Below are 57109 nucleotides of genomic sequence, written 5' to 3'. Positions count from 1 at the left end.
GCCCTTTGCGCCCTTTTTGGTCGCTGAGCGGCCCCGCCGCCAACTGTCCCAATGCAAGCCCGATCAGGCAAGCAGTCAAGCTGAGTTGCACCATCGAAGCGCTCGTATGCAATTCCCTTTCAATGGTGGGAAAAGCCGGCAAGTACATGTCGATCGACAACGGTCCGAAGGCCGTCAGCGAGCCCAGAATCAAAATGACGGCGATCGTCGCACCTTGAGCTCGCGTCACGGGCCTCGCGTTATCTTTCATCTCCCGATTTCCCCCCTTTACCGCCTTTTTAAAAAGAAAAGCCTGTTGACTGAAATCAACAGGCTTCTTCGTACGATTACATGGTCAGCCATTTCTTGAACATATGCTTGGTCGTGTCTTTGTTGATCGCCGCGATCGACGTCGTCAGCGGGATGCCTTTCGGGCAGGAGCGGACGCAGTTCTGCGAGTTTCCGCAGCCCTCGATGCCGCCGTCGTCCATCAAGGCTTCCAGACGCTCGTGAGCGTTCATTTCGCCCGTCGGATGGGCGTTGAACAGGCGAACCTGCGAAATCGGAGCCGGCCCGATGAACGAGTTGCGGTCGTTGACGTTCGGGCAAGCTTCGAGGCAGACGCCGCACGTCATGCACTTGGACAACTCGTACGCCCATTGGCGCTTCGACTCGGCCATCCGCGGACCCGGTCCGAGATCGTACGTACCGTCGATCGGAATCCACGCTTTGACCTTTTTCAACGCTTGGAACATGCGCTCGCGGTTAATGACCAGGTCGCGTACGACCGGGAACGTCGACATCGGCTCCAGCCGGATCGGCTGTTCCAGCTTATCGACGAGCGCCGAGCAAGCCTGGCGCGGTTTGCCGTTGATGACCATCGAGCACGCGCCGCAAACTTCCTCAAGGCAGTTGGACTCCCAACATACCGGGGAAGTAGAACCCCCGTCCGCTTTCACGGGATTGCGCTGGATTTCCATCAAGGCGCTGATGACGTTCATGTTCGGGCGGTAGGGAACCTCGAACTCCTCGGTGTAAGGAGCGGCTTCCGGACGTTCCCGACGCGTGATGATGAATTTAACGGTACGTTGTTTGGTTGCCGTTTCCGCCATGGGTTATCCCTCCTTCTTCTTATCCGTGGAGTAGTCGCGGATGCGAGGAGCGATCAGGGAAACGTCGACTTCCTCGTAGGAGATTTGCGGTCCTTCCGCGGTCCACTTCGCTTTAGTCGTCTTCAGGAACTCCTCGTCATTGCGGTCCGGGAATTCCGGCTTGTAGTGAGCGCCGCGGCTTTCGTTCCGCATCAGAGCGCCTACGGTCATCGCTTCGGACAGCTCCAGCATGTTCCACAGCTGGCGGGTAAAGGCGACGCCGGCATTGTTCCAGCGCGCCGTGTCGTTGATGTTGATCTTGGCGTAGCGCTGCTTCAGTTCCTTGATTTTGTCGACCGTTTGCTGCAGCTTGTCGTTGAAACGGACGACGGTCATGTTGTTCGTCATCCATTCGCCGAGCTCTTTATGCAGAACATACGCATTCTCGTTGCCGTCCATGCCGAGGATCGACTCGTATTTCTGCGTTTGTTTGCGGGCTTCCCGTTCGAACACGCTCTCGGATACGTCTTCGGCCGATTTCTTGAGGCCGCGGATGTACTCGATCGCTTTCGGTCCGGTGACCATGCCGCCGTAAATCGCGGACAGCAGGGAGTTCGCGCCAAGGCGGTTCGCGCCGTGGTATTGGTACTCGCATTCGCCGCAAGCGAACAAACCGGGGATGTTCGTCATCTGGTTGAAGTCGACCCACATGCCGCCCATCGAGTAGTGGACCGCCGGGAAAATCTTCATCGGGATTTTCCGCGGATCGTCGCCCATGAACTTCTCGTAGATTTCGATGATGCCGCCGAGCTTAACGTCAAGCTCTTTGGGATCCTTATGCGACAGGTCCAGGTAAACCATGTTCTCGCCGTTGATGCCGAGCTTCTGGTCGACGCAGACGCTGAAAATCTCGCGCGTCGCGATGTCGCGAGGCACCAGGTTTCCGTACGCCGGATATTTCTCTTCGAGGAAGTACCACGGTTTGCCGTCCTTGTACGTCCAGATCCGGCCGCCTTCGCCGCGGGCGGATTCGCTCATGAGGCGCAGCTTGTCGTCGCCGGGAATGGCCGTCGGGTGAATCTGGATGAATTCGCCGTTGGCGTAGTAAACGCCTTGCTGGTACACCGCGCTGGCCGCGGTTCCCGTATTGATGACGGAGTTCGTCGTTTTGCCGAAAATGATGCCCGGTCCGCCCGTCGCCAGGATGACCGCGTCGGATTTGAACGTTTGCACTTCCATCGAGCGGAGGTTTTGCGCCGTGATGCCGCGGCAGACGCCGTCGTCATCGATGACGACCGACGTGAATTCCCAGTGCTCGAACTTCTGTACGAGTCCGGCCGCTTCCCAGCGGCGGACTTGCTCGTCCAGCGCATAAAGGAGCTGCTGCCCGGTCGTCGCGCCGGCGAACGCCGTGCGGTGATGCTTCGTGCCGCCGAACCGGCGGAAATCAAGCAGGCCTTCCGGCGTCCGGTTGAACATAACGCCCATCCGGTCCATCAGGTGAATAATGCCCGGCGCGGCTTCGCACATCGCTTTGACCGGCGGTTGGTTCGCCAGGAAGTCGCCACCGTAAACCGTATCGTCGAAATGCTCCCAAGGGGAGTCACCTTCGCCTTTCGTATTGACGGCGCCGTTAATTCCGCCCTGCGCGCACACGGAGTGCGAACGCTTCACCGGCACCAGAGAGAACAGGTCGACCCGCATGCCCGATTCGGCCGCCTTCACGGTGGCCATCAGGCCGGCGAGGCCGCCGCCTACGATGATGATTTTATTTTTCGCCATGGTGTGTTTTCCCCCTTAACCGATCGTTACCGAGCTGATAGCCGTCGTCGCTGCCGCCGCCGACGCGAACTCAGCGCCGCGGAAAGCGAACAGGGACAGCAGGAACAGCACGGACACGATGACGAAAATGCCCATGCAAATGTTGGACGACACGCGCTGAGCGCGCGGTCCGATCGTGATTCCCCAGCTGACCAGGAACGCCCACAGGCCGTTGGAGAAATGGAATACGGCCGCGACGACCGCGATGAAGTAGATGACGAACGTAACCGGATTGGATACGATATCGTGCATATGGGTACCGAGCTCGTCGTACGTGATATTGCCCAGCGCCACTTGGATGCGGGTTTCCCAGACGTGCCAGATCACGAAAATGAACGTGATCACGCCGCTGATCCGCTGCAGGGCGAACGCCCAGTTGCGGCCGTAGCTGAAACGTCCCGTGTTGAGGTTCGACTGGTACGCGATATACAGCCCGTATACGCCGTGGAACAGAATCGGCAGCCAGATGACGAACAATTCGAGGAAAAAGATCAGCGGCATGCTGTGCAGGAAATCGACGCTGTCCTTGAATCCCTGTTGCCCGCCTTCGAAGGCCGAGTAGTTCGTCAGGGCATGCTCGATAAAGAACAGTCCCAGCGGAATGACCCCCAATAAAGAATGCAGCTTACGGGGTAAGTACGAATTTCCACTCATGTCGTAGTTGAATCTCCTTTCGAGTCCGTTCGGTTGAAGGTCGGATATTGGGCATACGCAAATCGTTCCAAATTCCGTCACCGAGTTGTCACCGCATTTAAGGTTACTCTATTTTCGCTTATAATGGAACTGCTTATTTTTTATAAAACCTTATAACCATATTGCATATAGGAAAGGTTGGTCGATCCGCATGCTGGAGGATATGCGATTGTTTGCCACCGTCGTAGAGCATACTAGCCTCAACAAAGCCGCCGAGAGGCTCAACGTCTCTCAGCCCGCCCTGTCCCGGCGCATCTCGCGGCTGGAGGCCGAGCTGGGTGTGGAGCTGTTCCGCCGGATCGGCAAAAGGCTTGAGCTCACGGCCGCCGGCCAGCTCACCTACGAGTTCGCGCTGGAGCTCCGCAGGTTTCACGGTTCGTACCTTCAGAAGCTGAATGCCTTCAAAACGGACGAAGCCCAAATCGTCACGATCGGCGCCAGTCTCACCACCCTGCAAACGACGCTGCCCGACCTCATCACGGCGATGACGGAGAAGCATCCGAGTCTGGAAATCAAGGCGGTCACGGGCAAGTCCCATGAGATCGCCACGCTGGTTAAGGAACGCAAGGTCGATTTCGGACTGGTCGCTTCCGCGGTCGCCGACGATCCCGCCATTACCAGTTTACCCTTATTTGACGATCATCTCATGCTCGTGCTGCCGCGAACCCATTTTATATTGGAAAAAACGCAGCTCGAGATGGCGGACCTGAACGGACTGCCGATGATCCTCTTCGCCCCGGGGACCTGGTATCGGACGCTGACGGACGAGCTGCTCCGCCGCCACGGCGTGAAGCCGGACGTCCGGATGGAAATCGATTCGTTCGAGGCGATCGTCCGCCTTCTATCCGCTTCGCGGGCTGGCACGCTGCTTCCGAAATCCTATCTGCGCAGGCAGCTGCTGGAGGATAACGATCTGTATGTCGTGCGGGTCCGCAACCTCGAGCAGACCAAGCGGACGACCTCCCTCGTACACGGGGATCCGGCCTGGCTGACGCCTTCCATCCGTTTTCTCATCGAGGAAACGTCTGCTTTTTTTGCGCGCGGCGCCCATCTGCCGAAAGAGCTGTCGTGACGGGGGTTTCCGGCGCTTTGGGAACAACTACCGCTAGGACGGGCAGGGGGGATATGGTATTCTCTTTGCCAAGGAAGCAAGGTCATTACCCTGCTTGCCGATTAACAAAACAAGGCCAAAACTCGAATGGAGAGTTTGCTTCGCAAACTCCCGATCATGAGTGCGGGGGACATGAAACACCGCGCGGCAACGCCGCGCTTGGGGTGAGTCGCGCATGACCGCGCGTAGGGTTGTACTCCCAGCCCGAACCCGACAGCTAACCTCGCCGGCCGCACAAGGAGGATTTACCGTTGTTGAATGGTCATTGGAAAAAGGCGGGCATCCGTACCGCCGCATTGTTTCTTGGAGGCGCGTTGCTTCTCCCCGGGCTGACGGCCCACGCGGCCACCGCTTCTTACACGGCGCACGACGGGGACACGTTCTGGCTGCTGTCCAAGAAATTCGACATCTCCGTGCAGAGGCTGATGAGCGCGAATCCGAACGTGGATCCGCTCAACATCTACGACGGACTGAAGATGAACATTCCTACGGGAACCGTGAAAGCGGCATCTTCGAAAGCGGCTTCCGCCAAACCGTCCGCGAATGACGGGAAAACGGTCACGACGATGGCCGGGCAATCGCTGGAGTTCTCCAAGGTGCTCGATATCAAAGCGACGGCTTATTCCGACGCTCCTGAAGAGAACGGCTGGGGTCCGGTCGACTATTTCGGCAACCCGCTGAAGCTCGGCACGATCGCCGTCGACCCGAAAGTCATTCCTTTCGGCACGAAGGTGTACATCACCGGCTACGATTTCAACGGCCTGCCCAAAGGCGGCTTGATCGCGACCGCGACCGATTCCGGCAGCGCGATCAAAGGGAAACGGATCGACATCTTCATTCCGGGCTCCCGCTCGTTCGTTTCGGGCTTCGGTTTCCAGAGCGTGAAAGTGTACATTTTGAAGTAAGGAAACCGAGCCGAATACGAGAACGAAAACGCGAAAAGCTCCCCATCAGGGGAGCTTTTCGACGTTTCAGGGAAGCGGAATCGTTCCGCGTTTCTCGGGTACTCCAATCAGTTCCGGCAGCGTGACCGGTTCGTAATCGTGCTTCCGCAGCCAATCGATGATCCTCGGAAGCGCTTCTACCGTGCCCGAGAGGTTCTGGCCCTCCCCGCCTCCAGCGTGCATCAGGATTACGGAACCCGGGCGCACCGCCGTCGTCACGTTCCGGAACACTTCGCCCGACTTGAGCTGGCGCCAATCGGAAGAATCCACGTCCCAGTTGACGACGGTATAGCCGGCGGTTTTTGCCCATTCCAACTGCTTCGGCAGGATTTCCCCGTACGGCGGACGGAACAGCCGCGGCCGGAAGCCGAGCAGCCACTGCAGGCGATCCTCGGTCCTGCGGATCTGTTCTTGGGCTTTAAGCAGAGGAGTCTTGGAAAAGTCGGGATGAGAATACGAATGGTTGCCGACGGCGTGCCCTTCCCGGTGGATCCGCCGCACGAGGTTCGGATGTTTGCCCGCTCTTGTCCCCACCACGAAGAAAGTCGCGTGAACGCCCTTCCTTTTCAAAACGTCCAGCACGTACGGCGTATAACGGGGATCCGGAACGTCGTCAAACGTGAGCGCGACTTTCCTAACTTCGCGGGGAGCGGACAGCACGAACACGCCTTTGTAGCGCTTTTGCATTTCCGCCCAAGGCATTTTTTTCGGCTTCCCGCTTCCCTGCTCGGCGAAAGCTTCGGAACGGGCCATCGCCGCAACAAGCACGCACGCGCAGAGAAGCGCCGCCACCCTCCGTATGCAACGGTACCTATCCAATCGCGGCCCTCCTCTCCGACGCCTTTTCCGGTTCTTTCCTTAGGGTCGGCGGAAACGAAAAGAATCATTCACCGCTGGGGAGATTGTTAGACGAGGTAACGCAAATAGACATAAGCGCTGGCAAGCACGACGGAAAGCAACATGAGCGGGAAGCCGATTTTCATGTATTCGAGGAACCGGATCGGATGGCCTTCCTTGGCCGACAGACCTGCCGCGATAAGATTCGCGCTGGCCCCGACGAGCGTTCCGTTACCGCCTAAGCATGCCCCGAGCGCAAGGCTCCACCAGAGCGGCTCCAGGTTGGAGACCCCCATGTTCCCCATCTCCTGAATCATCGGAATCATCGTGGCCACGAACGGAATGTTGTCCAGGAAAGCCGATGCGATCGCGCTGAGCCATAGGATCAGCATGGATGAAGCCGTCAAATTTCCGCCGGTCCACTCGACGGCCTGCTCCGCGAGTTTGGCGATGACGCCCGTCTCCACCAAGGCGGACACCAAAACGAACAAACCGACGAAAAAGAAAATCGTCGTCCATTCCACTTTGCCGAGCGCGTGTTCCATGGCATGCTCCCCGGTGAGCAGAAGCAGGAGGAACGCGCCCGCGAGCGCGACCGTGGCGGATTCCAAGTGAAACGTTTGGTGCAGGAAGAAACCGAGAATCGTGAGGCCGAGCACGGACAAGCTTTTCGCCAGCAGGACGCGATCGCGGATCAGCTCTTTTTCGTCCATCTCCATCAGATTGCGGATATGTTCGGGCTGTGTTTGCAGCCGTTTGCGGAACATCAGAATGAAAAGAGGGACATAAACCAGCATGATGATCGCCGCGATGGGGGCCAAATTGACGATGAAGGCCGAGAAAGAAAGTTCCTTGACCTCGCTGCCGATCATGATATTCGGCGGATCTCCGATCAAGGTAGCCGTTCCCCCTACGTTCGAGGCCAGAATTTGGGTTATGAGATACGGCATCGGGGATACCCGGAGCTGCCTCGTCATGCTGAACGTGACCGGAACCATGAGCAGAATCGTCGTGACGTTGTCGAGGAAGGCGGAACCGATCGCGGTGATCAGGCATAAGGCGATCAGGATCCGGACGGGTTTGCCCCCGGCTTTCTTGGCGGCCCATACGGCGACGTATTTAAACACGCCCGTGTCGGCCGTTATGGCGACGATCACCATCATCCCGACGAGCAGGCCGAGCGTATTGAAATCGATGTGGTGCAAAGCGGTTTCCTGGTCGACGATGCCGAGGACGACCATCAACACCGCGCCGATCATGGCAACGATCGTGCGATGGATTTTCTCCGAAATGATCAGTGCGTAGATGGCGAGAAAAATGCAGACAGCGATGATTGCGGGTTGTTCCATGAATGATTTCCTCCCCTGAAAAAGACAAAAAGAGCCCGTCAATGACAGGCTCCACCGGTTGAAACGATTTTATGAAGTTACCTCATCAGTATAAGGGATGAATCCGACCTCTGTAAACGGAATTCCGCGCCGCTATTTCTCGATCGAGTCCTGGAACTCTTCGATTTGCCGGTTCGTGCCGATGACCACCATGACGTCGTTCTCCGACAGGATGTCGTCGGCGACCGGCGCGATGATCATGCCCTTCGGCTTGTTGATCGCCACGACGCTGCAGCCGAACCGGCCGCGCGGGTTGATATCGGACAGGCTTTTGCCGGACAGGCACTTCGGCACGCCAAGCTCCGCGATCGTATAGTTTTTGGACAGCTCGATGTAATCGAGCAGATTCGGCGACACGAGCTGATGCGCGACGCGAATGCCCATGTCCCGCTCCGGGTAAACGACGCGGTCGACGCCGATTTTCTCGAGCACCCGCCCGTGCAGCTCGTTCACCGCTTTCCCGACGACTTTTTTGACGCCCAGGTCCTTCAGCAGAATCGCGGCCAGAATGCTCGCCTGGATATCGTCTCCGATCGCGACCACGCCGCAATCGAAGTTCCGGACGCCCACGGAACGAAGCACCTCTTCGTCCGTACCGTCCGCCACCACCGCATGGGTGAGCACGTTGCTCATTTCGTCCACTTTCTCCTCGTCCCGGTCGACGCCGAGCACTTCATAGCCGAGCTGGACGAGCTCGCGGCCCAAGCTGGAGCCGAACCGGCCCAGCCCGATGATGACGAATTGGTTCAATTTCATGGAATCGTTTCTTCTCCTTTGAATGTCAACCGATGATGATTTTGCCTTCGGCATTGCGGTAGAGCACGCGGCCGGGCTTCGGCGCGATCGCGTACGAGAGCGTCAGCGGCCCCAGCCTGCCGATGAACATCATGAGGATGATGATGATTTTGCCGACCAGCGTCAATTCCGGCGTCAGCCCCATCGTAAGACCGACCGTGCCGAACGCCGACGTCACTTCGAACAGGATCATCAGGAATTGATGGTCTTCCGTCGTGGACAGCACCATCGTGGCGACCATGACGAGCGCCAAAGCGAACAGCGTCACGGTAAGCGCCTTGTAGACGCGTTCTTTCGCCAGACGATAATTGAACATGACGACGTCTTCCTTGCCCCGGATCATCGTGTTCACGGCCCCGATCAGCGCCGCGAAAGTCGTCGTTTTGATCCCGCCGCCCGTCGAGCCCGGAGAAGCTCCGATAAACATCAGCACGATCAGGATGAATTGGGTCGCCTGCCGGAGAGAAGCGAGATCCACCGTATTGACGCCCGCCGTACGCGGAGAGACCGATTGGAAAAACGCCGCCAAAACTTTCTCGCCGAAACTGAGAGGCCCCATCGTCAGGCTGTTCGTGTATTCGAAGATGAAGATGATGACCGCGCCGGCCGCGATCAGCAGCCCCGACATGCTGAGGGCGACTTTCGAGTGCAGCGACAGCTTTCGCTTCGTCCTGTATTCCACCAGGTCGGCCAATACGACGAAGCCGATACCGCCAAGGAAGATCAACAGAGCGGCCGTCAAGTTCATCACCGGGTCCCCAACGTACATCGTGAAGCTCCGGAAGTGCCCCATGATATCGAAACCCGCGTTGTTGAAAAAGGAGACCGCATGGAAAATACCGTAGTACAGCGCACGCCCGGGAGACATGTCAAACATGAACCGCAAGGTAAACGATACTGCTCCCGCCGCTTCGATGCATAAGGTATAGAAGAGCACCTTGCGGACGAGACGGACGATGCCTTCGATGCTGGACTGGTTGAGCGCTTCCTGCAGCACCAGCCTTTCCTTCAGCGAAATCCGCCGTTTCAGGAAAACCGCGAACAGGGTCGCCATCGTCATGAAGCCGAGGCCGCCGATCTGGATGAGCGAGAGAATCACGAGCTGGCCGAAAGTCGAATAATAAGTGCCGGTATCGACGACGACCAAGCCGGTCACGCAAGTCGCCGACGTCGCCGTGAACAGCGCGTCGATCCAACGGGTCGAGTGACCGGCGGCGGATGCGATCGGCAGCGTCAGCAGCTCGGCGCCGACAAGGATGATCAAAGCGAAGCCGAGCACGAGCAGCTTCGGCGGCGACGCGACGAGCATCCGGTAAAGTTTGCTGAACAAAGAAGTCACCTCGGGTAGATGGTCCTGAATCGTTGCTTAGCCGGTATTCCGGGCAACAAAAAAAGCATTGGAACCCCAATGCTCATAACGCGCATGCGAGTCCTGTTCCGTGCAGCCTGCGAGGTTAGCTGACGGGTTCGGGCTCGAACAGGCTGCCCTATCGTTCCGCGGCTGGCGCGGTCGAATTCACCCCGGGTAGCCGCTGGGTCGTTCCGCGGCATGGTTGGTTCCCCCGTTTTCATCCATTGAAATTCGGCTGTTTGACTATTTTATTGTAAAATATCCGGTTAACAAGCGTACTTTCGCATTATAGTCCTTCCCTCAAAACGCGACAACAGCAAATTTCGGCCAATCCGGGCAAATGCAGCGATAAAACGGAATCCGTTCCGGATGAAGAAGATGCGCGCATGCATTATCGTGCCATTATCTTCGTCTCACTTCGAAAATCGATGCTTTTTCATTGGAATTCAAGGTTTCGAATATGCTACGCTTGCTGTATGCGTTTACTTGACAGGCTTTCGTTAAAGGAGCGGTGATTTTGCGCCGAATCGGGCAAAAGTCCGCAAACCCGTTATGGGGATGGGCGGCAGGAATCGGACTCGTCGTATTTCTCTTCATTCAAGTATTCCCCCTTCTTTGGAACCGCGACGCAGGGAACGCGTTAAGCCGCGGGGCGGCCGAGCAAGCCGCCGTGAAAATAGCCGCCGAACGGTTCGGCATCGCCGGAGAACCGACGGGCTTGGATCTTACCCATCTCTCCGACAGCGACACGGTCGGCTATTTCTCGAAATACGGGCTGCTGGATGAGTATAAAAAGGAATGGTCCGACCGGCATCCGACAGACGTCTATCGGGCCGATCTTCGGTATGGAGAGGAACGATTAACGCTTTATCTTCAGATGGAAACCGGGCAACTCGTCGGGTGGCAGGACAGCCGTGCCGCCGCATCGGCCGCCGCGAACGAGGATCCGAAATCCGGGGCCGAACGCGCCTTGGCCTACGCGGCATTCTGGGGAGAAAAACCGGGGGATTGGGAATGGAACGGCGAGCCCGCGGACGTTTCCGGTACCTATACCTTTCTATCCCGTAAAGCCGGCTTGTCGGATGCCCGTCTCGCACTGAAGGTTGCGGCTCCGTCCGGCTTCAACGCCGCTTCCTCAGCCGTTCCCCCGTGGCGCGACGGCAAAGTCTCGTACGAGATCCGGATCCCGCAAAGCTTCACGGACTACATGGCCGGGCAGACGAAATTAGCCGTGAAGCTGAACGCCTTAGGCTTCGTCGTTCCCCAACTGGTTTTGCTGATCATGGCGATCATCTACTCCGCGTCCCGAAGGGAATATACGACATTCCGGCGCGGCATCGGCTTGGCCGTTGCGTTTCTGGCGATGTATACCAGTTTCTATCTGAACATGCAGCCCGCCTTCCGCGCGGGTCTGCTCCAAGAAGGGCAGAATGCGGACAGCTCGGCGATCCATGCGATCCTCATCACCAATTTCATCGTTCTCGCGGGCATGGCACTCTTTACTTACCTTTCCGCCGTGGGAGGAGACGGCCTATGGAGATCGATGGGCAAGCCGCTGTGGCCCCGTTGGCGGGAGCCGGGGTTCGGCCAAGCGGTCATGTCCGGGATGAAAACCGGGTATCCGCTCGCCTTCCTCCTGCTCGGAGTCCAGTCGGTCATTCTGGTCGGGCTGGAGAACGGAATCGGAATGTTCCAGGCTTCCGACGCCAGCCAATCTTCCTACAACATGACGTTCCCCTGGCTTCTGCTCCTTCTGGCGTGGTGTGCCGGCATCTCGGAGGAGCTGCAGAGCCGGCTGTTCGGCATCGGGCTTTTCCGAAGCTGGCTACTCGGAGGGGCAAGACGTCTGCTTGGCCGTGAGCCGTCTCCCCGCGCTTCGACCGTACTGACGGCGGTCGCCATGTTCCCTCCGGGGCTGTTCTGGGCGTTCGGGCATGTCGGCTATGCCGTCTATCCCGCCTATTCGCGATTGATCGAGTTGATCATCATGGCGTTTCTGTTCGGATGGTTCCTGCTGCGGTTCGGCTTCCTCGCCGTCCTGTTCGCGCACATCGTGCTGGATTCCGTGCTCATGGGCGTCCAGCTGGCGTTCGACGGCCTGCCGGGCGACGCTGCCGCGAGCATGATCGGCTTCATTCTGCCCGCCGCCGTCGCTTACGCGGTCTTCCGGGTGCATCGGCGTTGGAATAAGAGCGGATAATAAAAAATGGCCTTCGTTTCCCGGTTAAGGGAAGCGAAGGCCATTCTTCTTATGAAGGTGAAAACTCCGATTCCGTATCGGCAGCCGGTTTGTCGTCGTTCAGCGCGTCCAAGATCCGGCGCGCCAGCGCCTCGCCGATAGAGAGCGCGCGAAAATCCTCCACGGCGGCTTCCTTGATCGCCTTCAGCGAGCCGAAGTGGCGCAGCAGCTGTTTGCGCCGTTTCTCCCCGATGCCGGGGATCGCGTCGAGCCGCGAAGCGATCATCGATTTGGCGCGTTTCTCGCGGTGGAACGTGATCGCGAAACGGTGCACTTCGTCCTGGATCCGCTGAAGCAAGTAAAATTCCTGGCTGTCCCGCGGAAGCGGCACGATTTCGGGCGGATCCCCGACGAGGAGCTGGGCCGTGCGGTGCTTGGCGTCCTTGGCCAGCCCGCACACCGGGATGTCGAGGCCCAGTTCGTTGACGAGCACGTCCATCGCCGCCGCGATGTGCCCCCGGCCTCCGTCGACTACGATCAGGTCGGGGAAAGCCAGACCGTCCTTCAGCACCCGCTCGTACCGGCGCCGCACGACTTCGCGCATCGTTTCGTAGTCGTCCGGTCCCTGCACCGATTTTACGTTGTACTTCCGGTATTCCTTCTTGTCGGGTTTGCCGTCCGTGAAGACGACCATCGCCGACACGGGATTCGTGCCCTGGATGTTGGAGTTATCGAACGCCTCGATGCGGCTGGCGGACGGGATGCCGATCCACTCCGCCAATCCGAATGCCGCCTTCACGCTGCGCTCTTCATCCCGTTCGATGAGTTTAAACTTTTCTTCCAGGGCGACGCGCGCATTGTCGCATGCCATCGTGACGACGGACTTTTTCGTCCCCCGCTTCGGCACCGCGACCTTAATGTTCAGCCAGCGGTGCAGCGAATCGACCACTTCTTCTTCGTCGCCCTCGTCGCGGGCGGGAAGCAGCACCTCGCGCGGCAGCGCCGGGTTGTCGCTGTAATACTGCGTCACGAAGCTGAGGAAATCGTCGTAAGCCTCGCCGTAGAAGGGAAACACCGAAACGTGCCGCTGCACCATTTTGCCTTGGCGCATGTAGAGGATTTGCACGCACATCCAGCCCTTGTCCACGGCATAGCCGAAGACGTCGCGGTCCTGCGCGTCGTGCAGGTTGATCGTCTGCTTCTCCATGAGCGCTTCGATCGAAACGATTTGGTCGCGGTATTCGCGGGCCCGCTCGAACTGCAGTTCCTCCGCCGCTTCCGCCATTTTGCGCTGCAGCTCTTTTTTGATCTCGGTGTGTCCGCCATTCAGAAAACGCGTCATTTCGCCGATCATCCGCTCATACTCCGGCTTTTCGACCGGATACACGCAAGGCGCGAGGCATTGGCCCATATGATAGTACAAGCATACTTTGTCCGGCAGCGTGCGGCATTTGCGCAGCGGGTACAGGCGGTCGAGCAGCTTTTTCGTTTCCTGGGCCGCGAACGCGTTCGGGTAGGGGCCGAAATACTTGGCTTTATCCTTCACGATCCGCCGCGTCACCTCAAGTCGGGGATGCTCCTCGTTCGTGATTTTCAAATAAGGAAACGATTTATCGTCCTTGAGCAGCACGTTATATCGGGGATAATGCTGCTTGATCAGGTTGCATTCCAAAATGAGCGATTCGGTGTTGCTCGCGGTGACGATATATTCGAAATCCCGGATTTCCGAGACGAGTTTCTGCGTTTTGCCGTCGTGGCTTCCGTTGAAATAGGAGCGCACGCGGTTTTTCAGCACTTTGGCCTTGCCGACGTATATGATCGTTCCTTCGCTGTTTTTCATCAAGTAACAGCCCGGCTGGTCCGGAAGCAGCGCCAGCTTATGGCGGATATTCTCCATCGCTTTCTCCCGGTCCCGGTAAATCGTCTGATCGGTGTCCATCTGCAAGGAAGCCTCCTTCCTCAACCATGATTGCTTCGGGACCGGCAAACCGCCCGATTTTCAACCTCCATTGTAACATACGAGTAAAGCCGTGAGGCTTGGAAAAGTCACCTTTGTCGCAAACTTGTCACGGGCCGGAAGCTTTACAACAAAAAGCGAAGTTGGGTATACTAGGGGTAATGAAGTGCGACCAGGAGGCTTCCCATGGAAAACATTCGTGATCCGCGCCTGCACGTGAACGAAGAACCCCGCGACGATTTCCAAGATACCGCGGTCGGCTTCGGCGTCATGTTCGGCTTTATGTTCGTCGTGTTCGCCGCGGCGGTCATCATTAAAGCCATTATTTCTTAAAAGCGCCAAACCGAAAACGCACCCCATGCCGAGCGGCATTGGGGTGCGTTTTTTCGTTGCGCGTTTTTATTTGGCGGCTTGCTGGGATTGCCCGGCGTGACGCGAATCGGCCGAAGTCTCGTAGCGGAAACGCTCCGTCCTCTCGATCTGTACGATCCGCCCGTCATGGACGACGATTTGCACCGTTCCGTATTTCAGTCCCTCTACCGCCGCCTGTACCCTGGCCAACCACTCGTCGTTCCATTCGACCGTTTTCGCCATTTCGGGATCCCTCCTGGTCATGATTACCTATTGTTTTGTTATCTCTCGTGCCCGCTGATGCGGCTTTCGAGTATCGATTTGGCAACAAGCGTCACGACCGCCAGCAGCATCAGCAGGGACGCCACGGCGAATGCCGCCGTGAATTTGTATTCGTTGTACAGGATCTCGATGTGAAGCGGCAGCGTGTTCGTTTCGCCGCGAATATGGCCGGAAACGACCGACACGGCGCCGAATTCCCCCATCGCGCGGGCGTTGCAAAGGATCATCCCGTACAAGAGCCCCCATTTGATGTTGGGCAGCGTCACCTTGCGGAAAACCCGCCAGCCCCGAGCACCCAGACTCACCGCCGCCTCCTCGTCCTGGACGCCCTGCGCTTCCATGAGCGGAATGAGCTCTCGGGCGACGAACGGGAACGTCACGAACATCGTGGCCAGCACGATGCCGGGCGTTGCGAAGATGATATGGATATCGTGTTCCTGCAGCCACGGACCGAGCAGCCCCTGTGCCCCGAACAACAATACGTAGATCAGGCCGCTGATGACGGGCGACACCGCGAAGGGCAGATCGATCAGCGTGATGAGCAGGTTTTTGCCGCGAAACTTGAATTTCGTGATGGCCCAAGCGGCCGCGACTCCGAACAGCGAGTTGAGCGGCACCGCGATCAGCGCGGTCGTCAGCGTGAGCCGGAGCGCAGCCATCGCGTCCGGGTCTCGAAGCGCTTCCGTGTAGGAGCTCCATCCTTTGCTGAAGGCTTGCGTCAGCACGGTAGCCAGAGGCATGAGGATGATCACGGCGACGAACAGGAGCGCAAGGCCGATAAGCAAATAACGAACGGTTCTCGATTCCGTCAAATGCTTCGGCGTCGCGGCTCGCGTACGGCCGGCTTGCGGATTCGTGACGATTCCAGCCATGTCGGTTCCGCCTCCCTTAAGCCGCGTGCAGGCGACGGCCTGCCCAGCGCTGCAGCAAATTGATCAACAAGAGAAGGACGAAGGAGATCAGCAGCAGGACGACCGCGATCGCCGCCGCTTGGTTGTACTCGTACTGTTCTAGCTTCGTGATGATGAGCAGCGGCGTGATTTCCGTTCTCATCGGCATGTTGCCGGAGATGAACACGACCGAGCCGTACTCCCCGATTCCCCGGGCGAACGCAAGGGCGAAGCCCGTCATGAGCGCCGGAGTCAGCTCCGGCAGGATCACCTTGAAGAACGATCTCCACCGGTATGCCCCCAGCATGACGGCCGCTTCCTCCGTTTCGGCCGCCAAATCCTGCAGCACCGGCTGAACGGTCCGTACGACGAAGGGGACTCCGATGAAGATGAGCGCGATCGTGATGCCGAGCGGCGTGTAGGCGATTTTGAGGCCGAACGGTTCGGTCAGCCGGCCGATCCACCCGTTCGGGGCGTAAATCGTCGTCAGCGCGATGCCCGCGACGGCCGTCGGCAGCGCGAAAGGCAAATCAACAAGCCCGTCAATGATCCGTTTGCCGGGGAACCGGTACCGTACCAGCACCCAAGCGAGAAGCAGTCCGAACACCAAATTGACCAGCGCGGCGAAAAAAGAAGTCATCAAGCTGACCTTGTAGGATGCCAGCACCCTCGGCGCCATAACGGTATGCCACCATTCCGCCGGCGACAGGCCGGCCGATTTCACGACCAGCGCTGCCAGCGGAATGAGCACGATCAGGCTCAGGTACAGGGTCGTAAAACCCGTCGTGAGGCGGAAACCCGGCAGCAGCCGGTCTTTCTTGCGTGCCTGTGCCATATTCCGGTTGATCTCTCCTTGCCGGGCCTGTCGTCAGGACCCCGGCGTATAGATTTGGTCGAACACGCCTCCGTCGGCAAAATGCTTCTTTTGCGCGGCCTGCCAGCCGCCGAAATCCTTATCGATCGTCAGCAGGTTCAATTGCGGGAACTGGTCTTTGTATTTGTCGGCGACCGATTGCAAGCGCGGGCGATAGAAGTTTTTCGCGGCGATTTCCTGGCCTTGCTCGGTGTAAAGGTATTTCAGGTAAGCTTCGGCAACCTCGCGGGTGCCTTTTTTATCGACGACTTTATCGTTGATCGCGACCGGCGGTTCCGCCAGGATGCTGAGGGAAGGCGTCACGATTTCATAATCGTCGCCGAATTCCTTAAGCGCCAGGTAAGCCTCGTTCTCCCAAGCGAGCAGAACGTCTCCCAGCTTGCGCTGTACGAACGTGTTCGTCGCGTCGCGTGCGCCGGAGTCGAGAACCGGTACGTTTTTGAACAGCTTCGTCATGAACTCTTTGATTTTCGTTTCGTCGTTGTTGTACTTGCTGGCGGCGTATCCCCATGCGGCGAGGTAGTTCCAGCGCGCGCCTCCCGACGTTTTCGGGTTCGGGGTGATGACTTGGACGCCGTCCTTGATCAAATCGTCCCAATCTTCGATGCCTTTCGGATTGCCTTTGCGGACGAGGAAAACGATCGTCGAGGTGTAAGGCGTGCTGTTCTGGTCGAATTCCTTTTGCCAATCCTTGTCGATCAGACCCTTCGCGGAGATCGCGTCGATGTCGTATGCGAGCGCCAACGTCACCACGTCTGCTTCGAGGCCGTCGATGACCGCGCGGCTCTGTTTGCCCGATCCCCCGTGGGATTGCTTGATCGTAACCGTGCCGCCCGTTGTCTGCTTCCAATATTCGGCAAAGCTTTTGTTGTATTCCTCGTAAAGCTCCCTCGTCGGGTCGTAAGAGACGTTCAGCAGTTCGACCGGATCCGGCGTTTTACCCGAAGCGCTCGGCTTAGCCGACGGGCTTGCTGACGCGTCCGAGGACGCGCTGGCCGAAGCGGAAGAGCCGGAGGCGTTGTCGTTTTTGGAACCGCAGGCGGAGAGCACCACGACGAACAGCGCGACGGCCAGGAGAGTAGGAATCAATTTCCATGATTTCATTTCGAGCACCCCTCAATGAGAATTGTCGGGAAGGATTTCACGCTCGCTCTCCGGTGGTCCGGTCGATAAAGCAAGATAATTCCTACCTGTTTAGTTGGTATTGTGGCAATCATAACCGATGGCCCAGCTTATTGTCAATAAATCCAATAAGAATAATTGATAAATGATTGAATAAAAAAATAGCCGCCCGTCCGGGCGGCCGTCAAGCCTTTAACCTCTATGATTGCGTCCGCGTACATGAACGACATCCACGTATGGGCGGATCCTGTCCATTAGACGCTGGCCTTTATGAAGCTCTTCTCCTTCTTTATGGGTAAAGCTAAAATGCTTCTCCAACGCGGCCAAATCGTGGTTTGAAGTATAAAAAGTGGGTTTGCGGTTCATCCGGTAATTCAAAATCGGGCCCAGCACGTGATCCCGCACCCACGGACTTAAGTTTTCCGCTCCGATGTCGTCGAACACGAGCAAATCCGTTTCCTTCATTAACGTGATCGTTTCCTTCAGCTTTTGGGGCTCCATCATGAGCGCTTTCGCATCCTCGACGAATTCGGGCATGTATACGATGACGCCGGTGAACCCCTCCTTGGCCAACTTTTGCAGCAAATAACCGGCCAAATAGGTTTTGCCCGTGCCGAAATCCCCCATTAGAAACAGCCCGTTCTTCTGCAAGCCTTCGGATCTCGTCGTCTCCACGTAATCGAAGATTTGGTGCACGGCTAATTGCCGTACGCCGTCCTGCCGAACCATGTCCTCTTCGTCGAAACGATCGCCGAACATGGTCTCGTCGACGTAAAAGCTCGTGATCTTCCGACGGAATTCCAGTTGCTGCTCGTGCGCCGTCCATTTCGCGCAAGGCGACTTGTGATCGAACACTTGCCAGCGGCCGTTCACTTCCGAACACGTGATTCGGGTAAAATGGCCCTGCATGTCGTTCGGACACAGGTCTAAGCCCGGGCAGTCCCGGCAATTCCGCGCTTCCTTGGACATCTGGTAAAGCCGGTTTAGGTTCTGCCGCAGCACGTTCTCGCCGATTTCCGGATATCTTTCCCGCAATTTCACGACCAGCGGGTCATTCAGCACTTGGCGCGTGATTTCACGCGGATTTCCTCTTGACTCCGGTACTTGCCAGCCGCGAAGCGCTTCTCCGAGCGATTCCATGTTTCCCCTCCTCCCCTATACTACTCAACGGTCACTTTTCAGTTTTCTCGCCAACTCAAGCAGCCGTTCCTGTTCCTCCGTCGACAGCTCCTTCGCAGGCTCCTTGTCTTCCACGACGGGCATCGACGGCTTCCGCTTAGGCTGCGTTTTGCTTCTGTTTCCATAGGAGGAGCTGCTTGTCTCTTCCCCGCGGCGCCGGCGCTCGAGCGTGGCGTTGAGTTTCTCCTGCTCTTGTATATAAGCGGCGGCAAGCTCGTAGGAATGGATACCTTTGGCCAGCATGTTGGACGCGATGGAGTCGATGAACGCGTGGGTTAACCGTTGGGTATGCTTCATCCCGAACACGTAATGGATCAAAACATTGATCACCGGCTCGGGCAGCTTGTAATTCAAGTCGATTCGCTCGAAAATCCGCACGAACGAATCCGGCACCGCGCCCGGGAAATGTCTCTCGAGCATTCGGGTGTAAGGCTCCCTCCGGAGCATGTCATTGTAGCTTTCCTTCGACAACATATCACCAAATCGCGATGGCACGTCCAGCAATTGAGCAGTCGATTGCAAGGAAACCGCAGTCTGCCCGCCCTCGTCGGAAAGCTCAAGACGGCTTTCGCCCCTTGCGAGGAACCTCTCTCTTTCTTCATCTCGTTTGCGGTCCTGACGATAGATCGAGTGGGCACGGCGGTTCAGTTCTTCCCATTTGAGGGTTCCGTCCGAAGCGAATATGCCGTCCTCGTCCAACAGCCGGCAAATTTCCGGTACTTCGAGATCATATTTATACGCCAGAAAATTCAACTGGGCCATCGACTCCGGCGCCCGGCCCAAGCGTTCCACCAGTATCCGGTTGACGGAACCGCGCGGGAAACGCAGCAGCATGTCGGCGTGCCGGATCCGGTCCGGCGCTTTGGCCGGTTCGCGGGCCGTCGCGCTTTCGGTCCATCCCGACTCCAGCTCGGGGTCGACGGGGCCCGTCCCGATGCGGAACAGCTCGTAGAACGGAACGGTGATTTCCTCCCGGTTCACGAAGCGGGCAAGTTCGGCCGGGGGCGTCGGCAGCAGATTTTGGCGAAGCTCCAGCAAAGCGGGTTTGCCGATCTTATCGCGAAGCAGCAAGGTCAGATGCAAGTTCGAAAAAAATTCCGCAGCCGGCAATGGACGCAGCAGCGAATATTCATAGACGGTTTCTTCCGTCAGCGGATTGTCATGCCTGAACACTTGAAGCAGTCCCACTGCTTCCAACTTGGACGAAGCCTCAATGAGCGTTTTCCGTCCGGCAGCGTTCGGTTCCAAGCCGAGTCCGAGAAACATCTTTCTCTGCGGCTCCAGCCCGCCGTACCCCGTCTCGTCATCGCTCACGGAATGGTAGAGAAAATGATAGAGACCGGCCGCGAATGCGCCGATCATCGGTTGGTAAAATAATACGAATTGCTTCCGGTCTAGCCCTCCGAGCGAGAATTGTCGCCCGGTGAAGTACCGATGGTTTTCGGTAAATTCGAGGATATTCGATACGCGCATGGGGAAATCGACAACCCTTTTCCCTGAGATAGTCTCTCTATTGTAGCATACTTAGCGGTAAATTTATCGAATACCTATACTTCCATCGTTTGTAATCTCTCGCTATGTTCCGATTCAAGAATCGTGCTCATTGGCATGGAGATCTTGCTTCTGCCATCTTCCCATTTTCGCAAAACAAAAGGGCAAAGGTAGGCAATCGCGATCGATAAAATGATCCCAGCGAATACATCAACCGCATAATGAATTCGAAGATATATTGTTGAGCAAATAATCAATACTGTTAAGGGACCATAAACCCACGTCCAAATCCGATATCTTCTCCAAACTTGAATGAGCATCACGACTGAAATTCCCGTATGTAAGCTGGGGAAAACATCCGCTGCAGGCTGAATCAGCTTGCCTTCGGTCATCATCGCGGTTAACCCGCCGATGGGAGTGGAAAAATCATAAACGTATAAGGGACCGATTCCTGGAACAATTAAATAAATTAAATAACCGATATAATAAGTCATAAGAGCGAAGCAAACATACTCGACAACGGCCTTTTTACCTTTTATGTACATCAACATAACGGTTCCATAGACCATGGGAAACCACAATAAGTAAACTGTGCTCAATATATAAGTCAAGAACGGAGTTGTAATGGGCTCAAGCCACTCAGCAGGTTGTTTACCTCCAAACAACCACGCATCCCATTGGAGAAGCCTAACGTCCAGTAAAGGTAAGTTTCGCTCCTCGATGAAGTAAATCACGGACTCAAAACAAAAAAGCATGACCATGAACGCTCCCATCATACGAAACAGGAACGAACCGAATTCTTTGATGGGGCCGGCGGTGAGAAAACGAGTCACGATTCCGAGCAAAATGAGCAACAAAAAAAACAATTTTGTGATCGGACTGCCTTCTTCCCATATATGGGCGATGGAATATCCGATTCCCCATCCCGATAAGCCCGTTTGATAAAGGACAATCAAAAACATAACCATTAGGATACATAGCCACTCATGAAATTCAAGAGTGAAGAGGACAGCTTTTAATCTTCTCATAGGGTCTCCTTATCCGGCGAGATCGGGTGATTCACCAGAGTGGACTCCACCGAAATGGCAGCCTCCTGTCCCGCGATATTCCAGTTTTCCATGGCATACTTCAATTTCGCGAGCTCTTGGGCAATCATTTTATTCCGTTTATAAAGTTTCGAAGTTTCCATCATCAATCCATAAACAATGGCGAACAAGATAAAGATGGCAAACAGGAATAACATATTGACTGGTTCGATGATCCCGAAGAAATGGGCAAGAAACTTCCACACTCCCGGAAAAAACACGAAAACGATCAAAGTGATGCCTAAGAGAATCCACAGCAACGCATGCCGTAATTCCAATATATTTTTACGAATGGAATTGACGATATAAAGATTGCTCGCAGCTAATATAATCAAAATAAATATTTGAAGCTTTAAGTGGCCCATCGAGGTTACCCCCCCTGAACATACCGTTTTTCCGCATGTTCCCTCTTAAGCAAATCGATTAAGATAGCCAGTGTAACTTTGACCATGTAGTAAACCGTTTTAACCCCGCGAATCGACGATTTCCCTCCGGACCTGTCCCTCATTCTCACTGGAACTTCCTTGATTCGATATTGAAGCCTGTTAAGAGAAACAATCGATTCTGGTTCAGGATAATCAGTGGGGTAGGAGACTGCAAAATATGCTGCTACTTCTCGACTCACGGCGCGAAAACCCGAAGTAGGGTCCGACACCGATATCCCAGTCAGCATTCGAATCAACACGGTATAAAAACGAATGCCTCCCCTTCTCCAAAATGACGATTGGTAACCCTGCTTCTCCATAAAACGAGATCCAATGACAATATCGGCTTCTCCGGTTAAAACAGGCGCAACCAGAGCCTTCAAGTATTCAGGGTCATGTTGACCGTCGCCGTCCATTTGGATGATTACGTCATAGCCCATGCTAACCCCATGTTGATAACCGGTTTGAACAGCTCCCCCGATTCCGAGATTGCAGGGCAAATCGAGCACTTTCGTACGTTCCTTTCTGCAAACGGCTGAGGTCTCGTCCATAGATCCGTCATTGATGACTACTACGTCGAAATCCTTCATCTTGGTACGTAGTTCCTTTAGCAATTTTCCAATATTCGCAGCTTCGTTAAAGGCGGGTATGATAATCAGCTTTTTCATTTGGTATCCCCTAAAATGTGGATTAAGAAGCGCTGTTTCCATACTCTCGCGTCAAATATTCCGTTTTGACAAAACAGGTGTCACATGATTTGCCGTGATTGCGGCATAGATTACCTTCGACTTCCCAGCAATTCACCTCGGGTACGTGATAGGCTGGGCACTTTTCACATATGCTCTCGGGCGTACAGCACATTTCCCAACAAGTTCCTAACGAGCGTCCCCTGACTTCCGGCGATTTTTGTTTCTCCCTAAACCACTGAATGAAAGCCGTGACGACTTGCGGATCGAGTTGTGTCCCCGCTGCCGCCGTTAATGTGTGAAGAGCTTGATCGAACCGTAAAGGATCACGGGATTTACGGCCGTTAATCTTGGCGAGGAATGTTTGGACCACTGCTATGATCCGGGCACCCAAAGGGATTTCTTCTCCTTTAAGTCCCTTCGGATAACCGAAGCCGTCCATACGTTCATGATGGTGCATAATATACTCGGCAACGCGGGGATTACCAATGGTGACGCCCACCATTAGGGCTCCTACTTCAGCATGTAACTTCATCTTTTCAAACTCGATCTCCGTATATTTGCCCTCTTTTTGATAAAGGTCGTTGGAGATGCCGATAACGCCGATATGGCTGAGGTAAGCAGCCAAACCTACGTCTCGAATTTCATCTTCCTCCATTCCGAGCTGTTGGGCGATAACAACGGAATACCGGTTCATTTGCTCCGAATATCCTACTGTATACGGACTAGAGTCATCCAGCATCCGCGCGAGGGAGTGAAACAATTGGATATGTGCCGAAGAAAGCTGACGAAGCGGCTCTTGACTTTCAAGGACAGTGGTCATGCTTTTGATGACCGTGATCAATTGATCGATGCCGAAGCGGACTAACTGTTCCTTGTTCATTTTCTCCTCGTAGCCCACCAAAAGCATTGCGGTTCCAATCGATGTTTGCAACTGAACTCCGACAACCGATTGGACCTCATTCTCGGTAAATTCGGATGGAAGTTGAATAAAATCGGGTTCACCTCTTGAAACGACAATTGCTTCTTGCCCTCTTGGCAATGCGAACCCATTGTAAGAAAGCACAGACTGAAGCTTTATGGCGGCATTGGCGGAGAGCCCAGCGGTCTGTACTTGCCGGAACCCCAGTTTTTCCAGCAAGAAAACGGCGGATCTTCCACTGGTCGCTCTCAGGAAGGTTTCAAGCATGATCGAAACGGTCGTTTTATGATCGGACGTCACATCTGAAATCGTTTTTAGTGCCTGTACGGAATGGTGGCTGATTTCCGCCTGCATTTTAAGCATTTCCGATTCCATGAGCATGTCCACTAGCTTTTCGAGGTAAGTCGCAAAAGCGGAGAGCCCTCTTTTGGCCTTCGCCGAAGCTGATCGGAGTGGCGCGATACGTATTACGCCCGTACCGCTTTTTAGGGGAATAGAAAGTAATGGAACCTCCCCTTCCTTTACGATTCCTGTCCTGCGTGGTAATGCATCCAGCGGCAGGGTTACGGGAGGTTGATAGGATTCCTTCTGGTATCCCGTCAACCCGCTGTAAGACGGTTTGACCTTTCCAAAATCAACGGATTGATGGCGAACCGCTTTCAGGACGTAACATCCGTTTTTGGCGTCCTTCACATAGAATGTATACGTTCTGGCAAGAACAAACTCAGACGCCATTTCAAGAAATATCGTCAAGTTTTTCTCTAAACCCTTGGATACATCCAGGTTACCCAGTAATTCTGTGACTTTTTGAAGATCTTTTCGGTACTGTTTTCCGCGTGTCATTCCTATCCAAAATCCCGCCAGGCATAACACGCAAACCACGATAAACAGCAATACCGCGAGTGTAAAATGTTCCATAAAATACTGCCGAAGTTGGAGCGCCCATTGCTCCCCACGATCGATGAACCGGCTAATGTTCACACTCATCCCTCCTTTGCGCCTCTTGCAATGTTCATGACGCAGCGTACATGTAGTAATCCAATTCGCTAAGCACTTTCCAAACGTTTCTCGTGCTTAACCAGACGAATAAAATTCCTCCTGCAACCAATCCAAACACTGCATACGTATACCCCGGGTTATTGCCGATATCGTGACCAAAGCCGAAGTGCGCCCATCGCGTCGCCAAGAACCCGACGATCATGTTAACTCCGAAAGCAGGTATGATTGCCTTCGCTACCAATGCTGGTTGAGAGAGAGAGAATAATATTACGGCATTCAGCAGAGCCGACGCGATAAGCACGTATCCCGTCAGTCCCCATAGAAATACGAAATGCGTGGTAGGATTCGTGAACAAAGTTAAGCCGATCGATTGCGGATGGTGAACGAAAAATGCTTTAGCTGTCATGTATAATAATAATGCGCTAACGACTGAAATTGCTGCCATCCAGGCGGACATTTTGAGATACATTCGGAGAAAACGTTGATTCATTGCCTTTGTTTCTGTACCCATATAACCTTTTTGGCTCGCATAAATATCTTTGATGAGCTTGGACACGACGACCTCACTGATTCCCATCGGAACGATTAGAACCAACAGCGCGAAATCAAGCCCGATTTCATAGGGACCGCGAAACCATACGATATACGGGATAAAACTGTCCGGAGTAGACCAAGAGAACACGCGGTCTACGAAAAGAAAAGAGAAATATATGAATCCATAAATAAAATAGGGCATTGTCGAAAATAAAGTAATTGAAATTCTAGGCATCTGAGGGGCGATGCCTTTTTCCATTTTCCGTTCGGCATCACTAAAATATTTAGCAACGAGCATAAGACTCAAGAAAGAAACCACAAGCAAAGCGATAAGCTGGGAAACGATAATTGACATTTTAAATACGTCAAAAAACAACCAGACCAGAAATATGCCCAAAACGATCAAGCAGGTAAAAACCAATTCTTTGCGCAAAATATAGTAAACCGTTACCGATAGCCATATTGTGTTCAGAAAAAAGAAGTATAATATCGCGATCGATATCATTGCATAAGGAAATAAATTAAATACGACATTCACGCCATATAGAAGCAAACAGACTCCGATACAGACGAGGAAGCCTAATCTGATAAAATAAAAAGTCATTTTTCGGGCCATATTGTAATAGCCCAACATGATATAGAAAAAACCCCTCCGCGCGATGGCTTGAGTAAATCCACCGACAATGATAAAGCTGGCGATCGTTCCGATGCCGATTGCGGTTGCGGTGGCAACTGAGAGATTTTCGTACGACCATAACGAAAATTTTAAGGTAAGCATCGAAAGAACAGAAACGGCCATCGGCAGAGCAAAGATCATTCCCCGGAAAAATTGTTGAATGATTTCAAAGATCAATCGGCCTAATTTTTGTTTCTCTATGGGTGCAAATGGAGTGAACAATATACTTTGCTGCATTTTATCCCATATCAGCGATGCCAATTCGAAGACATCTTGGACGCCGAATGCCATCCTCGCCCTTTCATCATTCCAACCGAACGACTCTAAGATAGCCGTCACTTCATAACGATCTTCCGGCTGCAAATGACGAGCACGAATTTCCTCAATTAACTCGTCCAACCATTTTTCCTGTTCGAATCCGTCAGCTGATTTCGTTTCAGCAACTACCATCTGCGCTTACTCCTCGCCCAGCCCCGGGATGCGCATCGAGACGATTAAGTCTGCCAGTTTGCCCTCGCGATCCGCTAGTTCTATATGTTCTTCTGAAATCACTTCATTCTTTCGGACCAGGATGCGTCCGTCATGTCCAGATAAATCCTGTCCGGCGATTTTGCCGACGATGTACTTATACTTAATTTGCCGAATATCTTCTGCCAATGCGGCGCTTTCCTCGCTTAAAACCGTCGAAGGCAAATCGTCGTCGATAACAGGCTGCGGCGAAGGCGGGATAGCCATAACTGGAGTAGCAATGGCTTCAGCGATCACGGACTTGCTTAGCGGTTGTTTTACCGTTTCCATGTCTGCTGCCACATACGCATATTGGTTATCCGAGTATGCGGAAGGAACCACGTAACGTTCGATGTCTCCCCAGAAACCTCTCCCTCTTCTGATTGGTCTGGACACCATATTTCCTCGCCTCCCTCCTATGCGGACTCATGGCGTTTATCTCTGAACAGCCACTTGCGCATATTCTCCAATTCAATAAGGGCTAATTCCCGATTGCCCAGTCTGTTATATGCTTCGGCGATTTCCGAATATAGAACGGGCACCGAAGGTGATGCAGGGTTTGCCCGTATGGCCAGTCGAAACTGTTCAATAGCCTCGCGATCAAGCTGCACGGATATTAAGGCGTATGCACGGTTTGCATAAAGTCGCTGAGTGACAGCAGGCGATGGGACATGCTTCTGCGGAATCGGCACAGCTTTTTTTTCCGCCTGGCGCTCCGAGTCGATACCTAAGGAGAGCATAATATAGCTCTTCAAATAAGACTCCAGCACTTTATCCAGCGTGAAATAACTTAAAGCCCTTTGTCTAGCGTCCCGTCCCATCTCCAAACGAAGATCCGGATCTTGTATAAGGCGGATGATTCCTTTTGCCATCTCCTTCGGATTGCAAGGAGGGACTAGGATTCCCGCGTCGCCCAATGCCTCCCCGACGCCTCCGACGTCTGTTGCGATGACTGGACGGGAGACCATCATTGCTTCGACCACGGAATATGGAAATGCTTCTGAAGTGCTGGATAGGGCGATCACATCTGCAGAAGCATAAGCAGCTGTCATATTGTCCGTATGTCCAGCAAAGAGGAAAGTTTCCTCCAAACCGAGCCGTTTCAAGAGCTCCAAGCACTCTTCATAATATTCGGGCACAGCTATTGAGCCATAGACTATAAAGCGTACATCCGGCACCGTCTCCCGTACGACTGAAGCCGAGCGGATTAAGCTGATGATATCTTTATTCGGATCAATCCTTGCGATAGTGACAACAGTCGGATGTGAATTACGAGGCGGAGCCTCCTCCGTAAACACCAGCTTATCTACTCCGTTGTGAATAACTTTCAGACGATGGTCTGGAACTCCGAAAGTTTTTTCCCACCGCGTGTTATACTCACACACTGGGGAAACCTGGTCAGCCATCGTATAGTTCATGCTGGTGATGCTATGGATAAAACGGACCAAGATCGTGTTCAAGAAGGATGAATATTCCCTTTTTGATAAAGATAAATATTGTTCCCTCAAATAAACACCATGCTCGGTAAGAAGATATGGCGTTTTGTCCTTCATTTTGGCGATGACGCAAGGAATTCCGCAAAAAGCAGCTGCCGTAGCATGCGTGACTTCGACTTTCGGAATCGGCGTATTGATGATATTTAAAAATCGATATATCCACCCGAGACTTTGGGTCAAACCGTACACATCAGGTTGCGCCAAGTGATTTCGAGGATCTGCCGAATAATTGAGAATGAAAGCCTTATACTCATCCCAAACCGCTTTAGATTTAAATGTGTTTTTATATTCGTACTCTTGGAAGTACAAATACATATCCAGCAGAGTTGCCGAGAAACGAAGCGGATTCTTGTCCGGCCGAACGATCTCTTGAATTAATTGAATGAACAGTGGAATGAAGTGTGCTTTAACCGTTTCCTCATTCGTTCTTCGTTTTGCTGCGTATACTTGAGCAAAAGGAACCGTTAAATGCTCGCTCGGCTCTTCGGTGCCCCAAAGGGGCATTCGGATCAAGCCGCTGCTTTTAGGAAGTTTATACTTCTGCGTAACAAAAGGATCCGTAAGCACGCTATATATCATGAAATCAACGGAAGGAAGCTTTTTCACCAGCGTGTCGCACCAAGTACTGACCCCGCCTTGATGGAAAGGATAGGTGCCTTCTGTAGTCAGCAAAACTCGTATATTGTTCCGCACCATTATCACCTTCGCTTCCGTGAGTTTCCAAGCAAACTATTTTTGTATGATATAATAGTTCAGCAAAAATGTTACGAACAAGGTAGGATGAAACGCATGAGCTTCCGATTTTGGCCATGGAGACGTCAGACGTTCCCACGAAAACTGCCGCTTAACAGGGTTGATTCGTTTATGATCGACTATGGTCCCCCTGATAAAGGTCTTTACCGGGCATTATCCAGCTTCGATCTTGTCATCGTCGAAGCCAATCACCATGCTCCCGAGGCGCTGCAAGGTTTAAAGGAAAATGGAACTATCGTGATCGGTTATTTAAGCGTAATGGAGAGTCCCAGATGGAACCGGGACCGATGGAACCTTCTGTTACCCGAAGATTTCATGAAAGTCGGCGGACAATCACAGTACTTGGAGCAATGGGATGCCTTTATCATGGACATACGACAGCCACATTTCCGTTCAGTTCTGTTGAATGAAGCCGCAGAGCTAATTCATGGCAAACATTGTGATGGCATCTTCCTTGATACTGTCGACGACATCGATACGTTCGCATTCAATGCCGGGTTGTACGATGAACTTGTAGTCTCATTCGGCCATTGGATGGCCCAGTGCAAAGAGGCCTTGCCCTCTTCAATCCTTATACAAAATCGTGGATTCGGTTCCATATCGAAATCCGCACCCTTTTTGGACGGCTTTCTCTGGGAAGATTGGAGTGGCGAATGGAAATCAAACCCTTGGATGCGAAAACAAATGAAAAAGATACAGTCGCTAATCGATCATGGGATTACGGTTTTCACCGTCTCTGAGTCGGCTCTAAGCCAGCACAGGTCCGAAGCAGAGAATGCTGGCTTCGTTCACTTGACCCGAAGCGAAAGTTATCATATCCGCGATTGGATGAAATAAGGATCATAGGTTTGTTTCAACCCGTCAATCAGTGAATACCGAGGTGCCCAGCCAAGCTCTTCGGAAGCTAAACGGATATCCAAACCGTTATGCAGGATGTCTCCAAGCCGAGGGGGTTCGTAAAGTGGATCGGGAACGATGCCGGTGACTTCGCCTAACTTTCGAAGAAGATCGAGTACGCTTGTCCGTTGCCCTGTACCAACGTTGAAGGTCCCTCCCGATCCCCGTGTCAAAGCAGCCACATTCGCTTCTGCTACGTCTTTCACGTATATAAAATCCCTCGTTTGCTCACCGGTTCCAAAAATAATCGGCCTTTCACGATTTCTCAGCTTCCGAATAAAGCCGGAAACCACTCCCCCTTCCGATTTCTCTCCTTGCCTTTCCCCATACACATTGGCATAACGTAATACCGTATGGTCGATGCCGTGCTCTTCAGCGACTCTTTGAACATAGAGCTCGGCGGCATATTTGGAAATGCCGTACGGAGAGATAGGACGTAACGGGTGATCTTCTGAAATGTAAAAGCTTTTCGGGTTCCCGTAAACTGCGGCAGAGGATGCATAGATGAATTTTCGTATTCCGAATTCAGCGCACTTTTGCAATAACTCCAGCGTACCCATGATGTTGATCTGAGCATCAAGAGAAAATCTTGCAACGGAAGCGGCAACATCTGTTTGCGCGGCAAGATGAACCACAATTTCGGGTCGGAATTGGCGAAATACATGAGAAATTGTAGGATCGCAAATGTCCAGGTCATATAAAACGGAATCCGAAGGGATACGATCCGCGAAACCATTGCTTAAATTGTCGAGGACCGCAACGTTATGCCCATTTTCCAACAACGCCTCAACCACATGCGACCCGATAAATCCTGCCCCGCCGGTAACTAAGATGTCCATTAGCCATCCTCCGCAACCTCTATATTGATAGAATACGTCAATGGTTCTTAGTTACCAACTTAGAGAATTAGAACTAGAACCATATGCCTATAAATTGTATCGCCATTATACTAGGCACACAAGTGCGAAAAGCCCGACTATTCATTTACCGGCTTGGACTTTTCAATAATATGAATGTGGTAGACCGTTAAAGTTGGCCCGTCATAGTATACCTCAATCTTTCCGTTGCTCCGTTCGTAAAGTTCCAACCATTTTTTTAGCTCTACCATGTCAGTTTCCCTAGTCTTATACTCTTTGGCCTTTCCGACTTCCGTTTTCAGTTGCAGAAGCGCTTCGTTTTTATAAACGTGCTTCTCGTAGAAAATGAACACATCTTGCCCGATACGGGTATCTACCTTTTTTTCGCCATAACGCGTCAGACCAGGTTTTGTAGGATCGTAAACTCCTAAAAAATAAGTTGGTGCGTCGAAATCTCCGATTTTGGGCCCCACATACATATAATAGCCGCTGCCTCTAACCATGTTGTTTCCTTCGCGGAATGAATAAACGATAGTCCAGCTTTTCGGGGTAAAGGACTGATCAATTCTTAGGTATTGATTTAATCCTTCATCGCTTTCCAGTTTATCCGGAAAGATCGGCTTAGGTGGATGTACAATGGTTCCGGCGATCAAAACCAGGGAAAAAATCCCTGCGAAGCAGAATTGATTGTAACGAAAACTTCCGATCCAGCCTAACATTCGAGCGATTGCCATCCCGCAAAGCAATGGAATCATAATTGCCCATAAATCCGGAGAACGGGCGGATATCATGTCTTTCTGAGTTATCCATCCCACAAATTCATATAAAATAAAGATACCGAAACCGAAAACCGAAATGAAAAGATCCGCAAACCTTTTCTCGAAGCTTCCTCTCAAGGAAGAAACCAACAACAAAGCGGCCGAGAAAAGCGCAATCCAATCGATGATTCGGATCGGCGGTCGGACGACCAGTGATTCTTCAAACGTAAAGTTCAATGAGTTTGCATGAAAATGTTTTCCGACAACCAAACCGATGACAGCAGGCAAAATGGCAATCACGCCGGAAATCGTGCCTGCAAAAAACCACTTTAAAAACCTCTTCATTCCAGGTTTCGGCCGAAGAAACAATTCAGCGACAGCCAACGCTCCCCCACCGAGCCATAGGAATCCGAAACCAATGGCATGAACGAGTCCGACAGCGGCGGCTCCGACCACTCCCGTCCGAAAATCTGCTTCTTTCTTCTCCACCATCCATCGATAGAAGAAAAATAAGGTCGGGAGTACGATCAAAAAGCCAAATTCTTGCGATAAAGAGGCCGCTTGCCTGTCCCATCCGCCTCCCAATAAATCTCCGAATAGGCCAAGCATCGCTGCCGCTGCAATACCCGCCAATCGATTGGCCGATAGACGGCTGACGATAAAATAAAGACAAAATACGATAAGTATATTTGTCACCGGGCCTGTGAAACGCAAAACATATAAGGAATCGATCGCGGCAAACTTGTGTAAGTAGTCCAACACGTAGTAGTAACCTTGAGGGTAAATACCGTCTACGAAAAGTAATCGTTCGTCGGCATACTTCATCCAAGCCATGGTGACATAGGCATCCGACATCGCAGGAGAGGGGTTCCGAACGACGTCGTACAACCTTATATATCCGGATATCACCAATACGACGGTAAGCAACCCGTATTCTAAGGCTTTTATACTAAAAGAGACCTTGAAGTTGATTAGTTTATCCCGAAAGGCCAGTAGTCTTCTCATTCCGCTTGTCTTCAAAGAAGCCTGACCATCAGCCCAGTTGTAAAAAAATTTTCCGATTGCAAAAACCGAATCGCCTCTGCGTGTATTGTCAGGACTGAAAAGCGACTTCCGCAAAGAAAAAACAAGAAGAATGGCAAGAAGGGCCAACATTTCAAACAACTTGGTAATAATCAAAATGTAGGCCAGGACAATCATCCACATTACAGCGCGTATCGCAAAAGCAAATGTCCTCTCTACCTTCCGGTCAGACGGCAAATCGAAAACAAGACGGGGTATTCCTATGTAAAGGCAAAAAAATGCAAACCCATAGTGTATCCAATGAAACACTTGATTTCCAAAGTGACCATACATGTAGGAACTTCTCCCGGTCAGGCGAATGAGGAAATGCGAGTCTTTATTATAAATGAATTTTCTGAACAAAAACTAAAAAAGTCAAATCTTTAAAGCAAAACACGACTGGTAAATTTAGGTATACATTTAATGTAGTCACAATTGGCAAAACTTCTGGAGTTAAAACGATGAAAGCTACGAAACAAGCTGACTCCGGTAATCCAGCGCCAGCTTGTCGGGTAGGTTTTTTAGTGTCCTCTAAATGGGGTCCTAACGTTGAAACATTTCCGTATACTCGTTTGCCCGTAATTCCATCTGAGCAATCAAATGGTCATTATCATTCAAACTCGAATCATCCCTCATCTCCGGCCGCCTGCCCTCCTGCGCGTAAAGCCAGCCCCGGATCAGCGGCCCGACTTCCTCGGAGCCGTAAGTCGGAAGCGCATGGCTGCGGCCGGGCAAGAACACAGTGGAATCGTTAGGAAGCCCTTGCTGCAGTACGCGGGCATGCCGCTTCGCTTCCTCGTCGCGTTCCCCGCAGACGATCAGCACCGGCTGTTCGATTTCGGGCAGCCTCGCGACGGCCGAATATCCCCGGATGCTATCCATGTAATCCCGCCAATGGTTCAGGTGACCGCCGGCCATTTCTTTGCGGAGACGGCGGTACGTCTCGATGCTGTCGGAATTTTTCCAGAGCTGAGGGTATGCCAGCAGCTCTCTGGCCCGCATCCGCGCCGCGATGCTGCCGAACCGCAGCTTTGTTTTCGTTCTCCAGCCCGCGGCTTCCGCCATCCCGCTTAGAAGAATCGCCCCGCGGAATCGGTCTGGATGCGTCAACATCGCTTCAAGCGCCACCAAGGAGCTCGCCGAATAGGCACATAAATATGCCGAGGACATATCAAGCGCGTCCATGAGGCGGCAAGTGTCTTCCACCAGAAGCGGCATCGTGATTTTGCCGGAAGAACCGCCGCTTCGGCCATGTCCGCGGAAGTCGAACAACAGCGTGCGGTGATCCTGCGATAAATCGTTGCGCAAATAAGTGAACACCCGGCTTCCGATACAGGCCGGATGCAGGAAGACGACCGCCGTTCCTTTACCTTGCAGGTGATAATGGAATTCAACGCCGTTCGCATGGGTCAGGGGCATCTTCGGTTCACCTCGGGTGAAGGGTTTTCCCTTATTCTGTCCGAGTTTCCCTGCTTTCCATCCGGAACACCCAAAATCGGCTTCCCGCGTAATTCACCACCATAGAGACAAAGACGGATGCCGCTTTCGCCAAAATCGGCGACCACCCGAAGCCGTGCTGCAGAACAAGAAGCAAGGCAGTTGCGGCGGCGAAAGAAGTCCCGGTCAGGACGACGAAGCGAACCGCTTCGGTTACGCTGCCGTTTCCGGAAGCCTGAAAGGTCCATTTGCGGTTCCAAACATAGCTATTGATAACGCCAATCACGTATGACACTAACTGAGCCAACGCGGACGAAAAACTCAACCCGTACACCAAACTAACAAAAACGGCGAAATCGACGCCCGTGTTCATCATCCCCACGAGCACAAACTTCGCCATCCTGATTTTTTCTTTGCTTAACATGCTGGCCTCCGTTCCCCGAAGCGGGGCATCAGAACATTTTATAGCCGCCCTTGCGGAGCTTGCGGATCGCCCAGCCGCTGACGACGGCGCCAGCTACGCTGGAGATGATCGATGGCAGCCACACCGCAAGGAAGGATCCGACCGTGGTGTCAGGCTCCCAATAGTGCCATACGCCGAGCGGAATGAAGATGATGACCCAAAGCCAGACCGGCAGCCAGGTCGTTTTGATAAGCATATTCAAGATGAAGCCGATGCCGAACAACAGAACGAAGAACAGCAGGGCTCCGACGATTTCCTGTAAAATCTCGAGCACGAACTTGCAGCCTCCTTACGGATCCTTGTTTCCTTATCAGTTTACAAGATCGGTTTCTCGCGCGTCAAACGAACAGGATGTGAACAAAGCCTTGAACTTTGGTACAATGGAAAACAGCATGTTGCCATTGGACAAGGAGAGATGACCCCATGAGCGAAGCAGCTCAAACGTTGGACGGCTGGTATGCCCTCCATGACTTTCGCACGATCGACTGGAACGCTTGGAAATCGGCTTCCGCCGAGGAGCGCGACGAAGCCCTCGCCGGACTTCAGGAATTGATCGCCGGCTGGGAAGCCGTTGAAGAAAGCAAGGAAGGAAGCCTGGCCCTGTACGCCATCGTCGGCCAGAAAGCAGATCTCGTCTTCATGCATCTGAGGGAAACGCTCGAAGAGCTGAACGCCATCGAAAACGCGTTTAACCGCTCCGCGTTCGCCCGCTTCACCCATAAAGCTTACTCCTACGTAAGCGTCGTGGAATTGAGCAATTATATGGGACAACCGGGCGTCGACCCGATGCAGGTGCCGGAGATCGCGGCTCGCCTGAAGCCGATTTTGCCGAAATCCAACCACATTTGTTTTTACCCGATGAACAAACGCCGCATGCTGCAGGACAACTGGTACATGCTGCCGATGGAAGACCGCAAATCGATGATGCGCAGCCACGGCATGATCGGACGCAGCTACGCGGGCAAAGTGAAGCAGATCATCACCGGTTCGGTCGGATTCGATGACTGGGAATGGGGCGTCACGCTGTTCGCGGACGACGCGCTGCAATTCAAGAAGCTGGTTTACGAAATGCGTTTCGACGAAGTGAGCGCGCGCTACGGCGAATTCGGCCCGTTTTACGTCGGCAACAAGCTGACCCGCGAATCGCTGGCGGATATGTTTTCCTGATCGACGAATCCAAACCTAAAGAAACCGGCCATCCTCACGGATGGCCGGTTTTTTGTCGTCTATTCGTCTTCCTGCATCGCCCTCATCTGGCGTTCCCATTCCGCGCGGCGCTGCTCTTCCAGGAATTCCTGCGTCATCCGGTCGCGTTCGCGGCCTTTGTCCTTCAGCCTTTCGATGGCGGGGACGATGAGCAGATCCACTTCGGCTTGCACGACCGCCGACAAATCATGCCGGCTCTGGGATTCCAGGTAAGAGCCCACTTCCATCAGCGCGTTGTAACGGTCCAGTTCCTCTCGGGTTAACAGGCCCCGCACTTGCACGCTGCAGTGTCTCATTACAGGAACTTGCCTTTGCGCAGTACCAGCGGGATGCCGCCGATGATGAACAGGTAGCGCAGGTCGATCGCTTTCTTCAGCCAAGCGGCTACGCGGCCTTTGTATTTCTTGCCGAACGCGATGCCGATCGCTTCGCCTTTGCCGAGGGACGCAACGGTACCCTTGCTTTGGTACACGAAAGGCTTCAGCGGCTGGTTGCGGATGGAAGCGACCAGGTTGTGGGCGCAGTTGACGCCTGCCTGCATGGCGATCTGAGCGGTAGGCGGGTAAGGACGGCCTTCCGGATTGAATACGAGCGAGTTGTCGCCCAGGATGAACACGTTATCGTGGCCCGGCGCGCGCATGAACTCGTCGACTTTGACGCGTCCGCGCATCGTTTCGAAGCCGGCTTCCTCGATCAGGCGGTTGCCGCGGATCCCGCCTGTCCAGATGACGGTCGCCGCTTTGATTTCTTCGCCTTCGCCGACGATAACGCCGTCCGGCGTGCATTCCTTGATCGCGGTTCCGATCTTGAACGTGACGCCTTTCTTCTGCAGAACTTGCATCGCGTACTCGACGAGCTCCGGATCAAAGCCCGGCAGCGCGGTCGGAGCCGCTTCGATGTTGTAGATTTTCACGAGTCCCGGATCCACGTCGAACTGCTTGCACAGCTCAGGGATGCGGTCGGACAATTCGCCGACGAACTCGATGCCCGTGAAGCCGGCGCCGCCGACGACGAACGTCAGATAATCGGTGCGGTGCGGCTCGCGCTTGTAGCGGGCGAATTGGTATTCGATGTGCTCCCGGATCAGGCGCACGGAGTTGATGCTGCGGATGTTCAGCGCGTTCTCGATCATGCCGGGGATGCCGAACGTTTCCGGCTCGCCGCCGAGGCCGATGACCAGATAATCGTAGGAAAGCGTGCCGTCTTCCAGGATGACCTTGCGGTCCTGCGGACGGATTTGAACGACGGTGGACTTCACGAAGTCGATCTTGAATTCGTCGATCAGCTTCGAAATGTTCACCCGTGCGTTCTCCGGGTTGTCCGTGCCGGCGGCAGGCATATGAAGGTGGGTCGTAATATAATGGTAATCGTGTTTGTTCACGAGCGTTACGTCCGCTTCATTATAATTCAATTCCTTCTGAAGCCGCAGGGAAGTCAACACCCCACCGTAACCGGCTCCAAGGATGACTATCTTCGGTATGCTGCTCATCGCAATCCCATCCAATCGTTGTGTTTTGTCTGTCTTTGTGTAGGTTTGTGAAAAATTACACAATGTCTGCCGTCAAGCTTATACAAGGAGAATGATAATGGCTTTTTCGGCAATTTTCAAGGTTCATTTTCACAATATTGTTTGGACAACCCCACAAAAATCCTTCCCTTCGGGGTTTCCGCAAGCTTATAATGAGGAAAAATAAAAGACAGAGATTGGCAAATTCCACGGAGGTGCACACAGCTTGACTCAACCACATCCAACCGCCGTCGACGTCGCGATTATCGGCGGCGGTCCCGCGGGCATGTTTGCGGCGTTTTACGGGGGCATGCGGCAAATGTCCGTCACCCTGATCGAAAGCATGCCCCAGCTTGGAGGGCAGTTGGCGGCGCTTTATCCGGAGAAATACATTTATGACGTGGCCGGTTTCCCCAAAGTGACGGCCCAAGAGCTCGTGGACAACCTGAAGAAGCAAATGGAGCTTTTCCAAGCGGACATCCGCCTGGAAGAGAAAGTGCTTCAGGTCGTCAAGAAGAAAGAGCGCTTGTTTGAAATTGTGACCGATGTGAGCACGATCCATGCGCGGGCCGTCATCATTACCGCCGGAGTCGGGGCTTTCGAACCGAGAAAGCTGGAGCTTCCGGAAGCGGCACGCTTCGAGAAAGCGAACCTCCATTATTTCGTCGGCGACTTGGAGAAGTTCCGCGGCCTTAACGTCCTGCTCAGCGGCGGAGGCGATTCCGCTGTGGATTGGGCCCTCATGCTGGAACCGATCGCCAAGTCGGTGACGCTCGTCCACCGCAGGGACAAGTTCCGCGCGCACGAGCACAGCGTCGAATTGCTGAATCAGTCCAGCGTGAAAATTATCACCCCCACCGAGATTACGGCGCTGCATGGGGAATCCGCCATCGAGCGCGTCACGCTCACCGACGTCAAATCCGGCGCCCAGACGGAGCTTGAAGTCGACGCCGTCATCGTCAATTTCGGCTTCATCAGCTCGCTCGGCCCGATCGCGGAATGGGGACTCGAAATCGACGGCGGCTCCATTAAAGTCGACTCCCGCATGGAATCGAGCGTTCCCGGCATTTTCGCCGCAGGGGATATTACCACCTATCCCGGCAAGCTGAAGTTGATCGCGGTCGGATTCGGCGAAGCGCCGACGGCCGTCAACAACGCCAAGGTGTATATCGATCCGGACGCCAAGTTGTCGCCCGGACACAGCAGCAACATGAAGCTGTAACCCCTCCCTAGAAGTATGTTTCCAAAACAAAAAAGGCATCCTACTTCGGAATCACCGGCGAATGCCGCCGTTCCTGAAGGAGGTGCCTTTCTTGTTGTGTCCGGTCTGCAATGGCTTGAGCCCCCTAGCCGCGTCATGTCCTCGCTGCGGTACCGTTGCCGAAGACGAAGGTCGTCGGGAAGACTGGATTGGGCCCTACTCTCCCTATGAACCCTCTCCGCTCGGCATGTCCTCCGGCGTTTCCGTATGCCAGCATCTGGCCCGGTGTCCGGATTGCCAGGGCGACTTCCTCGTCGAAGTCGGCGCGTGGCATCTTTAGACCGCCCTTGCTTCCGGCAGCGGCAGCTTACGGCGTCCGATCTCCGAACGGAGCAGCCGGATGAAATCCCGTTCCAAACCCAATCTGAGCGCGCTGCGGTAAGCGTCAAGCAGCAGTTCGTCGGATAGCGTCGGCAGCATGTCCCTCACCCTTTCCTGAATATTGGAAGTGTTCGTGAGGGCATCATAGCATGCCTCCGAAAGCACGGACAAGCATCGGGATATCCACACGAAATTGTGGATTTGTTGTGGGTAAATTGTTGAATTTTCCCGAGAAACGCGTCGTTTAAAGGTGGATTCTGTGGATGAAGTTATACACAGGCCTGTGTATATCGATACCATAAAAAACTTTCATTCCGGCTATTACGTTGATTAAAGGTTTTAATAGAAAATAATGTCATATGTTCGCGATTAATGCGGTCGAGTATTGACCTCCAGGAGCCAGATTTGTCCTTTGCGGTCGATTCCGTAATCGTAGCCGAGCTGCCGAATGCCCGGAAAACGCTGTTCCAGCAAGGCCGTCGCGGTTTTCGTCAATTCCCGCATTTCCTTTTTCTTGGTTTCGGCGAGCTCCGGAGACAACGATCTCTTGATCGCTTCCGCTCCGCTCACGAGCTTGCCCCCCCTGCATATGTTCGTGACGAACAATCCCCGTCTGGCAATTCGCCCCACCACCGCCCGAAAGACCCAGCCATTTTCCGTTTTTACGTATTTCACCCGGTAATCCACAGGCCTGCCCTCGATTTCAGCCAAATCGATCCCTTGCTGAATCAAGTAGGCTTTTCTGCCTCGAATGCGTTCCACGGCCCGAAGCAGGTCTCCGAATGGAAGTGAACTCCGTTTGCCGGATCGATAAGCGTAAGAATACCCTTTGCCGGACTTCCCGATTTTTGCCACGCCGACGCCGCCCGTACCGCGCACCGGCTTGATGAATACCGTCCCGTATTGATCGACCATTTGGCGCAGCCGCGAAGGACTGTACAGCCTGGTCGAAGGAATATGCTTCGCGATTGCGGGGTTCTTGAGCAAATCATTCGTCTTCAGCCACTTGCTTGCGAGCTCTCGCCCTCGGTTTCCATCCATGCACAGCGCCCCCTGTCCGAGTAAAATGAGTCCTATTTATTCCTATTCTCAGGAACGGACAAGTTCTTGGATGGATGCCGCCGGCTTTTCGCCTTATTGAGGTGCGGTATCGGGCATAGTTCATCACGATCGCGCATAGGCTCCCAAGACGAAAACGGCAAAGGAGAGCACGGATGCGGAAAATCGTATGGTTTACGGGAGCGACCCTGCTGCTTTTACTGCTTGCGGCTTGCGGGGGATCCAAGGACGGAGACCTTAAAGTTTCCGAAGGAAAAGAGGACGGCAGCTTTACCATGGAGGCGAAGGATTCGGGGGGAGGCAACGTACGGATCGAAACCGGCAAATCCAAGCTGCCGGACGACTTCCCCAAAGAGGTTCCGATACCGGACGGGGCAGAAATCGACAGTTCGCTCAAAACGACCTCCGATCAAGGCAGCGGTTACGTGGTCTCGTACAAGGTAAAGAAAAGCCCGGAGGAATGCGCGGACATTTACCGGGATTTCCTGAAAAGCGGAGGTTATCAGACGTCCGAACTGAAATCGGACAATAACATTACCCTGACCGGCACGTCCGAGACGAAAAGCTTTTTCATCGGCATCATCCCCGACGAGGAGAATGCGAGCCTGACGACGGTTACCCTGACGTTTGGGGATAACGCGGGGTCTTGAAGCACGGCAAAAGAGCCATCCTCAACTTGCGAGGATGGCTCTTTCAAGTCCCGTATGATGACTGCTCAGCACGCGTCCGGGTTCGGTTTGCCCGCGTCGGTCGCCGTGCGGAAAGAAGATCCGCAGCCGCAGGTCGCCACGGCGTTCGGGTTGTGGATCGTGAAGCCGCCGCCCATGGCGGATTCCTTCCAATCGATTTCGACGCCGTACAAATACTTGGCGCTGTCCTCGTCCACCACGACGGTCAACCCGCGGATATCGAGCACTTTATCGCTATCATGCTTCTCGTCGTCGAAGCCCATGCCGTAGGAAAATCCGCTGCATCCGCCTTCCTTCACGCCGATGCGCAGAAACAATTCCGAAGATTCCTCGGCGGCGAGCATTTCCTGGATCTTCTCGCTTGCCGATTCGCTGATATTAACCATGATTCCACGCCTCCTTCTCTCTACAGTATACCCCACGCGGTATAGCGTCTCAAGACGCATTTCCCCATGCATCGCCACCTGCATGGCGTGTAAGAAACAAAAACAGCCGGCGCCCTCAGGCACCGGCCTCTTCGTCTTTCCATTCTTTCGCGCCCGGGACCTGCCCGGCGATGGCTTTCAACTCGATGCGGCAGCGGAACTGCCCCTTCTCGTTCATGAGGAAGTCGGACAGCCTGCGGAATACTTGAGCGAGCTCAGGCCCGCTGGAATCCGTATCGAGCGTGTAGCGGAATTGGTCGGCGGACAACCCGCGTACCCGGCTGCGATCCGAGTCGCGCGCGTCGCTCTCCTGCATCCGCCGCCATTCCTTGGACGGCTCGAACTTGTCCGCTTTACGGACGAGATGCTCGTAAATCCGCTGTTTCTTGAGCCACATATAATATTGAATGGGATTGGATAATCCCCAAGCCTGGCTCAAATCTTTGATCGTGTAGGCTTCCCTGTATTGTCGCAGCGTCTGAATCTTTTCTTGTTCTTCCAATTGCTCCAATTCGCTGAGAGGCAAAACGTCGATTTTCAGGGCCATTCACCCTCCTTAACAAGGTTCATCATAAACTTGGCTTTCTTTCATAAGTTAACCATTTATTGTTCGATATTCAAGTTGATTCCCATTTTTCCGGCGAATTATACCTTTCTTTCCTTTCGACTATTTCCTGTTGCCGGGAAATAAGCGTAGGATTATAATGTTTACGTTAAAGGCAACAAAAGTGATCGGGTCGAAATGATAAGTTCTTTTTTTCACAAATACGACTCCAGACCGACAAGGAGGCAGGTACATTGACACTTGTCACGACGAACGCTGCGCAGCGGATGGCCGAAATCTCGGAGAAAGTGAGAAACGGCGAACGGTTGAGCCTCGAAGACGGCGTTTTCCTCTACCGTTCCGACGATCTGCTTACGATCGGCCAACTGGCCAATGAGGTCAATCTCCGCAAAAACGGCAAAAAAGTATATTTCATCGAAAACATGAGTTTGTACTTTACCAACGTTTGCGAAGCGCACTGCGCTTTCTGCAACTTCCGTAAAGACGAGGGCGACGAGGGAGCCTATACCCTGACGCCTGAACAAATGATCGCTTACGTGGACCAGCACATCCACCCCGGCGTCCGCGAATTCCACATCGTCGGCGGGCATAACCCCCACGTTCCGTTCGACTACTACGTCGAATCGATCCGGGCGCTCAAGGAACGGTATCCCGACGTCACGATCAAAGCTTACACCGCCGCGGAAATCGACTTCTTCTCCCGGATCTCCGGGCTCAGTTATAAGGAAGTGCTCGAGAAACTGGTCGCTGCCGGCTTAGAGTCCTTGACCGGGGGCGGCGCCGAAATCCTTTCCGATCAATACCGCAAAAAAATGAAAGTGGACAAGGCCAACATCGAGCAGTATTTGGACGTTCATCGCACGGCCCACCAACTGGGGCTGCGCACGCATACGACGATGCTGTACGGCTCGGTGGAATCGGTGGAAGAACGCGTGCAGCACATGCTGCACATCCGCGAGCTGCAGGACGAGACGAACGGATTCCAAGTGTTCATTCCTCTCTCGATGCAGCCGATCAGCCCGAACGCCGGCATCCGGCGGCGCAATTCCGCTTTCGAAGATCTCAAGGCGATTGCGATCAGCAGGCTGATGTTGGACAACATTCAGCATATCAAGGCTTACTTCATTAACATCGGAACCCAGTTGACCCAAGTGGCGCTCACCATGGGCGCATCCGACGCCCACGGCACGATCGTGCGGGAGCGGATCAGCCACTCGGCCGGGGCGCTGACGCCGGCCGGCATCACGCGCGAGGATCTGATCTGGCTGATCAAAGGCGCGGGCAGGATCCCCGTGGAGCGGGACACGTTCTACAACGAAATTCGGGTATATGAATGATAAGCCGGCCCCGTCGGGTAGACGGGGTCTCTTCTGTGCCATACTAAACGGACGATGAAGGAAAAGGGGTAAGGCAAGTGAACAATGTAGTGGTTTTGGGTGGAGGTTATGGAGGACTGACGGTCGTCCATGAATTGCTGGAATCGGATCTTCCGAAGGGCGCCAAAATATTTCTGGTGGACCGGATGCCTTATCAGGGCCTGAAAACAGAGTATTACGCGCTGGCGGCCGGTACGGTGACCGACGTGGACATCCGCGTGGCGTTTCCGGTTCATCCGCAGCTGGAGGTCGTTTACGGGGAAATCGCCGGAGTCGATTTCGAACGGCGGACGGTGGCCGTATCCGGGCATGACCCGCTCCCGTATGACTCCCTCGTCATTGCATTGGGCTGCACCGACAATTATCACGGCATCGCGGGAGCTTCCGAATTCTCCTGCAGCATCCAGTCCTTGTCGGCCACCCGGCGGACCTACCAGCAATTGAACGATGTCCGGCCCGGCGGGCAAGTCACGATCGTCGGCGGAGGCCTGAGCGGCGTCGAAATCGCGTCCGAGCTCCGTGAAAGCCGTCCCGACATCAACATCCGGATTCTCGACCGCAGCGCCAGCATCCTGAACGGCTTTTCGCCGCGGCTGCAGAAATACGTGGCTTCCTGGTTCCACGAGCATGACGTCGAGATGCGGTCCCACATCTCCATCACGTCTCTGGAGCAAGGCGTCATCCATAACGGCGCCGAAGCGATCTTGACGGACGTGACGGTATGGACGGCGGGCATCCAGCCGGTCCCGCTGGTCCGTAACCTCGATCTTCCGAAAGACAAGCAGGGCCGTCTGACCGTCAACGAATACCACGAGTTGCCGGACGTTCCCAACGTGTTCGTGGTCGGCGACTGCGCGTCTTCCACATTCTCGCCGAGCGGCCAATTGGCGGAAGCCATGGGTAAGCAAGTCGCTCAAGTCATCAAGGCCCGCTGGGACGGCAAAGAGCCGAAGCTCGGCCGCATCAAACTCAAAGGCGTGCTCGGCTCCCTCGGCAAAAAAGCCGGTTTCGGGCTCATGGGTTCGACGCCGATTATCGGCCGTGTTCCCCGCGTGCTCAAAAGCGGCGTGTTGTGGATGAGCAAACACCATCTCGGATAAATTCCGGCAGAAGCGCCGTTACTTTCGGCTTACAGATCGTCGAGAAGCTTGTCGAGCGCGGCTTTGTCGGCCTCCTGCTTGTCGATTTCTTGCTGGATGAGGTCAAACAACTGGTCTGCGGATTCCGCGACGACGGACTCTCCGTTCACGAGCGCGTAAGGGGACAGGTAACACTCCCCGCAATTTCCGAGGCATCCGTATTCGATGACCTCGATGCGCGGATCCTGTTCCAGCCTCTCCAACACTTTATCGGTGCCGTGGTGCATGTTGCTGACGCAAAATTCTACGATGTGCATGCGGTTTTCCTTTCCGGAAGCCCCGCCCGTTCGCGCGAACTTCCGTTTGAAATCGGAATGATTTGTACTATAATAGAATTTGAAAGGAGTGGATGACCATGAGTGACAGCGTACAAAGCACGACCCAGTACGACGAAGTGCTCGAGGTGCTCGATAAATTGCGTCCCTTCCTGCAGCGGGACGGCGGCGACGTTGAATTGGTGGACGTGGAAGACGGCATCGTCAAGCTTCGCCTGATGGGCGCTTGCGGCAGCTGCCCGAGCTCCACGATCACGCTGAAAGCCGGCATCGAGCGCGCGCTTCTCGAAGAAGTGGAAGGAATCGAAGAAGTCGTTCAAGTGTTCTGATTCGTTTTCTTCGCCATAAGGTTTCAAGAGGTCCTGCCATTCGGCGGGACCTTTTTATTTTTTCACGCTCGTCCGGATGGGATCCAGTCCTCCCGATACGTCGATCGTATTGCCCGTGATGAAATCGGACTCCGGCTGGCAAAGGAACGTAATCACGCGCGCCACGTCCTCACCCGTTCCCGGCCTGCCCCGCGGCGATTCCTCGTCCGGGATGCCCGCGACTTCCGCGATTCCCTTCTCCTTATTGTCCCCGCGGATATCGCCGGGACAAATCATATTCACCGTAATCCCGTTTCCCGCTTCTTCCACGGCGAGCGTCTTGGTAAAAGAGACCAGCCCGACTTTCGCTGCCGCGTACACGGCCCGATGGGGCCAAGAGCGGGCTTCGCCCGCATGGCCGAAGCCGAAGTGGATGATCCTTCCCCACCCCCGGCTTCTCATCCCCGGAAGGACGCGGTGGTCGAGCAGCATCGTGCCGACCAGATTGCCGTTCATCAGGTAATGGATGTCTTCCGGACGGTAATCGGCGAACAGCTTGCGCTCCCGGATGAAGGGCCCGGCATTGTTGATGAGAATGTCGACGGTGCCCAGCGCTCGCTCTACCTCCGAAACCAACCGTTCCGCTTCGTCCGCCTGGGCGATATCGGCCTGGATGGCCAAGGCCCGCCTCCCCATCGCCCGAATCTCTTCCGCAAGCCGTTCCGCTTCTTCCCGGCTTTTCACGTAATTCAAAGCGACGTCGCAACCGGAAGCCGCCAGTTCGAAGGCCGTCCTTCGGCCCAATCCTTTGGCGCTTCCCGTGATCAGCGCCGTTTTGCCCGTCAGCAACGTCTTCCGCTCCCCCTCCGTCATGGACGATGCCGCAGCCGATCGCATGCATACCGAAACGATCTCTCCAGCGTCCCCAATACCATGTCCCAGCCCATCCGCAAGTCGGCCAAATTGACGGAGAGGTTTTCCAGCCTCCCCGTTTCCCCCGCCTCCCGGCCATGGGCCGCTTTCTCGGCAAACAGATCGTCCTGCAATTCCGCGTTCATAAAATGAATCTCCGTATTCCGTCTCGTCCGCAGCCGGTTCATCGCATCGCGGTTGGTTTCCTTCAATGCCGTAAGAGGTCCGGCGAGTTCAGGATACCTTCCGGTCTCGCGCATTCTCCGAAGCACGGTGAAGTAAGAAAACTTCGGCTTGATCTTCTCGGTCTTCAGGCCGAGCAAATCGTTCATCAACGTCCCGAGCTTATCGAGCAGCGAGAACATACGGATATAGGCGTTTTTATCAAAATAGACGTGGCGGTCGTAATCCTTCTTTTCCGGACCGGACAGCTCGCCCCAGCGTTCATGCTGAATCCGCGCGGCGAAAAAGCCTGCGGCGAAAATGCTCTCTTCCAGCTCCTCCAGAGAACGGCGAAGTCCCTCCGCCCATATGGCGTAGGTGCGAAACCGGACGGCTTCTTCCGGGTTTCCCGAAGAACGTTCCCTTACTAAACCGATGAAAGCGCCCATGGCGCGGTCCGTCTCCCCGAGAAGACCTTCCCATTGGCCCGGCGCCTCCCCGAGCAGCGATCTGAGCAATCGATTATCCTCCCGCGGCACGCCCTTGCGGGCGAACCTCCGTATGACTTCATTGTAACGCATGCATAGCCGGGCGCTCAACCGATCAAAGTCCCCGAACGGTGCGGCTGTAAACAATAAGGCTCCGAAGACGAAAGCCTTCGGAGCCTTGGATTTGGCGATTAACGCGGGAAATATTCGGACCAGCGGGTGTCTACCCGTTTGACGATATCTTCCCGCGGGAACAACTCGTCCGGGTAACCCGGCTTCATGCGGGCATCGATGACGATCGGCAGCTTATAGGCGATATGATGGCGTCCGGGCTCGCTGGCGGCATAGATGTCCGCGGCCGGATTGAACCGCGTGAACGTCGTCCACAGGAACGGCGTCTGCCCGCTCACGATATCCGCGTCATCCGCGAGGATAACGAGCGGCCAAGGCGATTCCGCCAAGTGGAGGAACTCCGCCAGCCGGGCGGCAAGCTGCGGATCGTCCGAATAGGAGGCGCCCTGAACGACAAGGCAGCCCCTGCAGTAAGGCTTGACGCGGTCGATACCGGGAAGCGCGCCGCCCTGATATTCGCCAGGCAGCTCGCGAACGGGCTCCCCGACGCCCATGAGCACGGCTTTGCTTCCGTGGTTAAGCCGGGGACCGGTGTAATCCAGCGTGTCGTGCGACGTATTGTCGAACACGACCAAATCCCGCGCCGGGTCGAACCGTTCGAGCACCGTCTCGAGAAGCCGCGGGAAATCCCCCAGGTCAAGCGGACGGTCGGTCAGCATCAGGAACTTGGTCAGCGTGAGCTGCCCTTCCCCGAGAATCCGGAACGCCGTTCCGAGCGCTTCCCGCGAGTAACTCTCCCGGACGACGGCCGCCGCCAGGGAGTGGAAGCCGGTCTCGGCGTACGTCCACAGGCTTTTCACCCCGGACATGACCATCGGGAACGCCGGAGACAGCAGCCGCTGCAGGAACTCGCCGAGATAGTAGTCCTCTTGCCGCGGTTTGCCGACGACCGTCGCCGGGTAAATCGCGTCTTTGCGGTGCCACACATGGTCGACATGGAAGACCGGGAAATCATGCTGAAGCGAATAATAGCCGTAGTGGTCGCCGAACGGGCCTTCCGGCCGACGTTCGTGCGGCGGTACCTTGCCGACGATCGCGAATTCCGCTTCCGCCGGAATCCGGTGGCCGCCCAGCGGGTTGTCCGCCATCGGCAGCTTGCCGCCCAGGATCAGCGAAGCGAGCAGCAGCTCCGGCACGTTCTCCGGCACCGGCGCGATCGCCGAGGCGATAAGCGCCGGCGGCCCGCCCAGAAACACGGACACCGGCAGCGCCCGGTTGCGCTTCTCGGCTTCGTGGTAGTGGAAGCCGCCGCCTTTATGGATTTGCCAATGCATGCCCGTCGTATCGGCGTCGAAAATCTGCATCCGGTACATGCCCAGATTGTGCTGCTTAGGGTGGTCCGGATGCTCGGTATAGACGAGAGGAAGCGTGACGAACGGTCCGCCGTCCTCCTGCCAGCTCGTGATGACAGGCAAGCCTTCCAGCGGCTTCTGCCTTCTGGAGGCTTGCAGGACGGGCGCCTGGTCTTGCGATACGCTGCGCATGCCGACCTTCATGAGATCCAGCAGCATGTCCTTCTCCCGCCACAAAGCGGGCAGCGTCGGAGGGATCAGCGTATCGATCGCGCCGACCAGCCGTTTCGTCAAAGCCTCGGGTCTGGGGCCGAACGCCAGATCGACTCGGCGGCTCGTCCCGAACAGATTCGTCACGACGGGAAACGGGCTTCCTTTGACGTTCGTGAATAATAAAGCGGGTCCTTCCCGGTCAATCACCCGCCGGTGGATTTCCGCGATTTCGAGCACGGGATCGACCGGCGCTTCGATTACCGCAAGCTGCCCTTCGCGGCGAAGGGTCTCCAGAAAGGGCCGCAGAGAAGAAAAGATCATGTCGGAATTCCGCCTCCGATTTTCGTCTTACTTTGCGGACAAATGCCGGGCGCGCAAGGCGAGCAGGCAAATGACGCTGAATAACGCGGATATGATGATCGTATGGAGCAATCCGGTAAACACGTAAACGTTGTGGTCGCCGATCGTGACGGAGAGCAGCCCGCCGCTGAGCACCTGGAAGCACACGAGCCACAGGGCGTAACCCGCGATTTTCGAAGGCTCGGAACCGGCCCCTGTCTGCCTGCGGACGAAAAAGACGAGCGCGACGACGACGATCAGCAGCAGCAGTGCCGCCAACCGGTGCGCGAAGGCAATGCTGACCGAATGGGTCATTTCGGGGATCACGTCCCCGTTGCATAACGGCCAGCCTGCGCAGGCGCCGCCCGAACCGGTATGCCGGATGTAAGCGCCGAGATAGACGACCCCGTAGCAATAGATGAGCACGCCGACCGTAAACCGGTAGACCGAACGCGGAATCCGGCCGGACACCGCGCCTCCGGAAGCGGCCACGCTTGCCGGTTGTCCTTTGTTCGACGCCGTTCGGGAGGCATAAGTATAGAGCAGCCAGGTACTCGTAAACGCGAACAGCGAAATGCCGAAATGGAGGGCCAGTACCGCGTCGGACTGCGGCCAGACGACGGCCATCGCACCGAGCGCGGCCTGCAGGAACGTGAAGAACAGCGACGCCGAAGCGTACGCGATCGGTTCCTTGCGTTTGACCGGTTTCCACAGCAGCGTAACGAGGAACGTCGCGCCGACCAACAAGCCGACGCCGCCGCTGATCACGCGGTGGGAATATTCGACGAGCGATTCCAACGTGTAGGCCGGAATGAATTTTCCGTTACAGAGCGGCCAGTCGGTGCCGCAGCCCGCCTGCGAGCCCGTATTGGTGACGAGAACGCCTGCGATCAAGACGACGAACATGCCGAGGCAGGTCAGGAAAGCGAGAATTTTGTATCTTTGCAGGGTCATGCCCATCCCCGATTTCTTTGTGAAAGTAGGCACTTGAACGGCCATTTCCCATTATACAGAAGCGCAACCCCCAATACCATGTTCAAACTGTGACATCTGCCTCCGGCCATCACGATGAAAAAACCGCCGAAACGGGGTTCGGCGGCGCGTTCCGTCCACTACCGACGGATAGTCCGGTCAAGCTTGCGCCGGCATGGCTGCCGCTACGGCGACGGCGCGATTGAGGAACTCTTCGATTTCTTCCCGCGTTTTGCGGAGCTTGCTGACGAACCGGATCAATTCCTGTCCGTTCCGGAACGCGATGAAGCTGGGAATGCCCAAAATGTTCAGCTCCGAGCAAAGATCCGGCATCTCGTCACGGTCGACTTCGAAGAAAGAGATGCGATCGGCGTATGCTTGCTCCACGTCGGGCATAAAGGGTTCGATAAAATGGCAATCCTTGCACCAAGCCGCCTTGAACACGGCGACCGTCAATCCGTCCCCCGCCGTCAACCGGCGGAATTCCGCTTCATCCGAGACGCGCTGCATGCCGACTCCTCCTCGTGGTTCCAATCTTTAGCGATTCGCGTACGGATATTATACGCTTGGGGGATTTCCTCTACAAGTATTCGGTCACGCTATAGGCAGGGTCTGAAAACGGAAAAGGGGTTTGAACCGGTGAATTCGATTTGGCGATCGGCAGGCGCGTTGGCGAAGGGCTTTTGGCGTAAAACGTCCGTTTGGAGACGTTCCGCCCGCTTGACGGCGGAACGGGCCGAGCTGCCCCTGTCGCGAAAATCAATACGGGAGATGGCGGCGATTCTGGACAGCAAGGAAACCCGCACGCCGTCCCGGGCCATCGTCCGGGGACCGGAAGTACCGTTCGAGAGGGAGCTGGCGGAGCGCATCCGCAAGGAAACGGACGTCTGGAACCGGAATAACGTCACCCGCACGCAGGCGTATTGGAACCTTTACAGAGAGTTCCCGGAGCTCCATTGGGCGCTGCTGGCCCATTTGGTGTCGCGGAACGGCGGCTGGTCGATGACCGATTTGAAGGGAGAATGGCTGCCGTACCTGCTCGACGAAGATAAAGCGGCCGACCAATTCAAGCTGCTCGAAACTTGCAACGCCCTCATTTTCCGTGACGCTTATCCCCAGCTGCGCGTTTACGCGGAAAGCCGCCGCGCCGGCGCCCCCCTGTTCGGCCTGCTTCCCTCGTTCGGCGTCTCTTCCTTCATGTCTCCGTTTTGGGAGCGTTTTTGGGTGACGCGGGAATCGCCGCTGCTCACCGTGGCGCTGATCGTCAACGAACAGCATGTCATCCAAGCCCCCGTCGTGGAAAACTCCTTCTTCCGCGAGCGCGTGTTCGACCTGAGCTTCCGGATGCTTCCCTTCCTGCAGGAGAACCAGCTGCTGTTCCCGCTGCTGCAGCCGGATTCGAGAAGAGACCGTTCCTTGACGCTGGCCGGTAGAGTGCTCGAGAAATTCACGAACCTGGATGAGCGGATCGCTTTCGGCAAATGCCTGTACGGCATGCTTTTCGCTTATCCGCGGGTATTGACCGGCGCGGTCTATTTCGCGGCGAAAGTCCCTCATACGGGCTCCCGGGCCGACTACTGGCCGGAGCGCTTCACCGCGGCCTCGCAGCAAAAAAGCGGCGGAGTTTCTCCTTCCGGAGAAAACCCCGCCGCCAAGCGATGGTACAGCCCTCCATTGCTGGAGGCATGGCCCGACCAACCGCTGCCGCAATCCGAACTGCCGGACTGGTTCCGCGATCCGAAGGCGCTGCATTACGTATCCAAGCCGAAGCCGCCGCGCATTCTCGACATGACCGCCGAGCATCTGTTCGGTCAGCGGAAGTGGCAGACGGCCGTCCGTATGGCCGCCAGAATCCGTTAGGATCCCGTTGCCCGGCTTCCGCGCAGCTTGAATATAGGAGCCAGCAGCTTTCGGACCGCCTTCGGATAAGAATCCGTTTCTTCCCGGGTGATGACGTTCAGCAGGACGAGAAGCGTCGGATATACGCCCAGGACGGCCAGTCCCATGACGGCCGAGGAGAACAGGAATCCGACCTTCTCCGGGAGTCCGCCCAGCAGGCCGAGAACGCCCTTCTGAAGCCCCCACAGGACGGCAGCCACGATCACGACCGTTGCCAGGAACCCCGCCCAACGGCGGCCTTCGATGACTTGGAGGGCCGTTCTTTTCTTGAGGCTCAGGATGTTGAAGCCGAGCGCCCAGATGAAACATACCGAAGTCGCTAAAATGAGGCCGTAAACGCCGAGCCAAGGAGCCAGCGCAAAGCTGAGGATGACTTTGATGAGCATGCCGGTGATGACGTGCATCGTCGCTTTGCGCGGCTGGCCGATCCCGAGCAGCATCGAGTTGGTGATCATCATGCCGATCTGGAAAATGGTGCCGAACGTCAGCATGGCGACGATCAGGCTGCCGGCGTCCGAGCTGAACAGGAACCCGTTCACGCTGTAAGCGCCGACCGACATCAGCAGCACGACCGGCATGCCGCTGAAGACGGCGATCCGGATCGCGAGCGAAGCTTGCTTGCCGACTTTGTTGCGGTCTCCCGTCGCGTGGGCGGATGAAATGACCGGGATGATGGACTGGCCCAGGGCCACCGCCAGGATGACGGGAATGCCCGCGATCGACTGCGCGCGCTGGACGAGTACGCTGCCCCACTCGTAAATCGTGTCTGGCGCGAAGTGGCCGCTCAGTAGCGGTTTGATCAGAATCGAGTCCAGCGTATACGTCAATTGCACGGTCACGGAAGTGAAGATGATCGGAACGGAAAGCCGGAACAATTCCCGGTAAATGCCGGCGAGCGCCAGCTTGACCGATGCTTTCCGGTCAACGCTGCCTCCTGCCTGTTTATCTGCCGCGGACAGCTTGCGGCCGTAGTACAGCATGACCAGGAAAGCGCCGATGCTGCCGAACACGCTCCCGAACGACGCGCCGGCGGCGATCCATTCGTCTCCCCAGCCCCACGCCGCGAAAGAGAAGGCGATCCCGATCGCCGCCGCCACGCGGAGAATCTGTTCGATGATCTGGGACATGCCGCCCGCCGCCATGAAATGGCGGCCCTGATAGTACCCTCGCATCATCGCAATGATGGGAAACAGCAGCAGCGAAGGCGCGATGGCCCGGATCGAAGCGGCCGCTCCCGGCTCGTGCATGATCGGTCCGGCAATGAGCGGCGCGAGGCCGAACATGAGCAGCGTGATGACCAGGCCTGCCGCGATACCGAACAGAAGGGCGGCGCGGTAGATTTGCCGCGCTTCGTCTTCGCGTCCGAGCGCGTAACGCTCGGACACCATTTTGCTGACGGCGCTCGGTAAACCGGCCGTCGCCACCACCAACAGAAACAAATAAACGTTGTTAGCCACACCGTAGTAGATGTCGCCTTTATCGCTCAGCACATGCTCCAGCGGCACCCGCTGGAGGATGCCCAGGGCCCTCGCCACGAGAGCCGCCGCGGCGAGGATGAGCGTGCCTTTAAGCAGCGTGTCCTTTTTCACCTGTCGTTACGCCTCAATTCCCTTGATCGCTTCCAGCGGCTTGTGGTTGCCGCGCACCGGCTTGGCCGCGCCGGAAGGTGCCGCCCACTTGACGCCGTTGGCGATTACGCGGCGGACGGTCGGATCGAAATAAGTGGGATACGTCTCGTGGCCGGGACGGAAGTAGAAGATTTTGCCTTGACCCCGATGCCAGGTGCAGCCGCTGCGGAACACTTCTCCGCCCTCGAACCAGCTGACGAAAATCAGCTCGTCCGGCGCCGGAACGTCGAAGTGCTCTCCGTACATTTCCTCGGGCTTGATTTCGAAATACTCCGGGATGCCCGCGGCGATCGGATGGGACGGATCCACCGTCCAAATGCGCTCCTTCTCGTTGGCTTCGCGCCATTTGAGATCGCAGCCCGTGCCCATCAGCTTTTTGAAAATTTTCGAGAAATGGCCGGAGTGCAGCACGACCAGCCCCATCCCGTTCAGGACGCGCTCGTGGACGCGGTTCACGATGGCATCGTCCACCTCGTCATGCGCCATGTGCCCCCACCAGACCAGCACGTCGGTATCGTTCAGCACCTCTTCCGTCAGCCCATGCTCGGGTTCCGGCTGGGTCGCCGTGCGAACTTTCAGATCGGCGTCGCCTTCCAGTCCTGCGGCGATCGCACGGTGCAGGCCTTCCGGATATACCTTGCGCACTTCCTCGTGGATTTGCTCGTGTTTGAATTCATTCCATACCGTAACGCGTACCATGTACGTTTCCTCCTTGAAATGTGCGCGAATAGAGTCAAAAAACAAGCCAAATGACGAAAATGACGATCATCGCCAGCTGCAGGAGCACCTTCACGACCGTACTGCTGAGCAGTCCGACCAACGCGCCCCAGCCGACTTTCAGGGAACGGACGAAGAAGGCCTTGTCCAAGCGGACGCCGCGGGCGACCCCGTCGATCCATTCCCCGAGCACGGCGCCGGCGAGCGGACCGATGACCAAACCGAACGCCGGAATGACGAAAGGCCCGATCAGGATGCCGATCGTGCTGCCGATGACCGAAGCCCTGGAGCCGCCGTATTTTTTTACCCCCCAGGCATTGACGAGGTAATCGGCGACGAAGAGCAGCGCGACAATGAGTGTCTGGATCGTCCAAAACCAGAACCCGAACGGCTCGAACGAGAAGAACAAGCCGTACACGAAGAAAGCGGCGTAAATCGCGAGCGCACCCGGCAGCACCGGGAACACCGCACCCGCCATGCCCAGCGCGAACAATGCCGCGATGAGCAGCCAACCGATGATGTCCATCCCCGATCAGTCCTTCAGCACGTATTCCTGGATCATGAAGGCGACTCCGTCTTCCAAATGGCTTGCCGTCACGAAGTCGGCGGCCGCTTTCACTTCCTCCTGCGCGTTGCCCATCGCGACGCCGAGTCCGCAGGCCCGGATCGCGGCAATGTCGTTCAGGCTGTCGCCGACCGTCGCGACCTCGGACATGTCGCAGCCGATCAGCCGGCATACTTCCTCGAGCGCCGTCGCTTTGGAGACGCCTTCGGGATTGATTTCCAGATTAAAGGGAGAGGAGTTGCTGATCTCGAGTCCGCCCCACGTTTGGATTTCATCCAAAATGGCTTGCAGCACGGGGAGCTCTTCCGTATAGTAACCGAATTTCAGCCAGTCGCGGGAGCCGATGTCGTCGACCCAGCGTTCTTTGTTGTAGATATTTTCCGTCGAGTACGCCCAGAACCAGGTGTCGCCGTGCTTCTGCGCCAATTGATGCAGGCGGTTGACGATGTCGGAATCCAGCAAGGTCCTGCGGTGCAGCTCATGCGGCTTGCGCCAGATTTCCCCGCCGTTCACGACGATCATCGGATTGTCGAGTCCGAGCTGCTCCGCGAACGGAAGTGCGCTCGGAAATCCCCGGCCGGTGGACAAAACCACCGTGACGCCGGCTTCTTGGGCGCGCTTTACCCACTCCGCATTGCCGGGACTGATTTCGCTGTTCTCGTTCAGCAGCGTCCCGTCCAAATCCAGCGCCAATAAGCGATATCGCGGCATGCTGTCAGTTCCTCTCTTTCCATCCCAGCCGGATGCCTAATTCATCGTCATTCTACCACATTTGCGAAAAATCCGCTCCTTGGGGGAGCGGATCGTTGTGACTTTGCGCCGTTTGATTTAGACATCCATCTAATAAGTTAGCGGGATAGGCGGGGTAGTGGACTTGTGCGGCGTGCCGGTCAGCCCGACGGCGGCATCGTACGCGTCGAAAATCTTGCGCGCGATCGGAGCCGCCGCCCAGCCGCCGAAGCCGCCTTGCGGTACGACGACCGCGACGGCCAGTTTCGGGTTTTTCGCGGGCGCGTAAGCGATGAACACGCCGTTCTCGACGAGCTGTCCCGCGACGCCCTGCTCGGAGGTCCCCGTTTTCCTCATGAACTCATAGGGGAAGTCGTCGAAGCCTTTCACGCTGACCTTGGACATCCCGGCTTCGATCGTCTTCCAGTAGGAATCCGGGAAACTGACCGTATTGAGAACCTCAGGCTGATAAGGCTGCACGACGTTGCCCGCCGCGTCTTTGATTTCGTTCACGAACTGCGGCTTCAGCCGTTTGCCATGGTTAGCGAGCATCGTCGCGTATTGCGCCAGCTGCAGCGCCGTATAGCGACCTTGCTGTCCGAAAGAAGCGTAGACGAGAGCGGACTGGGTACTCGCCTTCTTGGCTTCGATCGTATAGTTGATAAAGCCGCTGCTTTCGCCCGGCAATCCGCTGCCTGTCGAGACGCCCAAGCCGAACTGCTTCATGTAGCTGTCCCAAATGTCGATGCCGGCGTCGCCTTTCTTCAGGTACAGCGCATTGCCGATCATCGCGGACATGAAGGCGTTGGAGGACTTCTCGATCGCCCTGGCAGGGGTGAGCGTTCCGTTGACCGCGTTGTGGGAGTTGCGGACCTTCACCTCATGCCCTGTCGCGCCGAACGCGAAATAACCGATGTCGTTGAAGGTGGACGAAGGCGTGATGAGCTTTTCCGACAATCCCACCAAGACCGAAAGCGGCTTCTGCGTCGAACCCAGGTAAACGAGCGAGGACGGGTGCTTGCTGCGTTCCTTGTTGTCCTCGTAAGGAGCCTGAACCTCGCGGATCGTCCCGTTGCCGGTGAAAAACTTCACGGCGTCGTAGTCCTTGGAGCTGATGCCCCCTTGCCACAAGTTCGGATCGTAGTCCGGCATGCTGGCCATCGCGACGACCTTCCCGGTGTCCACTTCCATGGCGACGGCGTAGCCGGTCGTGGCTTGGTAGCCGTCGTGGTACATGGAGGTCGCCGGCGAATTCCGCAAAAACTGCAGGTGGTCCATGATCGCTTTCTGCGTCGCGAGCTGGACGTCCTCGTTGATCGTCAGGTACAGGTTATTCCCCTTGACCGGCTTCGTCAGTTGCATCGGTCCGATGATCCGGCTTTCGTTATTGACCGGATACGATTTGAGGCCGTTGCGGCCGCGCAGCTCGTCTTGGTACATCAGCTCCAGGCCGTCGAAGCCGACTTCCTCGGTATCGAGGTATTTAAGCGTCGGATCGGTCTCCTCGGTTTTAATGTCTTTGTACTTCGTGAGAGAGCCCGCGCCGCTCAGCTTCTTCATGTAGCCGACGAGCTGCACCGCGACTTTGTCGGGGCTGTACTGGCGGATGCTCTCTTCGACGACGTCGATGCCTTTGAACTCTTCCCGGTGCTCGGAGAAATACGCGATTTCTTCCTTGCTCAGCCCGGACTTGATCCGCCGGGGCTGGAACGGGAGATGCACCGCGCCGTCGAAGTCCATGTAATCGAAAACTTCGCCCGCCGTCAGCGGCTTCGCGGTTTTGCTGCCGTATTTGTTGAATACCTCGACCAGCTTCGCGGCCAATTCCTGGCCTTTTTCCTTCTTCGTCCCCGGCTCCAGCGTGAAGTACAGCGACTGCGTCGAAGAGGAGTAGGCGATCGGTTTGCCGGTCGAATCGTAAATATTGCCGCGGATCGGGGGAATCGGCACGTTCCGGGTCCCGATTTCATGCTCCTTGGCTTTCAAAGTCGGCCCGTCCACGAATTGCAGGAGAGCCAAACGAACGATCAAAACGGAGAAAACGAAAAAAGTCGCGAAAAAGAACACGTTCAAACGGAAGCTGAAATGGCGCCGATTGCGCAATTCTTTTTTTTGCGCTTCTTCCGTCGTGGAATTGCTCACTTGCGAAACCCTCCTTGCTTTGCGTTGCTGAACTTGCATCCCGTACATAGACGATTAAGAGCGCCGATAAGTTGTTAAGCTTGCCGAATATGAGTGTCGGAAAATCTTGGGGAATTGAACCAGTTCCCCGAATTCGCCCACGTAGGATCGAGCGGCACCCACTTGCCCGTCTCGGACAAGTAGACCTCGTTCCAGGCATGCGCCCCGAATCCGCCGCGTCCGTCATAGCCTTGCCCGGTCACGACACGGACGTCGAGGTCGACGGCGCGAGCCATCGCGGCATACAGCCGGGCGTAGTCGATGCAGACGCCTTTTCTGGTTTCGAACGTCTGCTCCGGATTCTGTTCCCGCCATTCCCCGCGAACCTCGTAGGCGGTCACCTTATCATGGTCATAGGCGATCCGGGAGCCTACCCATTCGTACAGGGCGCGTGCCTTGGCCTCGTCCCCGGTCTTATCCTTCGTGATCTCCTTGGCCGCCCGCACGATATCGTCCGGCACTTCCGCGTCGATGACGTCGTATCGGCGCAGCCAGAGCTGATCCAGCTCTCCCGACATCGCTTGGGCGAAGACGGGAAGCCGCTTTTCCAGCAGCGGCCCCGCGGCGGGGCGGATCACTTGGGCCGCGACCTCCCGGTACAGGCCCGACTGCTCGATGTAGCTGGTATACGGACCTTGAGGGAACAGCGCGCAGTATCCGAACAGCAGCGCCGTCAGCAGCAGCGCCCTTACCGCTCCCATCGCCGCGCCGATGGCGCCGCCTGCCGACCGTCCCACGACGCCGCCGGACGGCAACAGCGCGAAAGGAGCGGAGCCGATCAGCGCGAACCACCGGGTGAACAAGCCGGTGAGAAGCCGAATGATCATGTAGCACAGAAGAAAAACGACGGCAAACCG

57 protein-coding genes and 2 riboswitches (2 of these 59 cut by a window edge) are annotated in these 57109 nt (G+C 55.3%); of the genes, 12 read left to right on the top strand and 45 right to left on the bottom strand.

All coding sequences use genetic code 11. From position 1 onward, the window contains the following. From EAV92_RS01660 to EAV92_RS01645, 4 genes are all read right to left on the bottom strand, one after another. On the bottom strand, positions 1–250 hold the 5' portion of the coding sequence (locus EAV92_RS01660) for a multidrug effflux MFS transporter (RefSeq protein WP_123039468.1). It extends 962 nt beyond the left edge of the window; only the first 250 of its 1212 coding nucleotides appear in the window; the start codon lies at positions 248–250; its stop codon lies beyond the left edge, outside the window. Positions 251–326: 76 nt separating this feature from the next. Beyond that, positions 327–1091 (bottom strand): succinate dehydrogenase iron-sulfur subunit, encoded by a 765-nt coding sequence (sdhB, locus tag EAV92_RS01655; protein ID WP_123039467.1) that lies wholly within the window; start codon positions 1089–1091, stop codon positions 327–329. Positions 1092–1094: 3 nt separating this feature from the next. After that, positions 1095–2852, bottom strand: coding sequence for a succinate dehydrogenase flavoprotein subunit (sdhA, locus tag EAV92_RS01650; RefSeq protein ID WP_123039466.1), 1758 nt, complete (start codon positions 2850–2852; stop codon positions 1095–1097). Between the two features lie 15 nt (positions 2853–2867). Continuing rightward, positions 2868–3545, bottom strand: a complete 678-nt coding sequence (locus EAV92_RS01645; RefSeq protein ID WP_123039465.1) for a succinate dehydrogenase cytochrome b558 subunit — start codon at positions 3543–3545, stop codon at positions 2868–2870. 190 nt (positions 3546–3735) lie between these two features. Here EAV92_RS01645 and EAV92_RS01640 point away from each other — a divergent pair, with 190 nt between their 5' ends. Further along, positions 3736–4656 (top strand): LysR family transcriptional regulator, encoded by a 921-nt coding sequence (locus tag EAV92_RS01640; protein ID WP_206424271.1) that lies wholly within the window; start codon positions 3736–3738, stop codon positions 4654–4656. Positions 4657–4760: 104 nt separating this feature from the next. Next, positions 4761–4942: riboswitch (cyclic di-AMP (ydaO/yuaA leader) on the top strand. A gap of 7 nt (positions 4943–4949) precedes the next feature. Next, positions 4950–5600 carry a 3D domain-containing protein gene (locus EAV92_RS01635; RefSeq protein ID WP_123043508.1) on the top strand — a complete coding sequence of 217 codons (651 nt, stop codon included), beginning with the start codon at positions 4950–4952 and terminating at the stop codon, positions 5598–5600. 66 nt (positions 5601–5666) lie between these two features. Here the strand turns inward: EAV92_RS01635 and EAV92_RS01630 are convergent, their stop codons facing one another. From EAV92_RS01630 to EAV92_RS01615, 4 genes are all read right to left on the bottom strand, one after another. After that, positions 5667–6458 carry a polysaccharide deacetylase family protein gene (locus EAV92_RS01630; protein ID WP_241158404.1) on the bottom strand — a complete coding sequence of 264 codons (792 nt, stop codon included), beginning with the start codon at positions 6456–6458 and terminating at the stop codon, positions 5667–5669. Positions 6459–6544: 86 nt separating this feature from the next. Next, positions 6545–7825, bottom strand: coding sequence for an ArsB/NhaD family transporter (locus EAV92_RS01625; RefSeq protein ID WP_123039464.1), 1281 nt, complete (start codon positions 7823–7825; stop codon positions 6545–6547). Positions 7826–7957: 132 nt separating this feature from the next. Beyond that, positions 7958–8620, bottom strand: coding sequence for a potassium channel family protein (locus EAV92_RS01620; protein WP_123039463.1), 663 nt, complete (start codon positions 8618–8620; stop codon positions 7958–7960). 25 nt (positions 8621–8645) lie between these two features. Further along, on the bottom strand, positions 8646–9968 hold the full coding sequence (locus EAV92_RS01615; RefSeq protein ID WP_123043506.1) for a TrkH family potassium uptake protein: 1323 nt from the start codon (positions 9966–9968) through the stop codon (positions 8646–8648). 119 nt (positions 9969–10087) lie between these two features. Then, positions 10088–10257: riboswitch (cyclic di-AMP (ydaO/yuaA leader) on the bottom strand. Positions 10258–10527: 270 nt separating this feature from the next. On the opposite strand from EAV92_RS01615, the gene EAV92_RS01610 reads away from it, so the two are divergent. Next, positions 10528–12210, top strand: coding sequence for a CPBP family glutamic-type intramembrane protease (locus EAV92_RS01610; protein WP_123039462.1), 1683 nt, complete (start codon positions 10528–10530; stop codon positions 12208–12210). A gap of 49 nt (positions 12211–12259) precedes the next feature. Here the strand turns inward: EAV92_RS01610 and uvrC are convergent, their stop codons facing one another. After that, positions 12260–14128 (bottom strand): excinuclease ABC subunit UvrC, encoded by a 1869-nt coding sequence (gene uvrC, locus EAV92_RS01605; RefSeq protein ID WP_123039461.1) that lies wholly within the window; start codon positions 14126–14128, stop codon positions 12260–12262. Positions 14129–14332: 204 nt separating this feature from the next. Here uvrC and EAV92_RS01600 point away from each other — a divergent pair, with 204 nt between their 5' ends. Beyond that, on the top strand, positions 14333–14479 hold the full coding sequence (locus tag EAV92_RS01600; RefSeq protein ID WP_123039460.1) for a YqzM family protein: 147 nt from the start codon (positions 14333–14335) through the stop codon (positions 14477–14479). A 66-nt stretch (positions 14480–14545) separates the two neighbouring features. On the opposite strand, the gene EAV92_RS01595 is transcribed toward EAV92_RS01600, so the two are convergent. The 13 genes from EAV92_RS01595 to pelF form a co-directional block, all read right to left on the bottom strand. Next, positions 14546–14740 (bottom strand): YezD family protein, encoded by a 195-nt coding sequence (locus EAV92_RS01595; RefSeq protein ID WP_123039459.1) that lies wholly within the window; start codon positions 14738–14740, stop codon positions 14546–14548. A 38-nt stretch (positions 14741–14778) separates the two neighbouring features. Further along, entirely contained in the window at positions 14779–15651 is an 873-nt protein-coding gene (cysW, locus tag EAV92_RS01590; protein WP_123039458.1) for a sulfate ABC transporter permease subunit CysW, read from the bottom strand. Positions 15652–15667: 16 nt separating this feature from the next. Beyond that, positions 15668–16504: a sulfate ABC transporter permease subunit CysT gene (gene cysT / locus EAV92_RS01585; protein ID WP_123039457.1), complete on the bottom strand. Its 837-nt coding sequence runs from the start codon at positions 16502–16504 to the stop codon at positions 15668–15670. Between the two features lie 33 nt (positions 16505–16537). Continuing rightward, positions 16538–17647, bottom strand: coding sequence for a sulfate ABC transporter substrate-binding protein (locus EAV92_RS01580; RefSeq protein WP_123039456.1), 1110 nt, complete (start codon positions 17645–17647; stop codon positions 16538–16540). 210 nt (positions 17648–17857) lie between these two features. Then, the gene (locus EAV92_RS01575; protein ID WP_123039455.1) at positions 17858–18805 is read right to left on the bottom strand and encodes an ATP-binding protein; all 948 of its coding nucleotides are present in this window, start codon (positions 18803–18805) and stop codon (positions 17858–17860) included. Between the two features lie 24 nt (positions 18806–18829). Then, positions 18830–20317, bottom strand: coding sequence for a DnaD domain protein (locus tag EAV92_RS01570; protein ID WP_123039454.1), 1488 nt, complete (start codon positions 20315–20317; stop codon positions 18830–18832). Positions 20318–20391: 74 nt separating this feature from the next. After that, a complete protein-coding gene (locus tag EAV92_RS01565; RefSeq protein ID WP_123039453.1) occupies positions 20392–21363 on the bottom strand; it encodes a phosphatase PAP2 family protein in 972 nt (323 codons plus the stop codon). Further along, entirely contained in the window at positions 21360–21785 is a 426-nt protein-coding gene (locus EAV92_RS01560) for a DUF2304 domain-containing protein (protein WP_123039452.1), read from the bottom strand. The genes EAV92_RS01565 and EAV92_RS01560 overlap by 4 nt, the downstream gene beginning before the upstream one ends. Before the next feature lie 5 nt (positions 21786–21790). Beyond that, positions 21791–22513, bottom strand: a complete 723-nt coding sequence (locus tag EAV92_RS01555; RefSeq protein WP_123039451.1) for a glycosyltransferase family 2 protein — start codon at positions 22511–22513, stop codon at positions 21791–21793. Positions 22514–22535: 22 nt separating this feature from the next. Next, a complete protein-coding gene (locus EAV92_RS01550) occupies positions 22536–24434 on the bottom strand; it encodes an HD-GYP domain-containing protein (protein WP_164472596.1) in 1899 nt (632 codons plus the stop codon). A gap of 31 nt (positions 24435–24465) precedes the next feature. Then, positions 24466–26112: a hypothetical protein gene (locus EAV92_RS01545; RefSeq protein ID WP_123039449.1), complete on the bottom strand. Its 1647-nt coding sequence runs from the start codon at positions 26110–26112 to the stop codon at positions 24466–24468. A gap of 6 nt (positions 26113–26118) precedes the next feature. After that, on the bottom strand, positions 26119–26568 hold the full coding sequence (locus tag EAV92_RS01540; protein ID WP_123039448.1) for a hypothetical protein: 450 nt from the start codon (positions 26566–26568) through the stop codon (positions 26119–26121). 17 nt (positions 26569–26585) lie between these two features. After that, positions 26586–28361, bottom strand: coding sequence for a GT4 family glycosyltransferase PelF (pelF, locus tag EAV92_RS01535; protein WP_123039447.1), 1776 nt, complete (start codon positions 28359–28361; stop codon positions 26586–26588). Between the two features lie 168 nt (positions 28362–28529). Between pelF and EAV92_RS01530 the strand changes: the two genes are divergently transcribed. Then, positions 28530–29255, top strand: coding sequence for a glycoside hydrolase family 191 protein (locus EAV92_RS01530; RefSeq protein WP_164472595.1), 726 nt, complete (start codon positions 28530–28532; stop codon positions 29253–29255). Here the strand turns inward: EAV92_RS01530 and EAV92_RS01525 are convergent. The 5 genes from EAV92_RS01525 to EAV92_RS01505 form a co-directional block, all read right to left on the bottom strand. Then, the gene (locus EAV92_RS01525) at positions 29231–30154 is read right to left on the bottom strand and encodes an NAD-dependent epimerase/dehydratase family protein (protein WP_123039446.1); all 924 of its coding nucleotides are present in this window, start codon (positions 30152–30154) and stop codon (positions 29231–29233) included. The genes EAV92_RS01530 and EAV92_RS01525 overlap by 25 nt on opposite strands. Before the next feature lie 137 nt (positions 30155–30291). Next, positions 30292–32286 (bottom strand): hypothetical protein, encoded by a 1995-nt coding sequence (locus EAV92_RS01520; protein WP_123039445.1) that lies wholly within the window; start codon positions 32284–32286, stop codon positions 30292–30294. 249 nt (positions 32287–32535) lie between these two features. After that, positions 32536–33411, bottom strand: coding sequence for an alpha/beta fold hydrolase (locus tag EAV92_RS01515; protein ID WP_123039444.1), 876 nt, complete (start codon positions 33409–33411; stop codon positions 32536–32538). Positions 33412–33442: 31 nt separating this feature from the next. Beyond that, positions 33443–33853 carry a GtrA family protein gene (locus EAV92_RS01510; protein ID WP_123039443.1) on the bottom strand — a complete coding sequence of 137 codons (411 nt, stop codon included), beginning with the start codon at positions 33851–33853 and terminating at the stop codon, positions 33443–33445. A gap of 28 nt (positions 33854–33881) precedes the next feature. Further along, entirely contained in the window at positions 33882–34166 is a 285-nt protein-coding gene (locus tag EAV92_RS01505; RefSeq protein ID WP_123039442.1) for a YuiB family protein, read from the bottom strand. 149 nt (positions 34167–34315) lie between these two features. Here EAV92_RS01505 and hemQ point away from each other — a divergent pair, with 149 nt between their 5' ends. After that, positions 34316–35059, top strand: a complete 744-nt coding sequence (gene hemQ, locus EAV92_RS01500; protein WP_123039441.1) for a hydrogen peroxide-dependent heme synthase — start codon at positions 34316–34318, stop codon at positions 35057–35059. A gap of 59 nt (positions 35060–35118) precedes the next feature. Here hemQ and EAV92_RS01495 read toward each other — a convergent pair whose 3' ends face one another. Both EAV92_RS01495 and EAV92_RS01490 read right to left on the bottom strand, forming a co-directional pair. Next, positions 35119–35394, bottom strand: a complete 276-nt coding sequence (locus EAV92_RS01495; protein ID WP_123039440.1) for a hypothetical protein — start codon at positions 35392–35394, stop codon at positions 35119–35121. Beyond that, positions 35394–36587, bottom strand: a complete 1194-nt coding sequence (locus EAV92_RS01490; protein WP_123039439.1) for an NAD(P)/FAD-dependent oxidoreductase — start codon at positions 36585–36587, stop codon at positions 35394–35396. Before EAV92_RS01490 ends, EAV92_RS01495 begins: the two co-directional genes overlap by 1 nt. 244 nt (positions 36588–36831) lie before the next feature. Here EAV92_RS01490 and EAV92_RS01485 point away from each other — a divergent pair, with 244 nt between their 5' ends. Beyond that, positions 36832–37827 carry an NAD(P)/FAD-dependent oxidoreductase gene (locus EAV92_RS01485; protein WP_277424215.1) on the top strand — a complete coding sequence of 332 codons (996 nt, stop codon included), beginning with the start codon at positions 36832–36834 and terminating at the stop codon, positions 37825–37827. Between the two features lie 315 nt (positions 37828–38142). On the opposite strand, the gene sda is transcribed toward EAV92_RS01485, so the two are convergent. Together sda and EAV92_RS01470 are read right to left on the bottom strand one after the other, a co-directional pair. Further along, positions 38143–38286, bottom strand: coding sequence for a sporulation histidine kinase inhibitor Sda (sda, locus tag EAV92_RS01475; protein ID WP_338134388.1), 144 nt, complete (start codon positions 38284–38286; stop codon positions 38143–38145). 270 nt (positions 38287–38556) lie between these two features. Beyond that, positions 38557–39228 carry a YheC/YheD family protein gene (locus EAV92_RS01470; RefSeq protein ID WP_123039436.1) on the bottom strand — a complete coding sequence of 224 codons (672 nt, stop codon included), beginning with the start codon at positions 39226–39228 and terminating at the stop codon, positions 38557–38559. Between the two features lie 173 nt (positions 39229–39401). On the opposite strand from EAV92_RS01470, the gene EAV92_RS01465 reads away from it, so the two are divergent. Continuing rightward, positions 39402–39896 carry a hypothetical protein gene (locus tag EAV92_RS01465; protein WP_123039435.1) on the top strand — a complete coding sequence of 165 codons (495 nt, stop codon included), beginning with the start codon at positions 39402–39404 and terminating at the stop codon, positions 39894–39896. A gap of 65 nt (positions 39897–39961) precedes the next feature. On the opposite strand, the gene EAV92_RS01460 is transcribed toward EAV92_RS01465, so the two are convergent. Together EAV92_RS01460 and EAV92_RS01455 are read right to left on the bottom strand one after the other, a co-directional pair. Next, a complete protein-coding gene (locus EAV92_RS01460; RefSeq protein ID WP_123039434.1) occupies positions 39962–40321 on the bottom strand; it encodes a HesB/IscA family protein in 360 nt (119 codons plus the stop codon). Positions 40322–40436: 115 nt separating this feature from the next. Next, positions 40437–40907 carry a hypothetical protein gene (locus EAV92_RS01455; RefSeq protein WP_123039433.1) on the bottom strand — a complete coding sequence of 157 codons (471 nt, stop codon included), beginning with the start codon at positions 40905–40907 and terminating at the stop codon, positions 40437–40439. Positions 40908–41191: 284 nt separating this feature from the next. Here EAV92_RS01455 and mqnE point away from each other — a divergent pair, with 284 nt between their 5' ends. Further along, on the top strand, positions 41192–42262 hold the full coding sequence (gene mqnE / locus EAV92_RS01450) for an aminofutalosine synthase MqnE (protein ID WP_123043503.1): 1071 nt from the start codon (positions 41192–41194) through the stop codon (positions 42260–42262). 77 nt (positions 42263–42339) lie between these two features. Next, positions 42340–43401, top strand: coding sequence for an NAD(P)/FAD-dependent oxidoreductase (locus EAV92_RS01445; RefSeq protein ID WP_123039432.1), 1062 nt, complete (start codon positions 42340–42342; stop codon positions 43399–43401). Positions 43402–43430: 29 nt separating this feature from the next. Here EAV92_RS01445 and EAV92_RS01440 read toward each other — a convergent pair whose 3' ends face one another. Continuing rightward, positions 43431–43697: a YuzB family protein gene (locus EAV92_RS01440; RefSeq protein WP_123039431.1), complete on the bottom strand. Its 267-nt coding sequence runs from the start codon at positions 43695–43697 to the stop codon at positions 43431–43433. A 98-nt stretch (positions 43698–43795) separates the two neighbouring features. Between EAV92_RS01440 and EAV92_RS01435 the strand changes: the two genes are divergently transcribed. Further along, positions 43796–44044 (top strand): NifU family protein, encoded by a 249-nt coding sequence (locus EAV92_RS01435; RefSeq protein ID WP_123039430.1) that lies wholly within the window; start codon positions 43796–43798, stop codon positions 44042–44044. 54 nt (positions 44045–44098) lie between these two features. Here the strand turns inward: EAV92_RS01435 and EAV92_RS01430 are convergent, their stop codons facing one another. The 5 genes from EAV92_RS01430 to EAV92_RS24360 form a co-directional block, all read right to left on the bottom strand. Next, the gene (locus EAV92_RS01430) at positions 44099–44869 is read right to left on the bottom strand and encodes an SDR family oxidoreductase (RefSeq protein ID WP_123043502.1); all 771 of its coding nucleotides are present in this window, start codon (positions 44867–44869) and stop codon (positions 44099–44101) included. 23 nt (positions 44870–44892) lie between these two features. Continuing rightward, complete coding sequence (locus EAV92_RS01425; protein WP_164472594.1) at positions 44893–45615, bottom strand: Cthe_2314 family HEPN domain-containing protein; 723 nt, start codon at positions 45613–45615, stop codon at positions 44893–44895. Between the two features lie 161 nt (positions 45616–45776). After that, the gene (locus EAV92_RS01420) at positions 45777–47543 is read right to left on the bottom strand and encodes a UbiD family decarboxylase (RefSeq protein WP_123039429.1); all 1767 of its coding nucleotides are present in this window, start codon (positions 47541–47543) and stop codon (positions 45777–45779) included. A 27-nt stretch (positions 47544–47570) separates the two neighbouring features. Beyond that, complete coding sequence (locus tag EAV92_RS01415) at positions 47571–48515, bottom strand: COX15/CtaA family protein (protein WP_123043501.1); 945 nt, start codon at positions 48513–48515, stop codon at positions 47571–47573. A gap of 177 nt (positions 48516–48692) precedes the next feature. After that, on the bottom strand, positions 48693–49043 hold the full coding sequence (locus EAV92_RS24360) for a thioredoxin family protein (protein WP_164472593.1): 351 nt from the start codon (positions 49041–49043) through the stop codon (positions 48693–48695). A 129-nt stretch (positions 49044–49172) separates the two neighbouring features. On the opposite strand from EAV92_RS24360, the gene EAV92_RS01410 reads away from it, so the two are divergent. Further along, on the top strand, positions 49173–50393 hold the full coding sequence (locus EAV92_RS01410) for a DUF2515 family protein (protein ID WP_164472592.1): 1221 nt from the start codon (positions 49173–49175) through the stop codon (positions 50391–50393). On the opposite strand, the gene EAV92_RS01405 is transcribed toward EAV92_RS01410, so the two are convergent. The 6 genes from EAV92_RS01405 to EAV92_RS01380 form a co-directional block, all read right to left on the bottom strand. Continuing rightward, positions 50390–52021 (bottom strand): putative polysaccharide biosynthesis protein, encoded by a 1632-nt coding sequence (locus EAV92_RS01405; RefSeq protein ID WP_123039427.1) that lies wholly within the window; start codon positions 52019–52021, stop codon positions 50390–50392. The genes EAV92_RS01410 and EAV92_RS01405 overlap by 4 nt on opposite strands. A 6-nt stretch (positions 52022–52027) precedes the next feature. After that, positions 52028–52759: a ThuA domain-containing protein gene (locus tag EAV92_RS01400; protein WP_123039426.1), complete on the bottom strand. Its 732-nt coding sequence runs from the start codon at positions 52757–52759 to the stop codon at positions 52028–52030. 34 nt (positions 52760–52793) lie between these two features. Beyond that, positions 52794–53303, bottom strand: a complete 510-nt coding sequence (locus tag EAV92_RS01395; RefSeq protein WP_123039425.1) for a DUF456 domain-containing protein — start codon at positions 53301–53303, stop codon at positions 52794–52796. 6 nt (positions 53304–53309) lie between these two features. After that, complete coding sequence (locus EAV92_RS01390; RefSeq protein WP_123039424.1) at positions 53310–54053, bottom strand: Cof-type HAD-IIB family hydrolase; 744 nt, start codon at positions 54051–54053, stop codon at positions 53310–53312. A 129-nt stretch (positions 54054–54182) separates the two neighbouring features. Next, positions 54183–56213 carry a peptidoglycan D,D-transpeptidase FtsI family protein gene (locus EAV92_RS01385; RefSeq protein WP_123039423.1) on the bottom strand — a complete coding sequence of 677 codons (2031 nt, stop codon included), beginning with the start codon at positions 56211–56213 and terminating at the stop codon, positions 54183–54185. 74 nt (positions 56214–56287) lie between these two features. Then, positions 56288–57109, bottom strand: the 3' portion of a protein-coding gene (locus tag EAV92_RS01380; protein WP_123039422.1) for a transglutaminase domain-containing protein. It continues 318 nt past the right edge of the window; 822 of the gene's 1140 nt are visible here — the last part of the coding sequence; the start codon falls outside the window, past its right edge; it ends in the stop codon at positions 56288–56290.

The organism is Cohnella candidum (assembly GCF_003713065.1).
In the GTDB taxonomy this organism is placed as follows: Bacteria; Bacillota; Bacilli; order Paenibacillales; family Paenibacillaceae; genus Cohnella; species Cohnella candidum.
The sequence above is the reverse complement of the archived record's forward strand: the minus strand, read 5'-3'. Positions and strand labels throughout refer to the sequence as shown.

Excerpts from the sequence above, each read along its gene's own strand:
- cysT (WP_123039457.1), bottom strand. The coding sequence starts at position 16,504 with ATGGCACAGGCACGCAAGAAAGACCGGCTGCTGCCGGGTTTCCGCCTC.
- EAV92_RS01645 (WP_123039465.1), bottom strand. The coding sequence starts at position 3,545 with ATGAGTGGAAATTCGTACTTACCCCGTAAGCTGCATTCTTTATTGGGG.
- EAV92_RS01395 (WP_123039425.1), bottom strand. The coding sequence starts at position 53,303 with ATGGACATCATCGGTTGGCTGCTCATCGCGGCATTGTTCGCGCTGGGC.
- EAV92_RS01510 (WP_123039443.1), bottom strand. The coding sequence starts at position 33,853 with ATGTTAAGCAAAGAAAAAATCAGGATGGCGAAGTTTGTGCTCGTGGGG.
- EAV92_RS01555 (WP_123039451.1), bottom strand. The coding sequence starts at position 22,513 with ATGAAAAAGCTGATTATCATACCCGCCTTTAACGAAGCTGCGAATATT.
- EAV92_RS01560 (WP_123039452.1), bottom strand. The coding sequence starts at position 21,785 with ATGGGCCACTTAAAGCTTCAAATATTTATTTTGATTATATTAGCTGCG.
- EAV92_RS01520 (WP_123039445.1), bottom strand. The coding sequence starts at position 32,286 with ATGTATGGTCACTTTGGAAATCAAGTGTTTCATTGGATACACTATGGG.
- EAV92_RS01515 (WP_123039444.1), bottom strand. The coding sequence starts at position 33,411 with ATGCCCCTGACCCATGCGAACGGCGTTGAATTCCATTATCACCTGCAA.
- EAV92_RS01640 (WP_206424271.1), top strand. The coding sequence starts at position 3,736 with ATGCTGGAGGATATGCGATTGTTTGCCACCGTCGTAGAGCATACTAGC.
- EAV92_RS01440 (WP_123039431.1), bottom strand. The coding sequence starts at position 43,697 with ATGCACATCGTAGAATTTTGCGTCAGCAACATGCACCACGGCACCGAT.
- EAV92_RS01400 (WP_123039426.1), bottom strand. The coding sequence starts at position 52,759 with ATGGTACGCGTTACGGTATGGAATGAATTCAAACACGAGCAAATCCAC.
- EAV92_RS01460 (WP_123039434.1), bottom strand. The coding sequence starts at position 40,321 with ATGGTTAATATCAGCGAATCGGCAAGCGAGAAGATCCAGGAAATGCTC.
- EAV92_RS01580 (WP_123039456.1), bottom strand. The coding sequence starts at position 17,647 with ATGAAATCATGGAAATTGATTCCTACTCTCCTGGCCGTCGCGCTGTTC.
- EAV92_RS24360 (WP_164472593.1), bottom strand. The coding sequence starts at position 49,043 with ATGCAGCGCGTCTCGGATGAAGCGGAATTCCGCCGGTTGACGGCGGGG.
- EAV92_RS01625 (WP_123039464.1), bottom strand. The coding sequence starts at position 7,825 with ATGGAACAACCCGCAATCATCGCTGTCTGCATTTTTCTCGCCATCTAC.
- EAV92_RS01495 (WP_123039440.1), bottom strand. The coding sequence starts at position 35,394 with ATGAGACACTGCAGCGTGCAAGTGCGGGGCCTGTTAACCCGAGAGGAA.
- EAV92_RS01470 (WP_123039436.1), bottom strand. The coding sequence starts at position 39,228 with ATGGATGGAAACCGAGGGCGAGAGCTCGCAAGCAAGTGGCTGAAGACG.
- EAV92_RS01420 (WP_123039429.1), bottom strand. The coding sequence starts at position 47,543 with ATGATCTTTTCTTCTCTGCGGCCCTTTCTGGAGACCCTTCGCCGCGAA.
- EAV92_RS01390 (WP_123039424.1), bottom strand. The coding sequence starts at position 54,053 with ATGCCGCGATATCGCTTATTGGCGCTGGATTTGGACGGGACGCTGCTG.
- EAV92_RS01525 (WP_123039446.1), bottom strand. The coding sequence starts at position 30,154 with ATGGACATCTTAGTTACCGGCGGGGCAGGATTTATCGGGTCGCATGTG.
- EAV92_RS01415 (WP_123043501.1), bottom strand. The coding sequence starts at position 48,515 with ATGACCCTGCAAAGATACAAAATTCTCGCTTTCCTGACCTGCCTCGGC.
- EAV92_RS01615 (WP_123043506.1), bottom strand. The coding sequence starts at position 9,968 with ATGCTCGTCGCGTCGCCGCCGAAGCTGCTCGTGCTCGGCTTCGCTTTG.
- EAV92_RS01570 (WP_123039454.1), bottom strand. The coding sequence starts at position 20,317 with ATGCGCGTATCGAATATCCTCGAATTTACCGAAAACCATCGGTACTTC.
- EAV92_RS01565 (WP_123039453.1), bottom strand. The coding sequence starts at position 21,363 with ATGAGAAGATTAAAAGCTGTCCTCTTCACTCTTGAATTTCATGAGTGG.
- sdhB (WP_123039467.1), bottom strand. The coding sequence starts at position 1,091 with ATGGCGGAAACGGCAACCAAACAACGTACCGTTAAATTCATCATCACG.
- EAV92_RS01540 (WP_123039448.1), bottom strand. The coding sequence starts at position 26,568 with ATGGTGTCCAGACCAATCAGAAGAGGGAGAGGTTTCTGGGGAGACATC.
- EAV92_RS01545 (WP_123039449.1), bottom strand. The coding sequence starts at position 26,112 with ATGGTAGTTGCTGAAACGAAATCAGCTGACGGATTCGAACAGGAAAAA.
- sda (WP_338134388.1), bottom strand. The coding sequence starts at position 38,286 with ATGCTGCCGACGCTATCCGACGAACTGCTGCTTGACGCTTACCGCAGC.
- EAV92_RS01530 (WP_164472595.1), top strand. The coding sequence starts at position 28,530 with ATGATCGACTATGGTCCCCCTGATAAAGGTCTTTACCGGGCATTATCC.
- EAV92_RS01490 (WP_123039439.1), bottom strand. The coding sequence starts at position 36,587 with ATGAGCAGCATACCGAAGATAGTCATCCTTGGAGCCGGTTACGGTGGG.
- EAV92_RS01465 (WP_123039435.1), top strand. The coding sequence starts at position 39,402 with ATGCGGAAAATCGTATGGTTTACGGGAGCGACCCTGCTGCTTTTACTG.
- hemQ (WP_123039441.1), top strand. The coding sequence starts at position 34,316 with ATGAGCGAAGCAGCTCAAACGTTGGACGGCTGGTATGCCCTCCATGAC.
- EAV92_RS01620 (WP_123039463.1), bottom strand. The coding sequence starts at position 8,620 with ATGAAATTGAACCAATTCGTCATCATCGGGCTGGGCCGGTTCGGCTCC.
- EAV92_RS01595 (WP_123039459.1), bottom strand. The coding sequence starts at position 14,740 with ATGGCGAAAACGGTCGAATGGAACGACGAGTGGTTGGCCAGGGTACAG.
- EAV92_RS01600 (WP_123039460.1), top strand. The coding sequence starts at position 14,333 with ATGGAAAACATTCGTGATCCGCGCCTGCACGTGAACGAAGAACCCCGC.
- sdhA (WP_123039466.1), bottom strand. The coding sequence starts at position 2,852 with ATGGCGAAAAATAAAATCATCATCGTAGGCGGCGGCCTCGCCGGCCTG.
- EAV92_RS01575 (WP_123039455.1), bottom strand. The coding sequence starts at position 18,805 with ATGGAATCGCTCGGAGAAGCGCTTCGCGGCTGGCAAGTACCGGAGTCA.
- pelF (WP_123039447.1), bottom strand. The coding sequence starts at position 28,361 with ATGGTGCGGAACAATATACGAGTTTTGCTGACTACAGAAGGCACCTAT.
- cysW (WP_123039458.1), bottom strand. The coding sequence starts at position 15,651 with ATGGCTGGAATCGTCACGAATCCGCAAGCCGGCCGTACGCGAGCCGCG.
- EAV92_RS01455 (WP_123039433.1), bottom strand. The coding sequence starts at position 40,907 with ATGGCCCTGAAAATCGACGTTTTGCCTCTCAGCGAATTGGAGCAATTG.
- mqnE (WP_123043503.1), top strand. The coding sequence starts at position 41,192 with ATGGCCGAAATCTCGGAGAAAGTGAGAAACGGCGAACGGTTGAGCCTC.
- uvrC (WP_123039461.1), bottom strand. The coding sequence starts at position 14,128 with ATGGACACCGATCAGACGATTTACCGGGACCGGGAGAAAGCGATGGAG.
- EAV92_RS01435 (WP_123039430.1), top strand. The coding sequence starts at position 43,796 with ATGAGTGACAGCGTACAAAGCACGACCCAGTACGACGAAGTGCTCGAG.